Annotated in this window: 61 protein-coding genes (2 of these 61 running past the window's edge); 20 read left to right on the plus strand and 41 right to left on the minus strand. The window is 71.6% G+C overall.

Annotated elements, in window-relative coordinates; all coding sequences use genetic code 11:
• On the minus strand, nt 1–451 hold the 5' portion of the coding sequence (locus tag IW248_RS25630) for an alpha/beta hydrolase family protein (RefSeq protein WP_196928997.1). 347 nt of this gene lie to the left of the window's left edge; the window shows 451 of its 798 coding nt (coding positions 1–451); it begins with the start codon at nt 449–451; its stop codon lies beyond the left edge, outside the window.
• 84 nt (nt 452–535) lie between these two features.
• Here IW248_RS25630 and IW248_RS25635 point away from each other — a divergent pair, with 84 nt between their 5' ends.
• Nucleotides 536–1,138 carry a bacterial proteasome activator family protein gene (locus IW248_RS25635; RefSeq protein WP_196928998.1) on the plus strand — a complete coding sequence of 201 codons (603 nt, stop codon included), beginning with the start codon at nt 536–538 and terminating at the stop codon, nt 1,136–1,138.
• 2 nt (nt 1,139–1,140) lie between these two features.
• Here IW248_RS25635 and IW248_RS25640 read toward each other — a convergent pair whose 3' ends face one another.
• From IW248_RS25640 to IW248_RS25650, 3 genes are all read right to left on the minus strand, one after another.
• Nucleotides 1,141–1,953, minus strand: coding sequence for an HAD family hydrolase (locus tag IW248_RS25640; RefSeq protein ID WP_196928999.1), 813 nt, complete (start codon nt 1,951–1,953; stop codon nt 1,141–1,143).
• On the minus strand, nt 1,953–2,774 hold the full coding sequence (locus IW248_RS25645) for an HAD family hydrolase (RefSeq protein WP_196929000.1): 822 nt from the start codon (nt 2,772–2,774) through the stop codon (nt 1,953–1,955). The genes IW248_RS25640 and IW248_RS25645 overlap by 1 nt, the downstream gene beginning before the upstream one ends.
• A gap of 315 nt (nt 2,775–3,089) precedes the next feature.
• Nucleotides 3,090–3,830 (minus strand): hypothetical protein, encoded by a 741-nt coding sequence (locus IW248_RS25650; RefSeq protein WP_196929001.1) that lies wholly within the window; start codon nt 3,828–3,830, stop codon nt 3,090–3,092.
• Between the two features lie 131 nt (nt 3,831–3,961).
• Here IW248_RS25650 and IW248_RS25655 point away from each other — a divergent pair, with 131 nt between their 5' ends.
• The 3 genes from IW248_RS25655 (at nt 3,962) to IW248_RS25665 (ending at nt 5,735) form a co-directional block, all read left to right on the plus strand.
• Nucleotides 3,962–4,393: an OsmC family protein gene (locus IW248_RS25655; RefSeq protein ID WP_124770552.1), complete on the plus strand. Its 432-nt coding sequence runs from the start codon at nt 3,962–3,964 to the stop codon at nt 4,391–4,393.
• Nucleotides 4,394–4,544: 151 nt separating this feature from the next.
• Nucleotides 4,545–4,892 (plus strand): metallopeptidase family protein, encoded by a 348-nt coding sequence (locus IW248_RS25660; RefSeq protein WP_196930361.1) that lies wholly within the window; start codon nt 4,545–4,547, stop codon nt 4,890–4,892.
• A 120-nt stretch (nt 4,893–5,012) separates the two neighbouring features.
• Nucleotides 5,013–5,735, plus strand: coding sequence for an AIM24 family protein (locus tag IW248_RS25665; protein ID WP_124821453.1), 723 nt, complete (start codon nt 5,013–5,015; stop codon nt 5,733–5,735).
• A gap of 48 nt (nt 5,736–5,783) precedes the next feature.
• On the opposite strand, the gene pheA is transcribed toward IW248_RS25665, so the two are convergent.
• The 5 genes from pheA to IW248_RS25690 form a co-directional block, all read right to left on the minus strand.
• A complete protein-coding gene (gene pheA, locus IW248_RS25670; protein WP_124821452.1) occupies nt 5,784–6,740 on the minus strand; it encodes a prephenate dehydratase in 957 nt (318 codons plus the stop codon).
• A 10-nt stretch (nt 6,741–6,750) separates the two neighbouring features.
• Nucleotides 6,751–7,254 carry a hypothetical protein gene (locus IW248_RS25675; protein WP_443673281.1) on the minus strand — a complete coding sequence of 168 codons (504 nt, stop codon included), beginning with the start codon at nt 7,252–7,254 and terminating at the stop codon, nt 6,751–6,753.
• Between the two features lie 207 nt (nt 7,255–7,461).
• Nucleotides 7,462–7,851: an ACT domain-containing protein gene (locus IW248_RS25680; RefSeq protein ID WP_124821451.1), complete on the minus strand. Its 390-nt coding sequence runs from the start codon at nt 7,849–7,851 to the stop codon at nt 7,462–7,464.
• A gap of 75 nt (nt 7,852–7,926) precedes the next feature.
• Nucleotides 7,927–8,385 (minus strand): hypothetical protein, encoded by a 459-nt coding sequence (locus IW248_RS25685; RefSeq protein ID WP_124821450.1) that lies wholly within the window; start codon nt 8,383–8,385, stop codon nt 7,927–7,929.
• Between the two features lie 166 nt (nt 8,386–8,551).
• Nucleotides 8,552–9,289 carry a hypothetical protein gene (locus IW248_RS25690; protein ID WP_124821449.1) on the minus strand — a complete coding sequence of 246 codons (738 nt, stop codon included), beginning with the start codon at nt 9,287–9,289 and terminating at the stop codon, nt 8,552–8,554.
• Nucleotides 9,290–9,452: 163 nt separating this feature from the next.
• Between IW248_RS25690 and IW248_RS25695 the strand changes: the two genes are divergently transcribed.
• A complete protein-coding gene (locus tag IW248_RS25695; protein ID WP_124821448.1) occupies nt 9,453–10,670 on the plus strand; it encodes an arginine deiminase in 1,218 nt (405 codons plus the stop codon).
• Between the two features lie 19 nt (nt 10,671–10,689).
• Here IW248_RS25695 and IW248_RS25700 read toward each other — a convergent pair whose 3' ends face one another.
• The 14 genes from IW248_RS25700 to IW248_RS25765 form a co-directional block, all read right to left on the minus strand.
• Nucleotides 10,690–11,577, minus strand: a complete 888-nt coding sequence (locus IW248_RS25700; protein WP_196929002.1) for a DUF5926 family protein — start codon at nt 11,575–11,577, stop codon at nt 10,690–10,692.
• 59 nt (nt 11,578–11,636) lie between these two features.
• On the minus strand, nt 11,637–12,056 hold the full coding sequence (locus IW248_RS25705) for an ATP-binding protein (RefSeq protein ID WP_307788231.1): 420 nt from the start codon (nt 12,054–12,056) through the stop codon (nt 11,637–11,639).
• Between the two features lie 64 nt (nt 12,057–12,120).
• Nucleotides 12,121–13,575, minus strand: a complete 1,455-nt coding sequence (locus tag IW248_RS25710) for a PAS domain-containing sensor histidine kinase (protein WP_196929004.1) — start codon at nt 13,573–13,575, stop codon at nt 12,121–12,123.
• Between the two features lie 55 nt (nt 13,576–13,630).
• Nucleotides 13,631–14,419: a glycerophosphodiester phosphodiesterase gene (locus IW248_RS25715; protein WP_196929005.1), complete on the minus strand. Its 789-nt coding sequence runs from the start codon at nt 14,417–14,419 to the stop codon at nt 13,631–13,633.
• 10 nt (nt 14,420–14,429) lie between these two features.
• The gene (locus IW248_RS25720) at nt 14,430–14,765 is read right to left on the minus strand and encodes a rhodanese-like domain-containing protein (protein ID WP_124821443.1); all 336 of its coding nucleotides are present in this window, start codon (nt 14,763–14,765) and stop codon (nt 14,430–14,432) included.
• A 58-nt stretch (nt 14,766–14,823) separates the two neighbouring features.
• On the minus strand, nt 14,824–15,741 hold the full coding sequence (locus IW248_RS25725; protein WP_307788232.1) for an LCP family protein: 918 nt from the start codon (nt 15,739–15,741) through the stop codon (nt 14,824–14,826).
• A gap of 223 nt (nt 15,742–15,964) precedes the next feature.
• A complete protein-coding gene (locus IW248_RS25730; RefSeq protein ID WP_196929006.1) occupies nt 15,965–17,233 on the minus strand; it encodes an LCP family protein in 1,269 nt (422 codons plus the stop codon).
• 159 nt (nt 17,234–17,392) lie between these two features.
• Nucleotides 17,393–18,619 carry an LCP family protein gene (locus tag IW248_RS25735; protein ID WP_196929007.1) on the minus strand — a complete coding sequence of 409 codons (1,227 nt, stop codon included), beginning with the start codon at nt 18,617–18,619 and terminating at the stop codon, nt 17,393–17,395.
• 76 nt (nt 18,620–18,695) lie between these two features.
• Nucleotides 18,696–19,673, minus strand: a complete 978-nt coding sequence (locus IW248_RS25740; protein WP_124821440.1) for an NAD-dependent epimerase/dehydratase family protein — start codon at nt 19,671–19,673, stop codon at nt 18,696–18,698.
• 88 nt (nt 19,674–19,761) lie between these two features.
• Nucleotides 19,762–21,453, minus strand: coding sequence for a monocarboxylic acid transporter (locus IW248_RS25745; protein ID WP_196929008.1), 1,692 nt, complete (start codon nt 21,451–21,453; stop codon nt 19,762–19,764).
• Nucleotides 21,431–21,796: a DUF485 domain-containing protein gene (locus tag IW248_RS25750; RefSeq protein WP_196929009.1), complete on the minus strand. Its 366-nt coding sequence runs from the start codon at nt 21,794–21,796 to the stop codon at nt 21,431–21,433. The genes IW248_RS25745 and IW248_RS25750 overlap by 23 nt, the downstream gene beginning before the upstream one ends.
• 175 nt (nt 21,797–21,971) lie before the next feature.
• Nucleotides 21,972–22,604, minus strand: a complete 633-nt coding sequence (locus IW248_RS25755; RefSeq protein WP_307788397.1) for a flavin reductase family protein — start codon at nt 22,602–22,604, stop codon at nt 21,972–21,974.
• Between the two features lie 102 nt (nt 22,605–22,706).
• Complete coding sequence (locus IW248_RS25760) at nt 22,707–24,410, minus strand: ABC transporter permease (RefSeq protein ID WP_372432732.1); 1,704 nt, start codon at nt 24,408–24,410, stop codon at nt 22,707–22,709.
• Complete coding sequence (locus tag IW248_RS25765) at nt 24,395–25,159, minus strand: ABC transporter ATP-binding protein (RefSeq protein ID WP_030487756.1); 765 nt, start codon at nt 25,157–25,159, stop codon at nt 24,395–24,397. The genes IW248_RS25760 and IW248_RS25765 overlap by 16 nt, the downstream gene beginning before the upstream one ends.
• A 274-nt stretch (nt 25,160–25,433) precedes the next feature.
• Between IW248_RS25765 and IW248_RS25770 the strand changes: the two genes are divergently transcribed.
• Both IW248_RS25770 and IW248_RS25775 read left to right on the plus strand, forming a co-directional pair.
• A complete protein-coding gene (locus IW248_RS25770) occupies nt 25,434–25,934 on the plus strand; it encodes a SigE family RNA polymerase sigma factor (protein WP_196929010.1) in 501 nt (166 codons plus the stop codon).
• A complete protein-coding gene (locus IW248_RS25775) occupies nt 25,927–26,769 on the plus strand; it encodes a hypothetical protein (protein WP_196929011.1) in 843 nt (280 codons plus the stop codon). Before IW248_RS25770 ends, IW248_RS25775 begins: the two co-directional genes overlap by 8 nt.
• Before the next feature lie 16 nt (nt 26,770–26,785).
• On the opposite strand, the gene IW248_RS25780 is transcribed toward IW248_RS25775, so the two are convergent.
• The 10 genes from IW248_RS25780 to IW248_RS25825 form a co-directional block, all read right to left on the minus strand.
• On the minus strand, nt 26,786–28,426 hold the full coding sequence (locus tag IW248_RS25780; protein ID WP_196929012.1) for a sodium/solute symporter: 1,641 nt from the start codon (nt 28,424–28,426) through the stop codon (nt 26,786–26,788).
• Nucleotide 28,427: 1 nt separating this feature from the next.
• A complete protein-coding gene (locus tag IW248_RS25785) occupies nt 28,428–28,841 on the minus strand; it encodes a DUF485 domain-containing protein (RefSeq protein WP_307788235.1) in 414 nt (137 codons plus the stop codon).
• A gap of 44 nt (nt 28,842–28,885) precedes the next feature.
• Nucleotides 28,886–30,589, minus strand: coding sequence for a DUF4153 domain-containing protein (locus IW248_RS25790; protein ID WP_196929013.1), 1,704 nt, complete (start codon nt 30,587–30,589; stop codon nt 28,886–28,888).
• The gene (locus tag IW248_RS25795; protein WP_196929014.1) at nt 30,586–31,668 is read right to left on the minus strand and encodes a sensor histidine kinase; all 1,083 of its coding nucleotides are present in this window, start codon (nt 31,666–31,668) and stop codon (nt 30,586–30,588) included. Before IW248_RS25795 ends, IW248_RS25790 begins: the two co-directional genes overlap by 4 nt.
• Nucleotides 31,665–32,339: a response regulator transcription factor gene (locus IW248_RS25800; RefSeq protein WP_196929015.1), complete on the minus strand. Its 675-nt coding sequence runs from the start codon at nt 32,337–32,339 to the stop codon at nt 31,665–31,667. The genes IW248_RS25795 and IW248_RS25800 overlap by 4 nt, the downstream gene beginning before the upstream one ends.
• A 182-nt stretch (nt 32,340–32,521) precedes the next feature.
• A complete protein-coding gene (locus IW248_RS25805) occupies nt 32,522–33,184 on the minus strand; it encodes a DUF5701 family protein (RefSeq protein WP_196929016.1) in 663 nt (220 codons plus the stop codon).
• A gap of 66 nt (nt 33,185–33,250) precedes the next feature.
• The gene (locus IW248_RS25810) at nt 33,251–34,012 is read right to left on the minus strand and encodes a LytR/AlgR family response regulator transcription factor (protein WP_088950711.1); all 762 of its coding nucleotides are present in this window, start codon (nt 34,010–34,012) and stop codon (nt 33,251–33,253) included.
• Between the two features lie 23 nt (nt 34,013–34,035).
• Nucleotides 34,036–35,262, minus strand: coding sequence for a sensor histidine kinase (locus IW248_RS25815; RefSeq protein ID WP_196929017.1), 1,227 nt, complete (start codon nt 35,260–35,262; stop codon nt 34,036–34,038).
• 39 nt (nt 35,263–35,301) lie between these two features.
• Nucleotides 35,302–36,873 (minus strand): sugar transferase, encoded by a 1,572-nt coding sequence (locus IW248_RS25820; protein ID WP_167493099.1) that lies wholly within the window; start codon nt 36,871–36,873, stop codon nt 35,302–35,304.
• 263 nt (nt 36,874–37,136) lie between these two features.
• Entirely contained in the window at nt 37,137–37,997 is an 861-nt protein-coding gene (locus tag IW248_RS25825; protein ID WP_196929018.1) for an Fpg/Nei family DNA glycosylase, read from the minus strand.
• Nucleotides 37,998–38,047: 50 nt separating this feature from the next.
• Between IW248_RS25825 and IW248_RS25830 the strand changes: the two genes are divergently transcribed.
• Nucleotides 38,048–39,319 carry a glycosyltransferase gene (locus IW248_RS25830; RefSeq protein WP_196929019.1) on the plus strand — a complete coding sequence of 424 codons (1,272 nt, stop codon included), beginning with the start codon at nt 38,048–38,050 and terminating at the stop codon, nt 39,317–39,319.
• Between the two features lie 114 nt (nt 39,320–39,433).
• On the opposite strand, the gene IW248_RS25835 is transcribed toward IW248_RS25830, so the two are convergent.
• The 5 genes from IW248_RS25835 to IW248_RS25855 form a co-directional block, all read right to left on the minus strand.
• Nucleotides 39,434–40,156, minus strand: a complete 723-nt coding sequence (locus IW248_RS25835) for a CDP-alcohol phosphatidyltransferase family protein (protein WP_196929020.1) — start codon at nt 40,154–40,156, stop codon at nt 39,434–39,436.
• Entirely contained in the window at nt 40,131–41,198 is a 1,068-nt protein-coding gene (locus IW248_RS25840; protein WP_196929021.1) for an iron-containing alcohol dehydrogenase family protein, read from the minus strand. The genes IW248_RS25835 and IW248_RS25840 overlap by 26 nt, the downstream gene beginning before the upstream one ends.
• A complete protein-coding gene (locus IW248_RS25845) occupies nt 41,186–41,917 on the minus strand; it encodes a phosphocholine cytidylyltransferase family protein (RefSeq protein WP_112583845.1) in 732 nt (243 codons plus the stop codon). Before IW248_RS25845 ends, IW248_RS25840 begins: the two co-directional genes overlap by 13 nt.
• Nucleotides 41,918–41,995: 78 nt before the next feature.
• A complete protein-coding gene (locus tag IW248_RS25850) occupies nt 41,996–42,766 on the minus strand; it encodes a hypothetical protein (RefSeq protein ID WP_196929022.1) in 771 nt (256 codons plus the stop codon).
• On the minus strand, nt 42,763–43,212 hold the full coding sequence (locus IW248_RS25855; protein WP_196929023.1) for an NUDIX hydrolase: 450 nt from the start codon (nt 43,210–43,212) through the stop codon (nt 42,763–42,765). The genes IW248_RS25850 and IW248_RS25855 overlap by 4 nt, the downstream gene beginning before the upstream one ends.
• Before the next feature lie 112 nt (nt 43,213–43,324).
• On the opposite strand from IW248_RS25855, the gene IW248_RS25860 reads away from it, so the two are divergent.
• The 4 genes from IW248_RS25860 (at nt 43,325) to corA (ending at nt 46,937) form a co-directional block, all read left to right on the plus strand.
• Complete coding sequence (locus IW248_RS25860; RefSeq protein WP_124821422.1) at nt 43,325–43,717, plus strand: CBS domain-containing protein; 393 nt, start codon at nt 43,325–43,327, stop codon at nt 43,715–43,717.
• A gap of 81 nt (nt 43,718–43,798) precedes the next feature.
• Entirely contained in the window at nt 43,799–44,257 is a 459-nt protein-coding gene (locus tag IW248_RS25865; protein WP_112675404.1) for an ester cyclase, read from the plus strand.
• Nucleotides 44,258–44,363: 106 nt separating this feature from the next.
• Nucleotides 44,364–45,458, plus strand: coding sequence for an aminotransferase-like domain-containing protein (locus tag IW248_RS25870; protein WP_124821421.1), 1,095 nt, complete (start codon nt 44,364–44,366; stop codon nt 45,456–45,458).
• 324 nt (nt 45,459–45,782) lie between these two features.
• Nucleotides 45,783–46,937, plus strand: coding sequence for a magnesium/cobalt transporter CorA (gene corA, locus IW248_RS25875; RefSeq protein ID WP_196929024.1), 1,155 nt, complete (start codon nt 45,783–45,785; stop codon nt 46,935–46,937).
• 96 nt (nt 46,938–47,033) lie between these two features.
• Here the strand turns inward: corA and IW248_RS25880 are convergent, their stop codons facing one another.
• Nucleotides 47,034–47,813 (minus strand): hypothetical protein, encoded by a 780-nt coding sequence (locus IW248_RS25880; RefSeq protein WP_196929025.1) that lies wholly within the window; start codon nt 47,811–47,813, stop codon nt 47,034–47,036.
• Nucleotides 47,814–47,897: 84 nt separating this feature from the next.
• Between IW248_RS25880 and IW248_RS25885 the strand changes: the two genes are divergently transcribed.
• Nucleotides 47,898–48,428 (plus strand): peptidylprolyl isomerase, encoded by a 531-nt coding sequence (locus IW248_RS25885; RefSeq protein ID WP_124822481.1) that lies wholly within the window; start codon nt 47,898–47,900, stop codon nt 48,426–48,428.
• 91 nt (nt 48,429–48,519) lie between these two features.
• Complete coding sequence (locus IW248_RS25890) at nt 48,520–49,431, plus strand: rhomboid family intramembrane serine protease (RefSeq protein ID WP_196929026.1); 912 nt, start codon at nt 48,520–48,522, stop codon at nt 49,429–49,431.
• A 68-nt stretch (nt 49,432–49,499) separates the two neighbouring features.
• On the opposite strand, the gene IW248_RS25895 is transcribed toward IW248_RS25890, so the two are convergent.
• Nucleotides 49,500–49,925, minus strand: a complete 426-nt coding sequence (locus tag IW248_RS25895; RefSeq protein WP_196929027.1) for a PH domain-containing protein — start codon at nt 49,923–49,925, stop codon at nt 49,500–49,502.
• A 146-nt stretch (nt 49,926–50,071) separates the two neighbouring features.
• On the opposite strand from IW248_RS25895, the gene IW248_RS25900 reads away from it, so the two are divergent.
• From IW248_RS25900 to IW248_RS25925, 6 genes are all read left to right on the plus strand, one after another.
• Nucleotides 50,072–51,244, plus strand: a complete 1,173-nt coding sequence (locus IW248_RS25900) for a thiolase family protein (RefSeq protein WP_124822478.1) — start codon at nt 50,072–50,074, stop codon at nt 51,242–51,244.
• 55 nt (nt 51,245–51,299) lie between these two features.
• Nucleotides 51,300–52,313 carry an aminoglycoside phosphotransferase family protein gene (locus IW248_RS25905; protein ID WP_196929028.1) on the plus strand — a complete coding sequence of 338 codons (1,014 nt, stop codon included), beginning with the start codon at nt 51,300–51,302 and terminating at the stop codon, nt 52,311–52,313.
• Between the two features lie 111 nt (nt 52,314–52,424).
• A complete protein-coding gene (locus IW248_RS25910; RefSeq protein WP_196929029.1) occupies nt 52,425–52,931 on the plus strand; it encodes a hypothetical protein in 507 nt (168 codons plus the stop codon).
• Nucleotides 52,932–53,021: 90 nt separating this feature from the next.
• Complete coding sequence (locus tag IW248_RS25915; protein WP_124822475.1) at nt 53,022–53,714, plus strand: response regulator transcription factor; 693 nt, start codon at nt 53,022–53,024, stop codon at nt 53,712–53,714.
• Nucleotides 53,707–55,173 carry a sensor histidine kinase gene (locus tag IW248_RS25920; protein WP_196929030.1) on the plus strand — a complete coding sequence of 489 codons (1,467 nt, stop codon included), beginning with the start codon at nt 53,707–53,709 and terminating at the stop codon, nt 55,171–55,173. Before IW248_RS25915 ends, IW248_RS25920 begins: the two co-directional genes overlap by 8 nt.
• A gap of 56 nt (nt 55,174–55,229) precedes the next feature.
• Nucleotides 55,230–55,829 (plus strand): hypothetical protein, encoded by a 600-nt coding sequence (locus IW248_RS25925; RefSeq protein WP_196929031.1) that lies wholly within the window; start codon nt 55,230–55,232, stop codon nt 55,827–55,829.
• Nucleotides 55,830–55,868: 39 nt separating this feature from the next.
• On the opposite strand, the gene IW248_RS25930 is transcribed toward IW248_RS25925, so the two are convergent.
• Nucleotides 55,869–55,929, minus strand: the end of a protein-coding gene (locus tag IW248_RS25930; RefSeq protein ID WP_196929032.1) for a ricin-type beta-trefoil lectin domain protein. Its footprint extends 1,541 nt past the window's final position; 61 of the gene's 1,602 nt are visible here — the last part of the coding sequence; its start codon lies beyond the right edge, outside the window; its stop codon occupies nt 55,869–55,871.

A 55,929-nucleotide genomic window follows, 5' to 3' on the forward strand; every position in this document is an offset into this window, starting at 1 on the left:
GGGCGAGCACCCCACGCACCGTCGCCGGGGCGGTGGCCGCCGCGTACAGCGCCAAATGGCCGCCGGCGGAGTGCCCGACCAGGATCGGCGCCCCCAGGCTCACCCGGCCGGGCAACGCCTCGGCCGCCAGCACGGGCAGCTCGGCCACCCCGGTCAGTACGTCGGTCAGGGTGCCCGGCCAGCCACCGCCAGGCTGCCCCGTCCGCCGGTACTCCAGCTGCGCCACCGGGTAGCCAGCAGCGGCGAGGGCTGCGGCAAGTGGGCCGGTGTGCCGCCGGTCGTACTCGGCCCGCCAGAAACCGCCGTGCAACACGACGACCAGCGGCCTGGCCGGCCCGGTTCCCGCCGGGAGACGCAGATCGGCCACCTGATCCGGGTGCTCCCCGTACGCCACGGTCCGGTCGGGCTCCGGTGCGGGCCGGGTCAGCACGGCGCGCGGGTCGGCAGGCATGGCGCGACGGTAGCGCGCCCCGCCCGGGTGGTTCGGCCCCGGGAGTCGGTCCCGGGCGGCAGGGCTCGCGTCCGCTGGGTAAAGATGGACCCCATGACCGAAGCGCGCTCCGCTGGACAGAACGACGAGCCCGGCCCCGACGAGTCCGGCCACTCCGGCACCGTTGTGGTGGTCGGCCCGGACGGCCGGCCGATCGGCACGATGCAGACCGACGAAGGCCAGGGCGAGGACCCGACCCGCCTGGTCGAACAGCCGGCCAAGGTGATGCGGATCGGCAGCATGATCAAGCAGTTGCTGGAGGAGGTGAAGGCCGCACCTCTCGACGACGCCAGCCGCAACCGGATGCGGGAGATCCACGAGCGGTCGATCGTCGAACTCAAGGAGGGCCTCGCCCCCGAGCTGCGCGACGAGCTGGAGCGCATCTCGCTGCCCTTCGCCGAGGACAAGGCCCCCAGCGAGGGCGAGCTGCGGATCGCCCACGCCCAGCTCGTCGGCTGGCTGGAGGGTCTGTTCCACGGCATCCAGGCGGCCCTGGTGGCCCAGCAGATGGCCGCCCGGGTGCAGCTGGAGCAGATGCGCGGCGGCCGGCAGGCGCTGCCCAGCGGCCCCGGCGGGGTCGTCCCCGGGATGCCGGGCGTCGGCCAGCCGGGCGGCGGCGAGGGGCACAACACCGGTCAGTACCTCTGACCTCAGTCCACCCCGAAGATCTTTTCCAGGTACGCCGCCACGCCGTCCTCGGTGTTCGCCGTCGTCACGTCGTCGGCGACCGCCAGGACGGCGCGGTGTGCGTTGGCCACCGCCACGCCACGCCCGGCCCAGGTCAGCATCGGCACGTCGTTGGGCATGTCGCCGAAGGCCAGCACGTCCTCCGCGGCCACCCCGAGCTGGTCGCAGTACCAAGCCAGACCCGCCGCCTTGGTCACCCCCGCCGCGGAGATCTCCACCAGCCCCGAGGACGACGAGTGTGTGGCCTCGGCCAACCCCGCCACCGCCGTGGCGATCAGCTCGGCAAAGGCGTCCGGGTCCTGCTCGCCGGCTCGGGCGAGGAGCTTCACCGCCGGGACCGAGAGCAACTCCTCCGGCGTCTCGATCGGCCTGATGCCGTTGGCGTCGGCGTCCCAGCGCAGTGGGTAGTGCACCTCGTGCCGCATCTCCCGGCTGTCCAGGATCTCCACGGCGAAGCTGATCCCGGGCACCTCGGCCCGAAGCCGCCGGGCCACCTCGGCCAGGTGGTGCGGCGCGAGCGGGTCGGCGCGTACCACCTCGTCCTCGAACGGGTCGTAGACCACGGCGCCGTTCGCGCAGACCGCCGGCAGCGGCCGGGCGAGCTGGTCGTACACCATCTTGAGCCAGCGGACCGGACGGCCGGTGACCAGGACGACCGGCGTGCCTCGCGCGGAGATCCGCGCGAGCAGGTCGGCGGTGCGGGGGCTGACGCTGTGGTCGTCGCGGATCAGCGTGCCGTCGATGTCGGTGGCGATGAGGCGGGGCGTGTCTCCCATTACCGGGACAGTAGCCGGTCGAGATACACCGCCACCCCGTCGTCGTCGTTGCGCAAGGTCACCTCGTCGGCGACGGCGCGCAGAGCGGGGTGCGCGTTGGCCACGGCCACCCGCGACCAGCCGGCCCACTCGAACATCGGCAGGTCGTTGGGCATGTCACCGAAGACCAGCACATCGGCCGGGTCGACCCCGAGGGTCTGCGCCACCACGGTCAGCCCGGTCGCCTTGTCCACGCCGGGCGGGCAGATCTCGACGAAGCCGAGCCCGGCCTGGGTGAGCGTGGCGACCTGCGGCGAGACGACCCGGCGGGCCACCGCCAGCAGCTCGTCCACGTGGTGGTCGGCGGTCCGCGCAAAGGCCTTGATCACGTCGCAGGCGAGGCACTCGTCGCGAGTACGCGCCTCGAAGCGGTCCTGGTAGGGCCAGCTCTCGTGGTAGTCGCCCCACAGCGGGGCGTCGTGCTCGTCGGACGCCTCGACCATCACGGTCAGCGGGCCGACCTCGGCCTCCAGATCGGCGAGCAGCCGGGCCAGCACCTCGGCGGGCAGCCGCTCCTCGCGGAGCACCACCGGGCCGCTCGGGTCGCTCTGGTCGACCACCCACCCACCGCCGGCCATCACCAGGAAGTCGGCGGCGCGGATGTCGTTGCGGGTCAACTCGGTCAGGCGAGGGCCGCGTCCAGTCGCGCCGACCACCGGAATCCCGGCGGCGCGCACCCGGTCGAGCACCCCATGGGTGTACGCGGAGACGGTGTCATCGCTGCGGACCAGCGTCCCGTCGAGGTCGGTCGCGATCAACTTGGGCAGTCCCGGGCGGGTCATCGCTCCTCCTTCGCCCGCCGCCGTCGCACCTGCCCTGGCCAAGGAAACCGAAGCCCGGCGTGACGGCGGGCAGCAACCGTACCTCGCGAAACGGGCCCCAACCATGGCTTCCAGGCGAATCGGACGCCAACCCCGAGCACCCGCGAGATGTCCCCCGCGCGTCCCCGCGCATGCCCCCGCGCGTGCCCCCCGCGCGTGCCCCCCGCGCGCTCCCCGCGATCTTGCACTTTCGGTTGCCGTTCTGCGTGCTATGAGCCCTATGTCGGGACAGTGAGTGCAAGATCGCCGCAGGGTGGGGTGGGGTGGGGTGGGGGTTTAGGGCTGGGGGTCGGGGCGGGCGAAGGGGGCGGCGGGGGTGACCGTCAGGTCGGCTGGGGCCGGTAGGCCGTCCTCGATCGGGTCGTGGTCTCGGCGGCGACGCCAGGGTCGCGGTGCTGGCGCGTCGGCGGGGCGGCCGTCGTCCGGTGGCCCGGCGAGCGCGCCGGGGGGTGCGGCGGGCGTCAGCCGCAGGGCGGCCGCGAACAGCACACAGGCGGCGAACGCCATCACCAGCCCACGGCCGTACTCGGCCTGGAAGCCGTCCTGGGACGAGTAGAGGAAGTTTCGTTGCCCGGCGTCGTTGAGGGTGGCCGCGGCGGCGACCAGAAGTGCCAGCAGGGCGCCGGCCATGGTGAGACCGGCCAGCCGGGCGTTCGGCCGCACGGCCGCCGTGCCGCGCAACGCCAGCGCCACGGTGCAGACCAGGGCGAGGAGCCCGATCAGGTAGCCGACCCCGAAACCGCCGACCTCGGACACCCCGGCGGGCACCTTGATCGTCGTGTTCCCCTCGGGCCCGCCGTTCGGCAGGCTCATCACCAGCCACTCACCAATGAGTGAGGCGATCGCCGCCACCGCGCCCAGACCGGCGAGCAGCAGGGGCAGGCGAGGATCCTGCGCGAAGTCGGCCAGGGACCAACCGAACCGGCGCCGCGGAGCCGGGTCGACGGCACCCCACTCGATCACCGCCGGGGCCTCGGAGCGGTCGCCCTGCCGCGGGATTGGAAGCTCCTCGGACATCGGCCACCCTTCCGCCGGTCACGGACCTGGGTCGCATCATGGCACAGCAAGCTGGTGGTGACAGGGATCGCAGGGCCGGCGAGCGCGCCGGTCTGTCGCTCGACGGTCGCCTTTCCGCTAGCGTTTGCCTCATGCCAATCCGTACCGCTTCAGCACAGTGGCAGGGCAATCTCACCGAGGGCGCGGGCACCGTCCGCACCGGTAAGGGCGGCCTGTCCGGCAACTACTCCTTCAAGTCGCGCTTCGAGGAGGGTGAGGGCACCAACCCCGAGGAGCTCATCGCCGCCGCGCACGCCGGCTGCTTCTCGATGGCGTTCTCCAAGGCGCTTGCCGACGCGGGCTCGACGGCCACCTCGGTCGAGACCACCGCCAAGGTGCACCTGGACAAGACCGACGCCGGCATGAGCGTGACCCGGATCGACCTGGAGACCGTCGGCCAGGTCCCGGGGATCGACGACGCCGAGTTCCAGAAGCTCGCCGAGGCCGCCAAGGCCAACTGCCCGATCTCCCGCCTGCTCTCGCCGGGTGCCGAGATCACCCTCAGCGCCCGCCTGGCTGCCTGAGCGAGCCGACCCCACACCGTACGTCCACGGAAGGAGCCTCCGCCCGGTCCAGGGTGGTCGCTTCTTCCGTGCATGTGCGGGCTGACGGCCACGGTCGTGCAGCAGGACCGGGCCGCGTGCCCCCGCGTCGGGCACAATGGGCGAGGTGCCGGTGGAGATGAGCCGTGAGCGCTTCGAGGAGTTGGTCGGCGAAGCCCTCGACGACGTGCCCGAAGAACTGCTCGGCCTGATGAACAACGTGGTGATCCTGGTCGAGGACGACCCGCCACCGGGAGAGGCCGACCTGCTCGGCCTCTACGAGGGGCATGCGCTGACCCAGCGAGGCTGGGACTACTCCGGCGTGCTGCCCGACCGGATCTTCATCTACCGCCGTCCGATCCTGCGGATCTGCGACAACGACGAGGACGTCATCGACGAGGTGGCGGTGACCGTGGTGCACGAGATCGCCCACCACTTCGGCATCGACGACGCGCGGTTGCACGCCCTCGGCTGGGGCTGAGCCCCCCGCTCGCCCGCCCGCGCCGCCCGCCCGCGCCGCGTTGCCCGGTCGATGGGCGCTGCTTGCCGTGGTCGCCTACCGTCGGTGCAGCGAACGCGACCCTATTCAGGAGGCCCTTTCATGCGCAGCGAGCTGTTCTCCGCGGAGAATCTGGAGAAGGAGTCCGCGCAGCCCGGCATGCGGTTGCAGAACTCCAAGATGTTGAAGATCGAGCTCAACGGCGAGGCGATGGCCCGGGTCGGGTCGATGGTCGCCTACCAGGGGAATGTGCAGTTCCAGGCGCTGGGCTCGGGCGGGCTCGGCAAGTTCCTCAAGCAGAAGCTCACCGGCGAGGGTGTCCCGCTGATGAAGGTCTCCGGCCAGGGTGACGTCTTCCTCGCCGAGCTGGCCAAGGACGTGCACATCATCGACCTGGAGCCGGGCGACGCCCTCTCCATCAACGGCAGCAGCGTGCTCGCCTTCGACTCCACCCTCCAGTACGACATCAGGATGGTCGGCGGCGCCGGGATGGCGTCCTCGTCGGGCCTCTTCAACTGTGTGTTCAGCGGCTACGGGCGCATCGCCATCACCACCAAGGGCACCCCGGTCGTGCTCAACGTGGACGCACCGACGTACGTCGACCCGCAGGCAGCGGTCTGCTGGTCGGCCAACCTCCAGACCGGTTACCACCGAGCCGAGCAGATGGGCCTCGGCACGCTGCTCGGCCGTCGCACCGGTGAGTCGTTCACCATGAGCTTCGCCGGTCAGGGCTTCGTGGTGGTGCAGCCGTCCGAGGAGCCGCCGGTCCTGGGCAGCGGCCAGCAGCAGCAGGAGGGCGGTCTGCTCGGCGGTCTGCTGAGCTGACCGCGGCGGTGGGGGCGCTCCTGATCTTCGGGGGCGCCCCGCCCCCGGTCAGGTCAACTCACCGGTCCGCAGTCGGGTCAGCCAGGCCGCCGCGTCGGCGTAGTCGACGTCGGAGAGGCCCGCCGGCGCGGGCACCGGGCGTTCGCGCGACGCCTCGGCCCACCGGTGCCGGGGATAGGAGCCCAGGAAGCGGACGTCGGCGCAGACCCGGCGGAGCCCCTGCAGCGCCTCGCCCAGGCGTACGTCGACCACGTGGCCGGTGCAGTCCAGGAAGAAGACGTAGCGGCCCAGCGCCTCGCCGGTCGGACGGGACTCGATCCGGGTCAGGTTGACCCCCCGGACGGCCAACTCCATCAGCACGGACAGCAGCGCGCCGACCCGGTCGTGGGCGATGTAGACCGCGAGCGAGGTGAGGTCGTCACCGGTCGGCGGCGGTGGCGGCCCGGGGCGGGACACCAGCGCGAACCGGGTCACCGCGTCGGGGTGGTCGGCGATCTTGTCGGCGAGTGTGGTGAGTCGGTGCCGGGCGGCGCCGATCGGCGCGCAGATCGCCGCGTCGTACTCGCCCGTGCCGGCACCGGCGGCAGCCGCGCCGTTGGAGAGCACGTCGACCACCACGGCGTCGGGCAGGTGGTCGCGCAGCCAGCCCCGGCACTGGGTGGACGCCTGTGGGTGGGCTGCCACGGTGCGGATCGAGGTCAGTGAGGTGCCGGGCCGCGCGGCGAGCACGAACTCCACCGACAGGATCACCTCTCGGGTGATCACCAGCGGCTCGCCCTCGGCCATCTCGTCCAGCGTGACGCCCACCGCGCCGCCGATCGAGTTTTCCAGTGGCACCAGCGCGGCGTCGGCGTCGCCGGCGCGGACGCTGTCCAGCGCCTCCCCGACGCTACGTGCGGGCGTACGGGTGCCGCGCTCGGCGGCGGGTATGGAGCGCAGGGCCTGCTCGGCGAAGGTGCCCTCCGGCCCGAGGAAGACGAAACGTGTCGGCGGTGTTCCCGGCATGCCGATCAGCCTACGCACCCGGTCCGTTGGCCGGGCCGGCGTCACAGGCGAGGGCGCGGATCCCGGCCGGGCTGGTGGCGCGTACCTCGATGGTGCAGACGTCAGTGCCGGCGGTGACCAGCACCGGGGCGCTGGGCTCGCCCCGGGTGACCACCTGGAGTTCCTCGTGCCCGGTCACCGTCAGCACTGTGAACTGCCAGTCGCCGGCGCAGAGCGGCCCGGTGCGGACCTGGACCCGGACGTTCGCCGGCAGCACTCCGGCCCGGCCGCGCAACAGTCGCAGCACCCGCTGGCCGGTCGGCCCGTTGCGGCAGGCCGTCGCGACCAACCCGGCGTCGGGGGTGGGCGTGACAGTAGGGAGAGGCGGCGCGGTGGCCGGCGGGGTCGCCGGTGCGGTGCTCGGGGCGGGCGTCGTCGGGGTCGCGGTGTGGGTGGGCACGCCGGTCGGCTCTCCGAGCCCGGGTGGGGCGCCACAGCTGACCAGCACGACGAGGGCGAGCGCCGCGACGGCCATCGGCAGGACCCGGGCGAGGGTACGCACGGGAACGCGGTCGGCCGCCCGGCCAGGAGTTGCCGGTGGGGTGTTGACCGTCGCCCGCGCAGAGGTGGACGCGGGGTGGGGTGGGGTGAACGGCACGGGCCGATCCTCGGGACATCGGAGAATTCGTCGCGGCCGGGGTGGCCGTGCCCATCGTAGGGCGAGCCGCTGATCGGGTGAAGGTCAGCCGGAGACGCGGTGCCCGGCGCGCTGTAGTGCGGCAGTGCCCTCGGTCAGCCGGACGGTCGGCACCAGCAGATAGTCGGTGTCGAAGGTGGAGAACGTGACGGCGCTGACCCGTGCCTCGGCGAGCGGGTCGACGAGCGCGGCCAGGCTGCCGGTGCCGGCCAGCGTCACCGGGGCGGTGACCCGTAGACAGCGCCACGTCGTCTCGACCACGGCCTGGGCCGGCGCCCGGTCGGCTGGGCAGATCACGGAGATCCCGTCGGAGGTCCAGCTCACCGTCACCACGTCCGCGCCGCTCAGCCCGCTCGACAGCGCGTACGGCAGGGTGGTGCCGGCGGCCAGCCGGCACACAGCGTATTCCCCCGGCAGTAGAGCGATGTCGAGCATGAGGGCACCCTACGGCCTTCGTGCGGGCCTACCCCGGCAACGCCGCGTGCGGCGAAGGACACACTCCGCCGCAGGTCAGACCTCGGAGAAGAAGGTGAGTGAGCCAGCGACGGTGCCGTCGGTGAGCACCGGGGTGGAGATCGCGTCGACTGTCGCGTCGGAGCTGTCGGCCGAGGCGGCCTGCACCCGGAGTAGCCCACGGGCGAGTCGGCCGGAGGAGAGCGCCAGCAGGGGCGGGATCTTGTCGATCTCGGCCTCGGTCAGCTCGCCCCGGTTGGCCGTGAAGTCGAGCAGACGCAGCCCGCCGTCGAGCAGCGGTCGACCGATCAGCCCGGCCGGCTCACCGAGACAGAGCAACTCGCAGCCGGCCGTGGAGATCGCCACCACCCGGGTGTCGGCGTCGATCAGCAGACACGGCTCATCGGCTCGGGAGACTGTCGACGACCATTGGCCGACGTTGTCGGACTCCGGCTCTGTCGAGGCCCGCGCCGCCGGCACGAACGCTTCCGAGAGCGAAAGTTCGACGTGGGCCACCGCGCCTCCTATGTGCACCGATCGACTGTCCACGCTAGCGGGTCGCCGACGAATCACCGAGCGCACCGGGTCACCGGGGCGCGGCGTCGACCGCAGCGACCGATGACGGCGCGGAGACCGGTGAGGTGAACGGGGGGACCGGAGCCGCGTGGCGTCGCCGGTGACGTTACCGGCGGTGGGCCGGCTTGTCAGCGGCCGTTCGGCCCTCGTCGTACCACCGGTAGTCGGCAGTTGGACGGTACGTGCCGTTCAGCCAGGTGCCGGGGTGCTGTGCGACCCGGGAAAGCTTCTCGGCGGTGGCGGGGCTGATCCGGCTGCCACCGGCCACGAGCAGCCGGTCCAGTTCCCGGTGGGTGGCCATCAGGCAGTCCTTCGGGAGCCCGTAGACGCTGATCACGCCGGAGCCGACGAAGGTCAGCACCGGCGTCACCGGCACGGGCAGCCCCACCGCCTCGGAGAGCGCCTTGCTGGCCCGCTTGGCGTCCCGGCGGGACTCGGCCACGTACGGGGGCCGCTTGCCGTTGATCTGCACCACGTCTCCGGCGACGAGCACCCTGGCCCGGCCGTGGTCGGCGATGGTCACGGCGAAGAGGCCGCTCGGCCCGATGGCGAGGAACCCGGCCCGATCGTCCTGACCGCGGTCGAGGACGTCCGTCACGTCGGTGCGCGGCCACTCGATCACGTGCCAGGCGGGCCCGAGATGGTCCAGTTGGCCCAACGCCCGTGCCCCGGCCGCCTCCAGGCGGCGTGCACCCCGCTCGGCCCGACGGCGGCGGGCCCATTCGAGCGGTGTCGGACGGACCGGTTCGAGAACCCCCGGCGCCTCGACGCGGGGGTGTGGCACCGCGACGGGCGGCAGTGCCCGAGCGGACGGTACGGCTCGTCGTGCGGGAAAGACAGTCATCGCGACCTCCGGCAAAAGGTCCCTCGAAGTTATGTCCTCACTACCCTACGTTGCCACTACCGGTGTTCGGCAAGCCGGAGCGCCGGAGTGAGTGTGGATGAATGCCATATTCATCCACAGTTCTTTTCTCGGATGCCGCTAAACCCTGCCCTACGCTGCGGGAGTGACCCACTACGTCGACAGTGAAGTCGGACGGCTCGGCACCGTACTGCTGCACCGGCCCGGCCCCGAACTGGCCCGGCTCACCCCACGCAACAACGACTCGCTGCTGTTCGACGCGATCCCGTGGGTGGGGCGTGCCCAGGAGGAGCACGACGCGTTCGCCGCCGCCCTGCGCGAGCGCGACGTCGAGGTGCTCTACCTCGCCACCCTGCTGGCCGAGACGCTTGCCGTAGCCGACGCCCGGGCCGAACTCACCGAGCAGGTGCTGCGCTCCCGACGGCTCGGCGACACCCTGCGCTCCCGCGTCGCCGACCACCTCGCCTACCTGGACCCGGCCGCCCTGGCCGACGTGCTCACCGCCGGGCTGGCCCACGAGGAGTTGCGGATCAGCTCGGAGCGACCGGGTGGACTGGTCTACACGCTGATGGACCGACACGACTTCGTCATCGATCCACTGCCCAACCTGCTGTTCACCCGCGACTCGTCGCTGTGGATCGGCGACCGGGTAGGTGTCACGAGCCTGGCCATGCCGGCCCGCCGCCGCGAGACCACCCTGACCGACGCCATCTACCGCCACCACCCCCGGTTCGCCGGCACCGAGTTCGTCTACCGCCCCGGCCTGGAGCACCTGGAGGGCGGGGACGTGCTGCTGCTCGCACCCGGGGTGCTGGCGGTCGGGGTGGGCGAGCGGACGACCCCGGCCGGCGCCGAGCGTCTCGGCCGGCAGGTCTTCGCCGCCGGCCTGGCCCACACCATCCTGGTGGTGCCGATCGCCCAGAAGCGCGCCACCATGCACCTCGACACCGTGTGCACGATGGTCGACGTGGACGCCGTGCTGATGTACCCCAACATCGCGAGCGCGCTGTCCGCGTACACGGTGATCGCCGGCGCGGACGGCGAGGACCCCCGGGTGGACGGGCCGGCACCGTTCCTGCGGGCCGCCGCGGACGCGATGGACCTCGACCTGCTCCGGGTCATCGACACCGGGCTGGATCCGGTCACCGCGGAACGCGAGCAGTGGGATGACGGCAACAACACCCTCGCGCTGGCCCCCCGACTGTGCGTCGGCTACGAGCGCAACACCGAGACCAACGCCCAACTGGAGCGGGCCGGCATCGAGGTGATCCCGATCGCCGGCTCCGAGTTGGGCTCCGGCCGCGGCGGACCGCGCTGCATGTCCTGCCCGATCACCCGCGACCCGCTACCCGTCGCCGGCTGAACGGGACGACGGCCCCGGCTCAGCGCAGGGTGAGCTGGCGGCCGAGCAGCCCCTGACGGGCCCGACGGCCGGCGGCGTCGAGGGGGTCGGTGACGGTGAGCGCCTCCGTGTACCGCTTGGCGAACTGCGCCACCGGCTCCTCCCACTCGGCCGCCGGGGTCTCCTCCGGCAGGTCCCAGACCGGCACGAGTCGACCGTGCGCGCGGAACATGCCGGCGAACTTGGTCTGCTCGCCGAGGGTCAGCGTGCCGGCCGCGCCGAGGCGGGCCAGCGCGTCGAGTGCGGCGTCCTCGTCGTCGGGCAGCACCCACCGCACGTGGGACTTCTCCGGGACCTGACACCAGTAGGCGGCCTTCGCCGCGGTCAGCCGGACCGTCGGGTAGATGGCCGCGTTCGCCCGCTCCAGCGACGCCTGGACGGTCGGATCGTCGGCGGCCCCGGGGTCGAGCCAGAAGTCGAAACCGTTGTGCATGGTGATGTCCAGCGGACCGTCCACGAGGATGTCCTGCAGACGCGGCCCGGGGCCGGGCAGCGGCGCCACTGCCACCTGGCCGCCCGGCTCGGTACGCAGAGCGCTGAGCAAGGCGTCGGCCAGATCCCGGGAGACGTCGCCGGACTGCTGGTGGCGCTGGAGACCGATGAGTACGCGGCCGTCCGGCTTGGTGATCGCCGGGGCGGCCATCGGCAGCACAGTGGCGAGCGTCGCCTCCCGGTCACCGAACTCCTCGACCAGGGCGGGCGCCAGCCGCAGCGGGGCGGAGGCGGCGGGCACCAACTCGCGCAGCGCGATCCACTCGGACTCGTCGACCAGCCCGTCGAACGGACGCGGCACGAAGACGTCCCGCACCTTCTCGCGGCGGGGGGCGGTGTCGGTGGCGGTGCGCTGGCTCTTTCGACGCTTACTCACGGCGTCACAGCCTAGAGCCCCGGGCGGCTGGCCGTGGCCGGGACCCGCCCGAGCCGTACTCAGCCCGCCGGCACCAGGTTGGGTCGGGGCGCCGGCACCGGGTCGAACTCCGCCCAGACGCGCTGGCCCATGCCGTCCTGCTCGACGCCCCAGCGGCTGGCCAGGCCGGCCACGATGTGCAGCCCGCGCCCGTCCGCCGCGTCCGGGCTGGCCGTCCGGAGCCGTGGCCCGGTGCTCGGGCCGCCGCCGTCGGTGACCCGCAGCTGGATCAGTGCGCCCTCGGCCGACGGCCGTAGCCGCCAGGCAACCCGGATCACGCCGCCGGGCAGAGGTCCGGCGTGCCGCACCGCGTTGCCCACCAACTCCGCGAGTACAGCGATCAGGTCCGCGAGGAGCGTCGGGGGTACGACGCCCGCCAGCTCGGCGGCGAGCCGGTGCCGGGCCAGCCGTGCCCCGCCCGGGTGATGGGGAACCACCACGCACCAGGCTTGATCCCTCGCTGCTGCCGCTGCCACCGTCGCCTCCACGTCGCGCCACCCCTGGTCAACCGCGTGGTAGCCGCACCTCTGCGACCGTACCGCCGCCGGTCCTCGGACGTAGGGATACCCATCCATTCTGCTGTTCAACGATCCGGCGGACGAGATAGAGGCCGAGCCCGGCCCCCGGGTAACCGCGACGGTCGCCCGACTCGCCCTGCCAGAACCTGTCGAACGCCCGCTCCACGTGCTCGGGGCGGATGCCGATGCCCTGGTCGCTGACCCGGAACGCCACCAGTTGACCCCGGCCGCAAGCAGTGATCTCGATGGGGGAATCCGGTGCCGAGTACTTACCGGCGTTTGTCGTCAACTCGGTCAGCACGGTGGCCAGGCTGGGCCGGTGACCGAGCGCCTTGGGCAGATCGCCCGGGAGGCGGAGCACCAGCCGGCGGCGCAACTCCGCCGGCAGGTCCACGACGGCGGCGCGCAGCGCCTCGCCGAGGTCGAACGGGGTGGGAGGGTCGTCGCCCGGCCCCGCCTCGGCCGCCGAGCTGAGAAGACGGTCGACCAACCGGGCCAGCTCGTTGGCGCGTTGCCCGATCACCCGGGCCGCCTGCCGTCGGTCGACCTCGGTCAGCGACTCCCAGTGGTCGGTGAGGGTGTCCGCGTACCCCTTGATGACGGTGACCGGGGTGCGCAGCTCGTGGCTGGTCACCGCGACGAACAGTTCCCGGTCGTGGTCGCGGCGCTGCTGGTCGGTGATGTCGCGGAAGGTGACCACCCGCAACGTGCCCGGGCCGGGCAGGTCGCCGGAGGTGATCCGCAGCCAGCGGCCGTCCAGCATCCGGTGGTCCCGAACCTGCCCGGAGGGCGGCAGCGGGAACGGCAGCGGGCGGCTCAGCGCCTGCTCGACCGTCCGGCCGGTGACCTGGGCGGCGGCCGGGTTCCAGAGCCGGACGTGCCCATCCCGGTCGACGACGGCCAGCCCGTCGGCGAGGGCCGCCACCACCGGGCCGTCGCCGTGCACCGGCAGGCCACTCTGGTCGCCGTACATGTGCCCGACGCAGGACGCGAGGTAGGCGACCACCCCCTGCTGCTCGGCGTCCGGCTCGTCGTCGCCCGGGTAGAGCGCGTGCAGGCTGCCGACTGTGTGGCCGCCGATCTCGGCCCGGGAGACCGCCATCCGGCGCAGGCCGCTGCCGGCCAGTTCGCCGGCCAGCTTGCCGTTGAGGTCACTCACCCGCACCTGGCGCACCCGTGGCCCGGAGAGCAGGCAGACGGTGTCCGGGTCGTCGACCGCCAGCGGTCGACCGAGGGCCCACTCCGCCGCACCGGTCGCGGCGATCACGCGACCGCCGGTCGGGCCGAACTCGACGAACGCCATCCCGGCCGCGCCGAGCGCCGGCTGGGCCACCCGGAGCAGTTGGGTGAGGACCGGCAAGCCCGCGTCCCCAGAGTTGATCATCTCGATCACGACGGTGTGGCCGGCGAGGAGAGCGGGGAAATCGATACGCTCCGGCATGTGCCGAGTCTGCCCCGCCGACCCGCTTTTGGGCACCCCCGCCCGGCCGATGAGGTCAGCGGTCCAGCCGGGCGAGGGCGTACGCCGGCCGGTCGGTGATGATCCCGTCCACCCCGGCGGCCAGCACCAGCTCCAGGTCGGTCGGGTCGTTGACCGTCCAGACGTACACCTGGTTGCCGGCCGCGCGCAGTGCGGGCAGCAGTTGCGGGCGGGCCCGGACCAGGCCGATTCCCGGCCCGGCGATCCGGGCGCCGAACGGCAGCCGGCCCAACCGCAACCAGCGCGGCAACACCTCCAGCAACAGCACGGTGGGCAACGTCGGGGCCAACTCGTGCACCCGACGAACCGCCAGCGGGGAGAACGACATGACGGTGACCTGTACCGGGTCGTCCGGCGCGGGGTCGGCCAGCCCGTACCGGCGCAGCAGGTTGACCAGCCGCCGTTCCACGTTCGAGCCGTAGCGGGACGGGTGCTTCGTCTCCACCAGCAGCCGGACCGGCCGGCCGGCGGCGAGCACCGCGTCCAGGAGCCGGGCCAGGGTCAGTAGCCGGGTGTGCGACTCGTCCGGTGGCAGGTCGCCGTTCGGCGCGCTGCCCGGGTGCCACGAGCCGAAGTCCAGGGCGTCCAGCTCGGCGAGCGTACGCGCGCTGACCAGACCGCGACCGTTGCTGGTGCGGTCGAGTCGTCGGTCGTGCACACAGACCAGATGCCCGTCCCGGGTCAGCCGGACGTCGCACTCCAGGCCGTCGGCGCCCTCGTCGAGAGCGCGCAGGTACGCGGCGAGGGTGTGCTCGGGTAGGTCGAACGAGGCGCCGCGGTGCGCGAAGACCAGTGGCCCGCCCATTCCGCCGGCCTCAGATGACCTGGCCGGGCTGCCCGTTCGCGTCGACCACCGGTCGGCCGACCGCAGCCCACTGGCGCATCCCGCCGTCGGCGTTGCGCACCTGCTCCCAGCCGTTGTTGATCAGGTAGGCGACGACCTGGGCGGAGCGCCCGCCGGAACGGCAGACGACCGCCACCTCCCGGTCGGTGGGCACCTCGGCCAGCCGGGCCGGCAGCTCCATCATCGGCAGGTGGTGGGCGGTGGGCGCGTGGCCAGCCGCCCACTCGTCGTCCTCCCGCACGTCCAGCAGGTAGGTCTCGGCGGCGATCTCGGTCACGGGCACGGTGGGAACCTGGGGTCCGAACACAGGAAGCAACACTAGATCCTCCCGGCCCGGTTCGGCACCGACCGGGCCGTCGGCACCGTCACAACCGGGTCACCCAGCGGGGGTTGGCCTGCGCCCAGGCCGGCACCCGCGTGCCGCTGAGCGCCTCGAAGAGCCCGTTGCCCCCGTTGTCCAGCACCACGTACGAGACCTCGTCGATGGTCTGCGGCGAGGAGGGCACCTGGACGCCGCGCATCCCGTCGGGCGGCAGCGCGCGGAGCGCGAGGAGCAGATCCTCCAGGGGTACGCCATTGGTGTCGACGGTCAACGAGCCGCCTACCGCCCGGAGCACCTGGTCCAGTTTGACGGGGTTGCTCCGCAGGTCCGCCCGGCCGGCGCTGTCCAGCATCGCCCGGAGCAACTGCTGCTGGTGGTGTTGTCGGTCGTAGTCACCGCCGGGCAGGTCGTAGCGCTGTCGGACGTAGTCCAGCGCCTGCGCCCCGTCCATCTGGTGGCAGCCGGTGGGAAAGACACGGTTGGTATGGATCGAGCGGACCTCGGTGTCCACGCACATCTGCACCCCGCCGAGCAGGTCGATGACCTTCCGGAAGCCGGAGAAGTCGATCAGCGCGGCGCCGTCGAACCGGATTCCGGTGAGCCGGTGCAGGGTGGCGGAGAGCAGTTGGGCGCCGGCCTGCCCGCCGCCGCCGTGCTCGTACGCCGCGTTGATCTTGTCTTGACCGCCGCCGAAGCCGTTCGCGGGAGGGATGGCGACCAGCAGGTCACGCGGGATGGAGACCAGGTACGCCTCCCGCTGCCCGGCGGGGACGTGCACGATGAGGATGGTGTCCGAGCGTTGGTCCGGACCGCTGTCGCCCGGGCGCCGGTCGGAGCCGACCAGGAGGTAGTTGAGTGGCCCGTCCAGGTCGGTGCGGTCGGTGCGGGCGTCGGCGTCGAGCAGTTGCTCCTTGGTCACCGTGCGGTCGTACCGGTGGCTGAGCGTCTTGAGCCCGGCCACGGCGAGCCCCGCCAGCAGGACGAGGGCCAGGCCGATGCCGAGCAGGATCCGCGGCCCTCGGGTGCGAGGCGCCTGAGCGGACGGGGTCGCTCCGGCCCGGCCCGCTGCGTTCCGTCCCCACCTGGACGTGACCGCCTCCCCGCAGCCGATACGTGAAACCTGCTCACGTCAGGCTACGGGCGGTGAGGAGCCCGTCGCTGGCTTTCCGCGAACTACCGGGCCCTCACTTGCGGGTGGAGATCACCTCGGGGTGGGTGAACACGAACTCGGCGAGTTTGTCCTGCTTGACGGCCCGGAACATCGCCATCGTCTCTTCGCTCAAGCCCTCGGTGTTGTTGTTGTTGGCGTTGAAGGTGCCGTTGTTGGTCTTGAGCATGGTCAGCTCGTTGCCGGTGACCCCGCGCATGGTGAAGATGAAGTCCTCGATCGGCACGCCGCCGGTGTCCAACACGAACGCCTTGCCCGCCGCCTTGATCAGGTTGTTCATCTTGGCCGGGTTGGACAACATCCCGCCCTCGGTGGCCTTCTTCGCCATCGCCTTGATCAGCTGCTGCTGGTTGGCCTGCCGGTCGTAGTCGCCGTTCTTGAGGGTCTTGCGCTGGCGGGAGTAGTCGAGCGCCGCCCAACCCTCCATCTCCTGGCAGCCCTTCTTGTGCACCACCGGGGTCCGCTGCTTGCCGGTCTTCTTGGCATCCGCGTTCCACATCGGCTGGCCGTCGACGTACGACATGTGCAGCGACTTGACCTCCTGGCTGACACAGATCCGCACCGTGCCCAGGGTGTCGATGACGTTCTTGAAGCCACCGAAGTTGATGATCGCCGCGCCGTCGAAGCTGATCCCGGTGAGCCGCTTGATCGTCTGGGCCATCAGCTGGGCGCCACCCTCCCAGCCGCCGCCGTTGGCGGCACCGGCCTGGAACGCGGCATTGATCTTGCCGGAGCCGCCGCCGTAGCCGCTCTTCTCGAACGCGGGGATCTGCGCCTCGGTGTCCCGGGGGATCGAGATCAGGTACGCCTGGTCGTGCGTGGCCGGAATGTGCAGGACGATGATGCTGTCCGAGCGGACGTCGTCGGCGGCCCAGCGCTCCCGCGCGTCCACGCCGAGCAGCAGCATGTCGATCGGGCCGTCCAGGCTCGCGCCGCCCTCGGCATCGGACTTGCCGGCCTCACCCAGCAGGTTGCCCTTGGCGATGCCGCCGGTCGCCTGCCCGATCAGGGCCTTGCTGCCGACGATGGCCACCCCGCTGCTCAGCATCAGCACGGCACCGAAGACCACTGTCAGCCTGGCCCAGAGCGGGTCCTTGCGCTTGGTCCGCTTCTTCGACCCACCGCCACCCGGGCGGTCACCGCCGCCACCACCACCGCTGCCGGGCGGGCGGGCGCCCGGCCCGCCGCCCGAGGGGCGTGCCTGAGCGGGGATGGCCGCAGCGACTCGACCGCTGGGGGCGGCTGACCCGGGGGAAGAAGGGTGACGACTGGCCTGAACCGGCATGCGTGCTCCAGCTCGTGATCAGGAGGGGGCGGCACCACTGTACGTACATCAAATCGACTTGGCGAGTTCATCCCGGGTCAATCCGGACGTCGAATTTTGCAGACTCAGTCGATCGTCGCCGTTCGATGACCCGAACGGCTGGTGCCCCTCGGGCCGTGGTCAGCCGCCGTCGTTGCTCTTCGGCGGGTTGGCCTTGACCCAGTCGGCCATCGTGTCCGCCGACATGGCCTGGTACATAGCGAGCGCCTTCTCCCGGTCCGACACCACCACCGACTCGCCGTTGATCGTGTCGCTGCCCGAGTTCGGGCTGGTCACAAAGGTGAGGTTCTGGCCGCGCAGGTTACGGAACTGCAGCGCCATGTCTGTAACCGAGAAAGTCTGGTCGACGGTTACGGCCGCGGTCACCGACTTGAGGAAATCGTTGAGCTTCTTCGGGTTCGCCAGCGTGCCGGTGCTGGCCGCCTTGTCCATCAGTGCCCGCAGGAACTCCTGCTGGTGCCGCATCCGGGCGAAGTCCCCGTCCGGGAACTGCTTGCGCTGCCGGATCCAGTCCAACGCCTCCGCGCCGTCCATGTGGTTGGTGCCCTTGGTGAACGTCCGGTACGGCTTGTGGATCGAGGTGACGGTCCGCTCGACCTTCAGGTCCACCCCGCCGAGGGCGTCGGTGACCTCCTTGAAACCGCCGAAGTCGATAGCCATCACGTGGTCGATCCGAACGTCGGTGAAGCACTCCACGGTGCGCACCGCCAGCGGCAGCCCACCGAACGCGAACGCCGCGTTGATCTTCGCGCGCGATCCGGAGCCGCAGTCCGCGCCGGCGCTCTCCGGGATCGGCACGTACAGGTCCCGGGGGATGGAGACCAGGTAGGCCTCCTGGTGGTCGGCCGGGATGTGCATGACGATGATCGTGTCGGCGCGCCACTGGCTCTTGCTGTCGACAGGCGCGTCCGGGTCCCGCGAGTCGCTGCCGACCAGCAGGATGTTCAGCGCGCCATCGACGGTCTTGGCCGGCCGGCCGCCGGTGATCTCCGCGAACGGGTCGGTGCGGGCCAGGTCACTGTTGAGGTTGCGGGCGTACAACCAGGCGCCGACGCTGCCGAGCAGCGCCAGCACCAGCACCGCGATCCCGGCCACGAGTGCGATCCGGCCCCAACGCGGTCGCGGGCCACGCCGACCGGGCCCACCGGCGTCACCCGGGCCGCCGGGCCCGGTGGGGCCTGCCGGGCCACCGGACCGAGGCTGCTCCTCGTCGTACGACGGGTAGAAGCGCGCCTCGGTCGGACGGGCACGCCCGGAGGCGCCCCGGTCGGGGCCGGGCACGGACGCGCGCCCGGCGCTGCGGTGCAGGTACGGATGTGGGACGCCGGCAGACGAGGTCGCGGACATGTAACTCAGGGTACGTAGCGAGAGCCACTGCCGCCTTCAGGCGACACTCAGCGGCAGGCGGTACGCGAAGATCCGGCTACCCTAGCCGCGCGCGGAAGTACTCGATCGTGCGTCGCAGGCCATCTTCGGGCGCGACCGACGGCTCGTATCCGAGCAGTTCACGGGCGAGCGTGAGATCCGGCCGGCGCATCTCCGGGTCGTCCGAGCTGCGGGTGACATAGGTCACCTTCGAGGTGCTGTCGGAGAGCGACACGATCAGTTCGGCGAGTTGCCGCATGGTCAGCTCGTGCTCGGTGCCGCAGTTGACCGGGCCCGTCTCGGTCGAGTCGAGCAGCAGCAGGATGCCGCGCACCAGATCCTCGACGAAGCAGATGGACCGGGTCTGGTTGCCTGTGCCGTGCACGGTGATCGGCTCGCCGCGCAGCGCCTGGGAGATGAAGGTGGGGATGGCGCGGCCGTCGTCCGGGCGCATCCGCGGGCCGTACGTGTTGAAGATCCGGACGATCGCCGCGTCGAGCCCGCGGTAGCGGTGGTACGCCATCGTCGCGGCCTCGGAGAAGCGCTTGGCCTCGTCGTAGACGCTGCGAACCCCGATCGGGTTGACGTTGCCCCAGTAGGTCTCCCGCTGCGGGTGCTCCTTCGGGTCCCCGTACGCCTCGGACGTGGAGGCCATCAGGAACCGGGCGCCGTCGGCGGCCGCGCGCTCCAGGAGGTGCAGGGTGCCGACCGAGCCGACCCGGAGGATCTCCACCGGCAACTGGGCGAAGTCGGTGGGGCTGGCCGGCGAGGCCATGTGCAGGATCGCGTCGAACCGCTCGGCCAGCGCCGGGTGGTGGGTCGGCAGGCCGTCGGAGATGTCCGCCTCGACGAGGGTGAAGGTCGGCCGATCCAGCAGGTGGGCGACGTTCTCCTTGGAGCCGGTCACGAAGTTGTCAAGCGCCACCACCGTGCAACCTCGGGCGATCAGCGCGTCCACCAGGTGCGACGGGACGAAGCCAGCTCCGCCGGTGACGAGGACGCGGTGACCGGAACCAAAGCGCTCAGCAACCTTCATACCGCTCAGCCTACCGAGCCCCGAAATCGCGGTAGGGCCCCCTGCTGACGTCGCGCGTCAGCAGGAGGCCCCTCGACAGGTACCGCGATCAGTGGGCGCCAGAGCCGGTGAGGGCGCGCACCTCGAGTTCCGCGTACTTGTCCTCGTCGTGCTCCTTGGAGATGACAGTGCCGATCCACCCGCAGAGGAAACCGAACGGGATGGAGAGGATGCCCGGGTTGGACAGCGGGAACCACTGCCAGTCGTGGTTCGGGAACATCGAGGTCGCCGCACCGGAGACCACCGGCGAGAAGAACACCAGCAGCACGGCCGAGAGCAGCCCGCCGTAGATCGCCCACACCGCGCCGGACGTGTTGAACCTCCGCCAGAAGAGGCTGTAGAGGATCGCCGGCAGGTTGCCCGAGGCGGCGACCGCGAAGGCCAGCGCCACGAGGAATGCCACGTTGAGGTTCTGCGCGAAGATCGACAGGGCGATCGACACCGCGCCGATCCCCAGGGCGGAGATCCGGGCGACCCGTACCTCCTGCCGCTCCGACGTCTCGCCCTTCTTCAGCACGTTCGCGTAGAAGTCGTGCGCCAGGCTGGACGACGAGGCCAGCGTCAACCCGGCGACCACCGCGAGGATGGTGGCGAAGGCGACCGCCGCGATGATCGCCAGCATGGCTGCCCCACCCAGTTCGCCGCCGAAGAAGTCGATGCCGAGCGCTTCGGCCAACTGCGGCGCGGCGGTGTTGCCCGCCTTGTCCTGCGCCGTGATCGCCTGGCTGCCCACCAGCGCCGCCGCACCGAAGCCGAGGGCCAGGGTGAGCAGGTAGAAGGTGCCGATGATGCCGATCGCCCAGAGCACGCTCTTGCGGGCCGCCTTCGCGGTCGGCACCGTGTAGAAGCGGATCAGGATGTGCGGCAGACCGGCGGTGCCGAGCACCAGGGCGATACCCAGGGACAGCAGGTCCACCTTGTTGTAGAAGGTCTGCGTCGAGTTGCCGGCGACCTCGACGCCGTACCGCAACCCGGGTTCGAGGAACGCGCTGCCCTTGCCGGATGCCTCGGCCGCCTGGCCCAGCAGCGCCGAAAGGTTGAAGTTGAACTTCGCCAACACCAGGATGGTCATCAGCAGCGCACCGCCCATGAGCAGGAACGCCTTGACGATCTGCACGTAGGTGGTGCCCTTCATGCCGCCCACGGTGACGTAAATGATCATCAGCGCGCCGACCATGATGATGGTGGCGATCTTCGCAGTGGACGCGTCCATGCCGAGGAAGGTCGTCCCCGGCTTGATGCCGAGCAGCAACGCGACAAGCGCGCCGGCGCCCACCATCTGCGCGAGCAGGTAGAAGATCGACACCGTGATGGTGGAGACCGCCGCCGCCGTACGCACCGGACGCTGACGCATCCGGAAGGCCAGCACGTCCGCCATCGTGTACCGGCCCGAGTTCCGCAGCAGCTCCGCGACCAGCAGCAGGGCCACCAGCCAGGCGACCAGGAAGCCGATCGAGTAGAGGAAGCCGTCGTAGCCGTACAACGCGATGATGCCGGCGATGCCGAGGAACGACGCGGCTGACATGTAGTCGCCGCCGATCGCCATGCCGTTCTGGAAGCCGGAGAAGGACCGGCCGCCCGCGTAGAAGTCGGTCGCCGTCTTGGTCTGCCGGCTGGCCCAGATGGTGATGCCCAGGGTCACCGCCACGAAGACCAGGAAGAGCGTGATGGTCAGGTTGCGGGCGGTGTGGTTGCCCGCCTCAGCCGCGAGGAACGTCTCAACCGCGTGAACCGTCTTCACGGGTCACCTCCCCGATCTCGGCGCGGATCCGGTCCGCGATGGGGTCGATCTTCCGGTCCGCGTACCGGGAGTAGAGCCAGGCGATCAGGAACGTGGAGACGAACTGGAGCAGGCCGAAGACGAGCGCGACGTTGATGTTGCTGCCGAACAGCTTCGTGCCCATGAAGTCCCGGGCGTACGCGGAGAGAATGACGTAGAGCGCATACCACAGGAAGAAAGCGACGGTCATCGGGAAGACGAAGCCGCGCAGCGAACGCCGCAGCCCGGCGAACTCGTCCGACCGTTGTACGGCCAGGTACTTGTCCGACTGGGAAGCGGCCGGAGCGGGTGTGTCCGTGGACATCTGTGGATCACCACCTTCACAGGCGTCAGAGGAGTTTCGCGCACCGTAAAGAGCGCACTCCCCGGCGGGGAAGGCTGAGATCGACGCCGGTCGGCGAGTGCGCCGAGCGGTTGGCTGGCTGCGCCAAGTGACTCAGGTCACTGCGGTGATCGGTCGCCTCCGGCGAGGCGTCCGTTCAGGCCGGCAGCTCGTGATAGCGACCGCGGTAGTGCAGCAGCGGGGTGGCCTCCTCGGCCAGGTCGACCGCCTCGATCGTGGCCTCGACCAGCAGGCCCCAGCCGTACTCCCGGGCGGTGTCCAGCCGGCACCCGGCCCAGCCGGCGGCGTCCGTCGGGACCGGCCCGTACGGCGTCTCGATCCACGCGCCGGTGGCGAAGAGCCCGCCCGGGGCGGGGAAGAGGCCGGCGAACCGGTCGGCGAGTTGCCGGTGTGGCGGCCCGAGCGGCGCGACGGCGAACCGCCCCGCCTCCTCGACGGCGGCCCAGAGGTCGGACTCCGGGTCGATCAGCCCGAGCAGCCGGTCCGGTTCCCCCTCAGCCACCAGGGTCGACGAGACGGTCAGCCCGGCCGGACCGGGCGCCGTCCAGAGGGTCACCGGTGCGGCGAGGCGACCACGCAGCCGGCGTACCGGCGATCGTTGCCCGGTCGGCACCGCGAACGGGTCGGTGTGGTGGATCTCGGCACCCGGCTCATGATTCACGTGAAACATTGTGCCGCCCCGGACCCTCGCCCAACCAAGGAAGCGCTCGGGGGCGGTGGAATCGCCCGGCTGCGGCGCGGTCCGCTCGGCGGAGGGCGATAGCCGAATGACCGTGATGCCTCTGAGTCATATTGATGCCTCAGAGACATCACGCTCGCGGTGACACAGTGATCCCTGGTGCGATGCCCAGGACCCCAGCCGGTGCGCCGGTTAACGACGCGGCGTGACCGTGGCCAGCAGTTCCGGCTGGCGTCGGTCCAGCACATCGCCGGCCAGGTATGCGCCCAGCAGCGCCGCGCCCAGCCCGTACGCCGCGCCGACCGGCAGGGCCAGCCAGAGCCACGCGTCACCGAGCAGCGCGGCGGCCACCACCATCGGCACCGCGGCGACCGCCGAGGCGAGCATGGCCAGCAGGGTGAGGAGCCCCTTCGCCAGGCCCGCGCCGCTGTTCATCGCGAACGGGTTGCTCGTCTCCGGCAGCGAGTACGCCCCGAGCACCGAGACCAGGCTGTTCACCGCCAGCCCGGCACCGTAGGTGGCGACCAGGCTGCCGATCGTGAGACCGATCCAACCCGGTCGACCGAGCAGCACCGACAGCACCACCGCGACGACGCCCAACATCGGCAGCACGTACAGCGAGAAGGCAGTCATCCGGGCCCGCAGCTCGACCCGGCCGGGCACCCCGGCCACCACGTTCGCGGCGTACGCGCTGCCGTCGAAACCGAACTGGTTGGCCAGCGTGACGGCGGCGAGCACGCCCACGAACAGCATCGAGATGGTGACCACGACCGGCGAGCTGTCGCTGGCAGCCGACGTCAACCCCTCGTCGCCCATGGCTGCGAAGTCCCCGCCCGTAACATTGATCATCACTGGCACGAAGATGCCGACCACCGCGATCGTGATCAGGTTGGCCCGGCGACGAGCGTCCCGCCACCAGTAACGGGCCTCCCGGGCGACCAGGGCGCCGAACCGGTCCCGGTGGGCCCAGCCGGCGACCCGGGGAAACAGTTGGGCGACCGCGCCACCGGCAACTCCACGTCGCACCGGGGCCTTACCGGCGCTCGCCGCACCCACCATCGCCGACTCGATCGACCGGGACCACCAGGCCAGCAGGGCGCCGAGCGCCACCACAGTGATCAGCAACTTGACCGGCGCCGCCCACACCCGCCCCTGGGCCACGTCGATGCCGACGGTCCACGGAGCGCCCAACGGCGTCCAACCGATCACGGTCGCCACCCCGGTGAGCCGGGTCCAGTCCGCCTCCCGCAGCGCGGCCAGGCCGAAGACCTGCAACGGGCCGAGCAGCGCGGCCGTCACCGCCAACAGCACGGCCGCCAGGTCGCGGACCCGTCGGGACCGCAACATGGTGGCGAAGGCGCTGGTCACCGCCCGACTGGCGGCCACACAGAGCAGCAGCCCGGCGAGCACACCCACGACGGCGACCAACCCCGCCGACCAGCCGCCCAACGACCAGGCGGTCAGCACCAGCCCGAACGACGCGATCAGCACCGCCAGCGCCGGCACGCTGATCAGGGCCGCCGCGAACAGGCCGGTCACCAACGTGCGCCGGGGCAGCGGCAGCAGCGCGAACCGGGCCGGGTCCAGTGTCTCGTCCACACCGAAGAAGACAAGGGGCAGGAGCAGCCAACCGAGCACAAGCAGCCCGCCACCCGCCGCCGCGATCAGCACCGCGTACGTGCCGTTGCCGGTCAGGCCCGGCGCGGCGAAGAGGAAGAAACCGCTGGCGGCGAACCAGAGCCCGAGCAACGCGCCGCCGACGAACATGGCGATCCGCCAACCCTGACCGCGGAAGTTGTTGCCCATCACCCGCAGCTTGAGCCGCACGAAGTGTCGAGCGGAAACCGACCGTACGGGTGCGGCGGGAGTGGCGTCCGCGCTCACTGGGAGAGCCACGACAGCTCCTCGCCGGTCGCGGTGCGCCCGCCGACCACCTCGACGAAGACCTGCTCCAACGAGCGACCGCCACGGACCTCGTCGATGGTCCCGACCCGCTTGATGGTGCCGCCGGCCAGGATCGCCACGTGCGAGCAGAGCCGCTCCACCACCTCCATCACGTGACTGGAGAAGACCACAGTGCCGCCGCCGGCCGCGTACCGGGTGAGGATGTCCCGGATCAGCGCGGCGGAGACCGGGTCGACCGCCTCGAACGGCTCGTCCAACACCAGCACCCGAGGACCGTGCAGCAGTGCGCAGGCCAGGCCGATCTTCTTCTTCATGCCCGCCGAGTAGTCCACCACCAGCGTCCGACCGGCGTCACCGAGCGCCAGAACGTCCAGCAGCTCGGCGGCCCGCTGGTCGACCACCGCCGGGTCCATCCCCCGCAACAACCCGTTGTACGCCAGCAGCTCCGCCCCGGTCAGCCGGTCGAACAGCCGGACCCCGTCGGGCATCACGCCGAGCAGCCGCTTGGCGGTCACCGGGTCCTGCCAGACGTCGTGCCCGAGCACCCAGGCGGAGCCGGCGTCCGGTCGCAGCAGCCCGACCGCCATCGACAGGGTGGTGGTCTTGCCGGCGCCGTTCGGGCCGAGCAGGCCATAGAAGGAACCGGCGGGGACGTCCAGGTCGACGCCGGCCACCGCGACCGTGCCGTCGAACCGCTTGGCCAGGCCACGCAGTGCGAGCGCGGGGTGCTCAACAGTCATGGAGCAGACGCTATCCGCCGCCCGCCAGTTCCGCCGTCCGGCGACGGGCGGACCCGCGATCATCCCCGAGGCGGACGATGATTGCGCCGATCTTGCAGCTTCTGTTGTCGACATGGGTGGAAATGACCCCTGTGTCGTGACAGAAAGTGCAAGATCGCGGAACGCGCCGGCAGCCTCGTTCCTGCCAGCGTGCCGTTCTCCTTGCTGCCCCTGATGCAACCGGCCGTCGTGCTGGCGGGTGACAGTGGCAGAAGCGACAACGGGGGAGGGGACGTTGGACAGAGACGATGGGTTCGAGGACTTCTATCGAGCCACCAGACACCGGGTCGTCACCGTGCTGTACGCGCTCGGTGGCGACATCCACGAGGCGCAGGACGCCGCGCAGGAAGCGTACGTCCGGGCCTGGCAGCGCTGGCAGCGCATCGGCGAGTACGGCGATCCGGAGGCGTGGGTGCGCGGCGTGGGGCACCGCCTCCTCATAAACCGATGGCGCAAGATCCGTAACGGCATCCGGGCAAACCGGCGGCACGGTCCGGCCACTGCCGTGGGACCACCCTCGGAGAACACTGTCGCGCTGGTCGCGGCGTTACGTCGATTGCCGCTGGAACAACGCGAGGCGATCGTCCTGCACTACCTGGCGGACCTCTCGGTCGCTGACATCGCGACTCAGATCGGTGTGCCGCTCGGCACCGTCAAGGCCCGGCTCTCCCGGGGCCGCCAGGCCATGGCCCCCATGCTCGGCAGCACCCTCCCGGAGGAGGTCAGCAATGCCTGATCAGTTCTTCATCGACATCTACCGCGACACTGAGCACCTGACCTGGACGCCGACCGAACAGGTGCGGGAGCACGGCCGGCGGCGGACTCGTCGGACCAGGATCGCGGCGACGCTCGTCGGCGTGGTCGCGGTGGCCCTGGTGGCTACCGGGGCGGTGGCGCTGGCCGGCGGCCGGGAGGGGACGCCGACGCCGGTGCTGCCGGCGACCGGATCACCGACCCCGACACCCGCGCCGTCAGCCACCCCGACGCCGTCCCCACCGAAGGCCACCCGAACTCCCGTCGTACCGCCGTCGAACCCGTCAAGTCCCAGCGGCCGATCGTCGACCGGTTCCGCCAACCCGGCCATCCCGGAGTCGGCGATGTTGCAGGCGTCCGACGTGCCGTCCGGCTGGCGAAGGCAGGCGGCGAGCAGGGACGGGGACTCCAGCTTCGCCTTCAGCACCGGCGGGTGCGAACCTTCGAATCACCCGCTGTACCGGCTGAAGTCCCGCGCGCAACGCGGGATCGTCTTCGTCCAGGGCCAGATCGCGCCGTTGACCGAGACGGTGACCCGGTACTCGGCGAGGGATGCCGCCCGCTACCTCGGCGAGGTGCGGGACCGGGCCGAGTCGTGCGCTGGGACGGGGGCGAAAATCACCGTGCTCGCCGAGGATCTCGCAGACACCGACTCGGTGCTGGTCCGTGTCGAGCACCATGACAACGCCGTTTCCGAGTATCTGTTCGTTCGGGTCGGCGATCTGACTGCCGAACTCTGGGTGGCCGACCGCGCGGCCGCTACGAGGTACGCCCCAAAGGTTGCCGAACGGCTCTGCGCCGGCACCGACGCCTGCTGAGTCTGACGTCCCGGACTCACATCCGGAGGGCCTCCGGGGTGTGCAGGCGGAGCATGGTGGCGGCTACGTCGGCCGGGGCTCGCCGGCGGGTCGCCATGGACACGGCGACCATCACGGTGAAGGCCAGCGGCACCGTCCAGGCGGCCGGCTGCGCGATGAGCGTGGCCGGCCAGCCGGACAGCGGTGGGCCGAGCACGGTGACCAGCACCGCGCCGATCGCCGCGCCGCCGCCGACCACCACGCCGGCGGTGGCGCCCACGTCGGTCAGCCCGCGCCACCAGATGCCGAGCACCAGCAGCGGGCAGAAGCTCGACGCGGCGACAGCGAAGGCCAGCCCGACGACCTGCGACACGTCCAGTCCGGAGACGTGCAGCGACAGCACCGCCGGCACACCACCGGCGATGACGGTGGCCAGCCGGAAACCGCGTACCGAGCCCCGACCGAGCACGTCCGTCGAGATGACCCCGGCGACGCTGGTCAGCAGGCCGGACGAGGTGGAGAGGAACGCCGCGAAGGCACCGGCGGCGACCAGCGCGGCGAGTAGCCGCCCGGCCAGGCCGTCACCCAGAGCCGCCTCGGGTAGCAGCACCACCACCGCGTCGGTCTGGCCGCTGAGCAGCAGTTGCGGGGTGTAGATCCGGCCAAGGACCCCGTACAGGGTGGGCAGCAGGTAGAACGCGCCGACCAATGCCAGCACGACAAGGGTGGTCCTGCGGGCCGACGCGCCGTCCGGATTGGTGTAGAAGCGCACCAGCACGTGCGGCAGGCCCATGGTGCCCAGAAAGGTGGCCAGGATCAGCGAGTACGTGGCGAACAGGCCCCGGTCGTCGTCACCGGCGGCGCTGGGCAGCAACCAGTCGTTGGCATCGGTGGCCACCCCGGACACGTCCGGGACCGGATCACCGGCAGCGAAGGTCAGCTCGTCGCCGGGGCGTACCTCCCGGATGTCACCGTCGGGCAGGGTGAGGGTCGCGCGGTGCTCGACCACGACTGTGGTCGCGGCCCGGAACGTCGGCCCGTCGGGTGGGGTCACCGCCGGGCGGCCGTCGGCCTGCCACTGCAGGGCCAGGAAGATCACCGGTACGGCGAGAGCGGTCAGCTTGAGCCAGTACTGGAACGCCTGCACGAAGGTGATGGCGCGCATGCCGCCCAGCGCCACGTTCGCGGTGACCACGGACGCCACCAGCAGGGCTCCGAGGGGGTACGGGGAGCCGGCCACCGTGGCCAGGGTCAGCCCGGCGCCCTGGAGCTGCGGCACCAGGTACAGCCAACCGATGAAGATCACGAAGGCTGTAGCCAGGATGCGGAGTCGACGCGATCCCAGCCGCAGCTCGCAGAAGTCGGGCAGGGTGAACGCCCCGGAGCGGCGCAGCGGCGCGGCCACGAAGAGCAGCAGGGCCAGGTAGCCGGCGGCGAACCCGACCGGGTACCAGAGCACGTCCACGCCGTACTTGAGGACCAGCCCCGCGATGCCGAGGAAGCTCGCCGCCGACAGGTACTCCCCGCCGATGGCGGCGGCGTTCCACGTGGGACTGATCGCCCGGGACGCCACCAGGAAGTCGGACGTGGTCCGGGCCAACCGCAGCCCGTAGAAGCCGATCCCGACGGTGACCAGGGTGACCGCGACGATGGCCGGGACCACGAAGTCGTTGCCCACCTCAGCGCTCCGGCCGTTGCACCAGGTCGGTGAAGTCCTGCTCGTTGCGTTCGGCGAGCCGCACGTACGCCCAGCCCACGGCGATCAGGAACGGGAAGGAGGCCACGCCGAGCAGCAGCCACGGCAGGTTGACGCCGACGACTGTGGTCCGGCCGAGCGAGGGCGCGATCGCGAACAGCCAGGGCAACCCGCCCAACCCGATGGCCACCACCAGGGACAGCCGCAGTGCCAGCGCGAGTTGGGCCCGGACCAGGCCGCGGACCAGCGCCTCACCGACCTGGGTCTGCTGGGCCAACTCGGCGCGGGTCCGCTCGGCGCGGGTGTCCTGCCGGGTGATATCGGCCAGCACGATCCGGGACCGCCGGGGCGGCGGTACCGCACCGCTCGACCCCACGTCGGGGAGTTGCTTGGCCACCCCGGCAGTCTCGCCCGCCGCACGCGATTGTCAAGCGCTCACGCTCACCAGCCTCGCAGACCGGGGCAGTCGGTAACGCTGGCGCTCACCGGGATCGTGGCGAGAACCCGCTGGGCGCGTTCCCTACCGAGGTTCGTCGCCCAGAAGCCGTCCCGGGGCAGCTCGTTGGCGATCTCCCCCAACGCGCAGGAGCGCATCGGCTCTGGCAGCCGACCCAGGGCCGGCACGGCGTCGGCCGACAGCCCGGACAGGTAGCTGACATCCAACCGGCCGGTCTCCAGGTACCTGTCGACGTTCCGATCGGCGATCAGGCGATCAGGGTTGAGAAGTGCCAACCCGAGCAGCGCCAGCACCGCCGTGCCCACCACCAGCGGGGGGAGCCAGTCGGCCCGCAACCGCACCACGGCCACCCCGACCAGAATGAAGAGCAGCCCGAGCCAGAGCTCGACCGCCGACACGACGAGCCGCAGCCGGGTGGCACCGTACGCGTCGGCGTAGACCTGCATCCGGTAGAGCGCCGAGGCGACGATCACCAGACTGAGCGCGGCGAGCGTGCCGAGCAGTACGCGGACCAGCAGCCGGTCCGCCCGGGTTGCCTTCGGCGCCCGGCGGGCTGCGATCGCGATCACCAGCAGGGTGAGCGCGGTGACGGCGAGCAGTTGCCAGAACCCGCCGCGGGCGTACTGGGCGTAGGTGAGCCCCGCCGTACGCAGCACGTGCCCCGCCCCGCCGAACAACACAGTCAGCTGGACCAGCACGAACACGGCGAACAGGGCGTCGAGCAACACCAGCGGGAGGGTCCACTCCAGCCGGTGGGCCGGTCGGGACGGCGCCGGTCGCAGCCCCTCCAGGTCGGGTGGGCGGCTGACCAGGTACGCGGCACCGAGCAGACCGCCGCCGATCAGGAGTAGACGCAGCAACCAGCCGATCACACCCGCCGGCGAGATGTCGGGCAGCAGACCGCCGACCAGGTTGGCGAAGACCGCGTCGGCGGACGAGAAGAGCAGCCCGAACAGCGTCAGCAGGACGGCGGACATCGCGAGGCTGGTCACGATGCGCCCGAACCCGATCCCCGAGCCGGCCGGGCGGTTGTCGCGCACTCCGCGTACCGCCCACGGGAGCGCCCGTACCGTCGCGGCCGGCGGCAGCGTCGCGGCGACAAGCATTCCTAGCGGGCTTCGCCCGCCGGTCACCGCGAGTGTCCCGGTGACCGCCGCCGCGAGCAGGCAGAGGACGAAGAGCCAGCCGGCGGCCCGGACCGTGCCGACGGCGACCAACGTGACAGTCGTGGCAGCCCAGGCGACCTGAGCCACCCGCCCCGGTGCCCCCGTGGCACCGGGACGGGCGGTTGCGGAGCCGGTTGCGGCGCCGGGTTCGGTCGGCTCGGTGCGGCCTGCGGCCGGGGAGGACGTCCCGGACCTGACGACTCCGGCGGCGCCCAGGGCCGCCGCGCCGGCCAACGCCGCGACCAGCCAGCCGAGGCCCGGACGAACCATGGTGAGCACCGAGGCGCCGACGACTGCTGCCGCCGCCAACGCCGCCAGCACCATCGGACGGGCGGCACCGGATGGTCCCGGCCAGCGCCGCGCGATCACCGATGGTGGCCGGGGCAGGGCGGGCGCGGCCATGAATGCCGGGGGACTACCGGCCGTCGGCGGTGCGGCCGGGCCGGGCCGCACGGTCGCGGCGACCTGCGCAGGCCCGGTCGGCCCGGTGGCCGGAAGTGGGGTGCTGCCCGGGCTGGTCATGCGGCCTCTTCTCGGTATGGTCCGTCACACGGGATGGTGACCTGGATGCGGCAGCCGGGTCGCTCGCCCCGGTGTGGCCCGGCGGGATCGAGGACACCGATCCGACCGCCGTGCAACTCGACGACCCACCGGGCGATGGCCAGGCCGAGCCCGGTCCCGCCTCCCGCCGACCGGTCGCCGCGGGTGAACCGCTCGAACACCCGGGAACGCTCGGTCGGCGGAATGCCCTGACCCTCGTCGCTCACCTCGAAGCGGAGCTGGTCGCCGTGTTCCTCGGCGCTCACCCGCACCGTGCCGCCGGGCGGGCTGTGTCGCGCCGCGTTGTCGAGCAGGTTCGCGAAGACCTGGTGCAGCCGCCACGGGTCCGCTTGGACCGTCAGCGGCGCCGGCAGGTCGCGGAGCTGGAAGCGCACGTCCAGGCCGGCACCGGACGCGCTGGCCGTGGCGTGCTCCACCGCCTCGTCGAGGAAGTCCCCCACGTCGATGCGTACCCGCCGCAGCGGCACCACCCCGGCGTCGAGTCGGGACAGGTCGAGCAGGTCGGCGACGAGGTGCCCGAGCCGTTCGGTCTGGGTCAGGGCCGAACGCAGCGCCGCGGGTTCGGGATCGGCCACCCCGTCCACCATGTTCTCCAGCACGCCCTGCAACGCGGTGATCGGCGTACGCAGCTCATGCGAGACGTTCGCGATCAGCTCGCGTCGGCGCTGGTCGGCGGCGTGCAGGTCCTCGGCCATCTTGTTGAACGCCTGGGCCAGCTCGCCGACCTCGTCACGGGAGGTGGCGCGCACCCGGCGTGTGTAGTCGCCGCGGGCCATCGCGCCGGCGGCCGCCGTCATGTCCCGCAACGGCGAGGTCATGCCGTGGGCGAGCACCTGCGAGGTGAGCAGGGCGACGGCGATGGCGGTGGCCGAGGTGACCGGCGGCGGCCAGCCGATGCCGTACGAGAAGTAGGCCAGCCCGGCCGCACCGGAGGCGACCAGCAGCACCCCCAGCTTCAGCTTGATCGAGCGCACCGGGTCCAACGGTCGGGGCAGCAGCTCCAGCACCCGGTCCAGACGGGTGAGCAGGGTCGCCGTCATAACGGCAGCTCCAGGGCGTAGCCGACCCCGTGCACAGTGCGGATGAGATCGGCGCCCAGCTTGCGGCGCAGAGCCTTGATGTGGCTGTCCACCGTGCGGGTGCCGTTTCCGTCGCCCCATCCCCAGACATCGGCCAGGAGCCGTTCCCGGGGGAGCACCGTGCGAGGTCGCCCCGCGAGGTGGACCAGCAGGTCGAACTCGGTCGGGGTGAGGTGCACGTCCGACCCGGCCCGGCGGACCCGTCGCTCGGCCTCGTTGATCTCGATGTCGCCGAGGCGGATGGCGGGCGGCGTGGCGGCGGCCCGCTCCACCCGGCGCAGCAGGACATGCACCCGGGCCGTGAGTTCCCGCATCGAGAACGGCTTGGTGAGGTAGTCGTCCGCGCCGACCGCCAGCCCCACGAGCAGATCGGTCTCGTCGTCCCGGGCGGTGAGCATCAGCACCGGCACCGGCCGGTCGGCCTGGATCCGGCGGCACACCTCCAGGCCGTCGAAGCCGGGCAGCATCACGTCGAGGACGACAAGATCCGGCTGTGCGGCGTGGAACTGCGCGACCGCGCTGGGCCCGTCCGCCGCGATCTCCACCGTGAAACCCTCGGCCCGTAATCGGGCGGCGATGGACTCGGCGATGGTCCGTTCGTCCTCGACCACCAGTACCCGGCGTTCGTTCATGGGTCCTGACTGTAGGGAGCCGCCGTGGAGATCAGTGGTTTGCGTTGTGAATAACCTGTGGAGAACCGCTCATGCCTGTGGATAACTCCGGGACCGTGCCGGCTGGCGTGGTGGAACTCCCAAGGCTCGTTGTGGACAACCGACACACAGCTACCTCCCCTCCCGGCAAGGGCGGTCTGCGGTCACTCGAGGCCGATGCGCTCCGGCCGGGCCGAGGCGGAGCCGAGCCAGGTGTGCGGGTTGCCGTACCAGCACCAGCCCAGCTTGGGTGCGCCCTGGCTGATCCAGAGCGCCGGCACCCGCTTGTCGCCGCAGCGGGAGCCGACCAGCGAGAAGCACCTGTTGCTGGCGAGTGCGGCCGGGTGCAGCGTGATGAAGGCGAGCCCCTCGTCGATGGTGAGCGGCAGCCGGCCCTGCGCGGTGATCCCCTCCATGGCGGTGGCCGGGGCCAGGTTGCGGAACTCCTCGCCCCGGTCGACGTCGAAGAGCAGGTACGCCGGCCCGGCCGGCGCCTCCAACTCCTTGATCGGGTCGAAGCGGGGCAGGTCGTCCTCGGCGTAGTTCCGGTCGACGACGCCGGGCTTGCGCTTGCCGGCCAGCGTGGTCAGCTCCACCCGTTCCGGCACCCCGATCAGGTCCCGGGTGATGACCAGCAGGAACGGCACCCGGGCGTCGGTGGGGGCGGGCAGCCCGGCGGCGCCCTCGACCGCCCTGGCCCGCAGTGGCGCGACGAGGTCGCGGAAGGCGCTCTCGGTCAGCCCGGCGAGGGCGGGGTAGCCGAGCTGCACCAGTCGGTCGAGTTGGCTGTCGAACTCGGATTCGGTGTCGAACGGGGTCTCGGTCACGGCAAGCCTCCCGGAAGTCGTACGGACTAGCGTACAACGTACGGTAGGGCTGCTCCCATTCCCGGCTCAGCGACTCCAATCCTGCTTCGCGGCCCTGACCAGCTTGTCCTTCAGCTCCCGGGTGTGCCGCCGGCTCACCGGCAGCTCGGTCGAGTCGATCACCACCACGTAGCCGGAGTTGACCAGTCGCAACTCCGCGATCAACTTCAACTGCACCAGGTACGACCGGTGCACCCGGACGAACCCGGCATCGGCCCAGCGCTCCGCGAGCGTGGCCAGCGAGACCCGCACCAGGTGCGACCCCTCCGCGGTGTGCAACCGGGCGTAGTCCCCCTGCGCCTCCACCCACCGCACCGCCGAGCGGGGCAGCATCCGGGTGGTGCCGGCCAACTCGATGGGGATGGTCGGGTCCTCCTCGGCGCGGGCCAACGCCGCCGGGTGCGACGGCACCACCCGCGAGCCGATCACCCGGCGCAGCGACTCGGCCAGCCGATCGGCACGAACCGGTTTCCGCACGTAGTCGGTGGCGCCCAGGTCGAAGGCGTCCACCGCGCCGTCGTCGTACGCGGTGACGAACACGATCGCCGGTGGCCGGGCGAAGCGGCGCAGCACCCGGGCCAGCTCCATGCCGTCCAGGCCGGGCATCCGGATGTCCAGGAAGACCACGTCCACGTCGCCGTCGCGCAGCAGTCGCAGCGCCTCGGTGGCATCCCCGGCCGTGTGCAACCGGGCCACCCGGGGGTCGGCCCGGAGGTGGTACGCCAGCTCGTCGAGCGCGGGTGGCTCGTCGTCCACCGCGAGGACGCGCAGGAAGCCGGACGCGTTCACCGCACCCGTCCCGGTCCGCTCGCTCACGACCCTGCCCGTACGCCGGGGTGGAACTTCGGCACCCGCATGCTCACCTTCGTGCCCGAACCCAGCCCGGTCTCCACGACCAGGCCGAACCGATCCCCGAAGACCGACCGCAGCCGCTCGTCGACGTTGGAGAGGCCGACGTGCTGGCCCGTGTCGTCACCCGGGTCGCCGGTGCCGCGGGCCAGCTCGGCGATCCCGGCGGTAAGCGTGGTCGGATCCATTCCCACTCCGTCGTCCTCCACCGTGATGTGGCATTCGGCGCCCGCGTCCCGGGCCTCGATGCTCACCATGCCCGTGCCCGGCTTGCGGGACAACCCGTGGCGAACCGCGTTCTCCACCAACGGCTGGAGGCAGAGGAACGGCAGCGTCACCGGCAGCACCTCCGGGGCGATCTGCAACCGCACCTGCAACCGGTCGCCGAACCGGGCCCGCTCGATGGTCAGGTAACGGTCGATCGACCGCAGCTCCTCGGCCAGGGTGGTGAACTCACCGTGCGCCCGGAACGAGTAACGGGTGAATTCGGCGAACTCCAGGATCAACTCCCGGGCCCGCTCCGGATCGGTGCGCACGAACGAGCCGATCGCGGTCAGCGCGTTGTAGATGAAGTGCGGGCTGATCTGCGCTCGCAACGCGCGGATCTCGGCGCGGGCGAGCCGCTCCCGCGACGAGTCCAGCTCGGCCAGGGCGAGCTGGTTGCCGGCCCAGTGCGCAGTCTCCAGGGTGGCCTGCACCAACCCTGGTGGCGGTGGGCTGTCGGCCACCGCCACCAGCGCGCCCACCACCCGGCCGTCCGCCGCCAGCAACGGTGCGACCACCGCCCCGCGGATCGGGCAGTCGACCCGGTCGCAGTGCAGATCCTGCTCACCGAGCACCGTCGAGCGGCCGGTCTCCACCGTCCGCTGGGCCGCCGCGAGCAACTGCTGGCCGTGGTGCGTGCCGCGCCCGTCGAGGGCCAGCAGCCGCTCGGCGTCGGTGAGCGCCAGCCCGGCCGCGCCCACCAGAGCCCGCAGATGGCGTACGGCCTTCGCCGCGCCCGCCTCGCTCAACCCCGCTCGCAGCGGCTCGGCGGCCAGGCCGGCGGTGTGCAGCACCTCGTAGGTCGCCCGCTGGGTAGCGGTGGCGATGCCACGGCGGGCGCGCAGCCGCAGCACCGCCAACAGGGCCGCGGTCAGCGCGGTGACGAGTGAGACGACGCCGACCACGGCGGAGAGGTTGGCAGCCACGCAGCGATCCTCGCCCCTGCGAGCCGGCGCGCCAACCCTCTAGTACGCGCCCTTGCGGGCGAGCACCACCCCGACGGTGCGCCACAGGATGCTCAGGTCGTACGCGAGCGACCAGTTGTCGACGTAGTAGAGGTCCAGTCGGACCGACTCGTCCCAGGACAGGTCGGAGCGGCCGGAGACCTGCCACAGCCCGGTCATACCGGGGCGGACCAGCAGTCGGCGGCGCACATCACCCAGGAAGTCACCGTCGTCGGCCGGTAGCGGGCGGGGCCCGACCAGCGACATCTCACCCCAGAGCACGTTGATCAGCTGCGGCAGCTCGTCCAGCGACGTGGCGCGCAGGAAACGGCCGACCGGGAAGACCCGGGGGTCCTCCTTCATCTTGAACAGCATGCCGTCGGTCTCGTTGCGGTCGACCAGACTGGCCAGCCGATCCTCGGCGTCGACGTACATGGTCCGGAACTTCCACACCCGGAACGTGCGCCCCTCGTGCCCCACCCGGGGCTGCCGGAAGAAGACCGGCCCGGGGTCGGAGATCCGGATCGCCACGGCGATGGCCAGGAACAGCGGGGTCAGCAGCAGCAGGCCGAGGCCGGCGGCGACCCGGTCCAGCAGGTTCTTGGCCAGCAGCGCCGGCCCGGAGAGGGTCGGCTCCTCGACGTGCAGCAGCGGCAGACCCTCGATCGGCCGGATGTGCACCCGAGGGCCGGCGATGTCGGTGAGCTGCGGGGCGACCACCAGGTCGACACCGGAACCTTCCAACTGCCAGGCCAGCCGTCGCAGCTCGCCCGGCTCGGCGCTGGCCGACCCGCAGACGGCGATGGTGTCCCCGCCGACCTCACGGACCAGGGCCAGAACGTCTCGTCCGGCGTACACCGGCACCGGGGTCGGCATCCCCCGGGCCGCCGCGTACCCGTTGGTGATGTGGATGGCGACGGGCATCAGCCCGGCGGACGGGCTGCGGGTGACCGCCGCGTAGACCTCGAGGCACTCCGGCAGGGTGCCGACCAGCACCATCCGGTGCGCGGCCTGGCCGGCCTGCCGGCGGATGTAGTGCAGGGCCCACCGGGCCACGAACCGACCCCAGAGGATCAGCAGTGCCGCACCGACCAGCGCGGTGCCCACGGTGAACCGGGAGAGCTGGGTCACTGTGGCGAAGGCGAGGAAGGAGACGCTCGCGGCCACCGTCACCGACGCCCGGATCACCCGCTTGTACTCGTCGGGCCCGAGCCCCAGATAGCGCCTGTCATACGCCCGGTTGCCCCAGAGGATGACGACCCAGCCGAGCGGGAGCAGCAGGTAGGAGATGGTGTGGAACCAGGTCGGGTCCTGCTTGGTGCCGGAGAACCCGGAGGCAGCCTGGTCGAAGAGCTGAATCGCGATCCAGCTGGCGAATGCTGCCGCGCTGAAGTCGAGTAGCAGCAGGATCGCCGTGTAGGGGCGGTGCCAACGGGAGACACGGCGTCGCGCCCTGGCCCACGCCGACCGGGGTACACCATTGTGTGTGGGCGGCGTCGGCGGCTGGATCTCGAAGCTGTCGACGTGCCGCACGAGTCTGCTCCGGCCTTCGTTGGTTACCGGGCGCTGGAGGCTTGCCGTCACCTCACCCATGTCCTCCCGCATGACACGGACCGCTCACTCGCCGTGAAGGCCCGGGTCGCCCACCGTCCCAGTCTCCCACGCGGGCCGGACCGGTCGCCGCCCCGAAGGAGATTGGCGACCGATGGTGCCGGCGGGATCTGGCCGGCTCCGCACCATTTCAGAAGCCGGGGACCGGGCCACTATACCGATGGATACGCGGGGGGCGGGACAGGCGGACCGGAGCTTCCACTCAGTGTGGGCGATTCCGCTGCGTAACTACCGAGTGGAATTACTCACCGTACGAGACGGGACAACCGACGGTCAGCGAGCGGCTTGCCGCCGGTCTGGCAGGTCGGGCAGTACTGGAGGCTGGAGTCGGCGAACGACACCTCACGCACCGTGTCCCCGCAGACCGGGCAGGGCAGCCCGGTGCGGGCGTGCACCTTCAGCCCGGAGCGCTTCTCGCCCTTGAGTTCCGCGGCCCGCTGACCGAGGGACCGCTCGACCGCGTCGCCGAGGACCTGTCGGGTGGCCGCGTGCAGGGTGGCGATCTGGGCGTCGGTGAGCCGATCGGTGATCGCGAACGGGGACAGCTTCGCCGCGTGCAGGATCTCGTCGGAGTACGCGTTGCCCACCCCGGACAGCACCGACTGGTCGGTCAGCACCCCCTTGACCTGCCCCCGCCGGCTCCGCAGCCGCTCGGCGAAGGTCGGCAGATCCGCGGCGAACGCGTCCGGGCCCAGCTTGGCCACCCCGGGGACCGCCGCGAGGTCGGTCACCAGGTATGCGGCCAGCTTCTTCTGGGTGCCCGCCTCGGTGAGGTCGAAGCCGGAACCGTCATCCAGGCGTACCCGCACCGCGATCGGGCCCTTGCCGGGACGCAGGGGGGTGGTGGCGGGGAACGCCTCCCGGTAGTGCAGCCAGCCTGCTCGCGCCAAATGCACCACCAGGTGCAGACCGCCCTCGAACAGGACATCGAGGAACTTGCCGTGCCGACTGGCGTCGACCACCGCCCGACCGGCGACCTCGGTCGGGGCCGGCTCGTACGTTTTCAGGGCGCTGATCGCGGCGATCTCCAGCCGATCGACGCGCCGCCCCACCGCGCGCTGACGCAGGTAACCCGCGAGCGCCTCAACCTCCGGTAGTTCGGGCACGACACAACCTCCGGTAATTCGGGCACGACACAACGGTAGCCTTCTTTCCCGTGAGAATCGTGGTGGCACACAACCGGTACCGGGAAGCCCAGCCTTCTGGTGAGAACACGATCGTCGACTCGGAGATCGCCCAGCTCACCGCCGCTGGCGTCGAGGTGTTGCCCTTCATCCGCAGCTCGGACGAGATCCCGTCGATGTCGAAGGTGGCGAAGGCGCTGCTGCCGATCTCGCCGATCTGGGCGCCACGCGCCCAGCACGACCTGAGCCGGCTGCTCACCGAGCACCGACCTGACGTTCTGCACCTGCACAACCCGTACCCCCTGCTGTCGCCCTGGGTGGTGCGGACCGCGCACCGGCACGGCGTGCCGGTGGTGCAGACGGTGCACAACTACCGGCAGGTCTGCTCGTCGGGGATCTACTTCCGCGACGGCGTGATCTGTCAGGACTGCAAGGGCCGGGCGTTCGGTGTGCCGGCGATCAAGCACCGCTGCTACCGCGACTCGGCGGCACAGAGCGCGCTGATGGCGACCACCCTGGCCGTGCACCGAGGCACCTGGCGTTCGGTGGATCGGTACATCGCGCTCACCACGGCGATCGCCGACCACCTCCGCGACTACGGCATTCCGGACGATCGCATCGTGGTGAAGCCGAACTCCGTACCCGACCCGGGTCGGCCGGCGCCGCTCGGTGACGGGTTCCTCTACATGGCCCGGCTCTCCCCGGAGAAGGGCGTCGGCCTGCTGCTGGACGCCTGGCGACGACACCCGGTGGGTGCGCTGGGCACGCTGCGGGTGGCCGGCGACGGTGAGCTGCGCCCGCTGGTGGAGGCCGCCGCCGCCGAGCGACCCGACGTGGTCTACCTCGGTCAGCTCGACCGGGCCGGCGTGCAGGCAGCGGTCGAGGCGAGCGCTGTGGTGATCGTCGCCGCGATGTGGCACGACGTGCTGCCCACCGTGATCATCGAGGCGTTGGCGAGCGGCCGGCCGGTGCTCGGTACGGCATTGGGTGGCATTCCGTACCTGCTCGGGGCCGACGCCCCGCACGAGCCCGCCGGCACCGGGCCCGCCGAGATCGCCTCCGCGGTCGCCGGGGGCGGTGGCGGGTCACCCATGCCGGCGGGGATCGGCCTGGGCGAGGCCGGTTGGGTGGTCGCCCCGGAGCCGGCGGCGCTCGCGGCCGCCCTGCCGGTCGCCCGCGCCGGTGCGTCCGGGCTGACCATGGCCGCCCGCGCCCGCTACGAGCGCATCTTCCACCCCGACGTGGTCACCAAGCAGCTTCTCGACATCTACGCGGGCCTGGCCCGCACCCCCAACCACGTCTGACCCACCCCCCCACCCGCAAGATCTGCGCAACATCAGGGATGTTGGGGTCTCCCGGGCGCCGGAGGCAGCAACTTCGGGGAAGTTGGGCGGATCTTGCGGGCGGGCGCGGCTGGGTCAGCGCAGGGAGGCGCGGGCGGAGAAGGCGATGCTGGCCAGCAGGAAACCGCCGTTGACGACGGTGAAGGCGACCATCACCCAGAGGACCAGCGCGGGGGCCACGGCGAGCACCAGGGCGGCCACGAAGATCACCGCGCCGTAGTCGCGGACCAGCTTCACCAGGCGTACCGGCAGCGAGGTCGAGGTGACCATGCTGGCCGCGTTCGGGCCGGCCTGCATTACCGACGTCACCAGGTTGACCATCCAGGTGCCAGCGAAGGTCGCCACGAGCCAGCTCGGCGTGGACGGCTCCTGCGCCACGGCGGTGGCGGCCAGGGCTGCCACCAGGGCGATCTGCGCGGCCACGTCGCAGAGCACGTCCACGCGGGCGCCGGCCGCGCTGCCCTGGCCGGTCACCCGGGCCAGTTGCCCGTCCGCGCAGTCCAGGGAGTACGCCACCTGCCAGCCGATCAGGGCGAGCAGGCCGACCACCCAGGCCGGTACGTCCCCGGCGGCGACCGGGCCGGCGAGCGCCACCACGGTGACCGAGGTGGCCAGCCCGAGCACCAGGTTGGTGATGGTCAACGCTGTCGGTCGCAGCCCGAGCCGCTGGGCGACGAGCGCGAAGACGGCCCCCAGCCACTGGCTGATCGACTCGCTGAACAGGCCGCCGCCCCGGTTCACCCGGTGGAAGTCGGCGACGGTGGGACGGGGGTCAGCCAAGCTGGTCGCGGATTGCACCGGCGTAGTCTGCCAGCCGCTCCCGCGTCTCGGTAGGCGACAGTGCCAGGTGTTCGAGGATCGTGTAGCGGTCCGGGCGGGTACGCGGCGCGAACTGCACCGCCTCGATGAACTGGTCGTCGGTGAGCGCCACCTCGGCGGGGAGCCGGGGAAGACCGTGCCGGGCGAGGCAGGCCGACATTTCCCGGAAGCGGCGGAGGTCTCCGCGCAGCCAGGTGCAGAACAGCGCGCCCAGCCCGGCCAGCTCGCCGTGCGAGGCGGTCCCCGGGAAGAGCGAGTCGACCGCGTGCATGATCTCGTGGCAGCCGCCGCTGCACGGCCGGCTGGTGCCGTCGACAGCCATCGCCAGGCCGCTGGAGATCAGCGCCTCGGCGAGGACGATCACGAAGGCGTCGTCGCTCATGTCGCCTGGGTGGTTGAGCACCGCCTCGGCGCCCGCCCGCGAGAGCGAGGCGGCCAACCCGTCGACCGGCTCACCGCGTACCTGCCGGGACAGCTCCCAGTCGGCCAGCGCGCTGATGTTGCTGATCACGTCGCCGATGCCGGCCCGGTTGTGCCGGTCCGGGCCGCTCTCCACGAAGTCCAGGTCGACGATCACCCCGATCGGGATGTGCACACCGTAGGAGCCCTTGATTCCGTCGGTGATCAGGCTGGCCACCGGGGAGGCGATCCCGTCGTTGGCGAGGCTGGTCGCCACCGACACCATCGGCAGCCCTCGGCGGGTCGCCGCGTACTTGGCCACGTCGATGGTCTTGCCGCCGCCGATGCCGACGACAGCGTCGTACGACCGGGCGCGGAGTTTGCCGCCCAGGTCGTCGGCGGCGTCCAGCGTGCCGCCGGAGACGGTGAACACGTCCGCCGAGCGCAGTGACGGTCGGATCAGTTCCGCGATCTGGGCGCCCTGACCCGGGCCGACCACCACCGCGACGTCGCCCCCGGAGGAGATCCGCCCGTCGGCCAGGATCGCGCCCAGGTCGGCGACCGCCCCGCGTCGCACGTCGATGTGCAGCGGGGTGAGGACGCTCCGAGCTAGTAGCGGCACGCGATCTCCCGCGCGCGGGCCAGGTCGGCGTGGTTGTCGACCTCGACCCACGGGACGTCACCGATCGGTGCCGCCCGCACCTCCCCGCCCCGGTCGGAGAACTCCTGGTAGCCGTCCTCGTAGTAGAGGTTCGGGTCCCGGCGCCAGGTCGCCTCCAGCGCGTCGGCGAGGGCGTCGGCGACCTGCGGCTCGATCAGCGTCGCGCCGATGTACTCCCCGTACGCCTCGCCCGGGTCCATGATCTTGGTGATCCGGGTCAGCTGGCCGGCGGCGTCGAAGGTGGTCTTCATCTCCTCCTCGGCCAGCGGCTTGAGGGTGTCCACCGCGAGCAGGATGCCCGGGCCGCGTTCGGCCAGCAGGGTCTTCTCGATGCTCACCGGGTGCACGGTGTCCCCGTTCACCAGCAGCACCCCGCGCGCGAAGTACTCCCGGGCCAGCCAGAGCGAGTAGGCGTTGTTCCACTCCTCGGCCTTGTCGTTGTGCACAAGGGTGAGCGTGACCCCGTACCGCTTCTCCAGGTCGGCCTGCCGTTCGCGGACCGCGTCGGCCGCGTAGCCGACGACGATCACGATGTCGGTGAGCCCGACCTCGGCGAGGTTGCCCAGCGCGATGTCCAGGATCGTCGTCTCACCGTCCACCGGCACCAACGCCTTGGGCAGGGTGTCGGTGTACGGGCGCAGCCGTCGTCCCGCTCCGGCCGCGAGCACCATTCCGATCATCGCGACATCCTCCCTCGTCCTGCTCCCGTCACCGCTGGAGGATAGCCCCGGCCGGGTGCGCCGCTCCGGCCAACCGGGTCAGCCGGGCAGGGCCGCCAGGTCGGCGAGCATCATCAGGCGCTCCTCCGCGCTGAGCGCGGCGTACGGGCCGGCGGCCCGCCGGTCGGTCTCCAGCTCGATGGCGAGCCGTTCGGGGCTGGCCGGGAGGGCGGCGATGCTCGACGCGGTGTGCCCGGCGGCGGCCCAGGCGGCAGCGTGCGCGTCGGCCCGGTGGTGGCGCAGCGTGCTGAGCCGGTTGAGCAGCAGCACGCCCGACGGGGTGCCGTCCGGCTCGTACGGGGGCGCCAGCGCGGCGAAGGCCGACCCGCCGCTCGAGCCCTCCTCCTCGTCGGCCAGCACGAGGGCGTACGACAGCAGTCGGCCGAGCAGGGCCACCAGCCGGGCCACCCGGTCGTCGTGCCCGGCCCACAGCTCCTCGGTGACCTCGGCGTGCACCTGGTACAGCTCGCCGAGGAAGGCGGCGCCTCGCTCGGTGGCGGAGAGCGCGCCGTCCGGGCCGCGGTAGATCATCCCGTGTGCCACCTGCTTGTCCACGGTCCGCCGGCAGGCCACCGGGTCCTGGTAGCGGGTGATCGCCGCGAACCCGGGCCCGTCGACCGCGCCACCGGGTGCGGCCAGCCGGGTGCGCAGGTCGACCAGGAAACCTGTCGCCGTGATTCCGCCGTAGCGCTGGGACAACTCGGCGCCACCACCGTCCCGGCCGGCCAGGATGCCGGCGCGGAAGGTCCGGTCCACGGCCGGCGCGAGCAGCCCGGCGATCCGGTGGGGCGCCAGTTCGACGGTGTTCACAGACCGATCGACCGCAGGACGGCGAAGCCCTCCTCCGCGATCCGTCGGATCAGCCCGTCGTTGACGTCGCGGTGCTCGTCGAGCACTGTCACCTCGTGCTCGGCCAGCCAGCGGTACTCGGTGTGCTTGCCGGCCTCCAGCGCCGGGCGGTCGAGGTCGCCGTCGACGCGGACCAGGAAGTCGTACTCGGTCCGGGCCAGGCCGTCGTCGCCGACGTAGCTGTACTCGCCCACCTGACCCAGGACGTGCGAGAGGACCCAGCCGGTCTCCTCGGTGATCTCCCGGCGTAGTGCCTCGTCGATGTCCTCACCCGGCTCCAGGTGGCCTCCCACGATGTCCCAACAGTTGGGAAAGAGGCGTCGTTGTGGTGAGCGGCGCTGAAAGAAGATGCGGCCGTCATGGTCGACGATCAGCGCGCCGGCGCAGCGCAGGGGCTCGGTGGACACCACCCGACAGTAGCCAGCGTCCGCAGCATGTGCGATGCCGCTCTTGTCCCGGAAACATCCACCGACCACCATGTCCGTACCGAATGCCACCGTCCCAAAGGGGTGATGCGTGATGCAGGTACGGGATGCGATGTCCAGCCAGGTCCTCGTCGTCGGTCCGGAGCACACGCTCCGCCAGGCGGCCCGGATGATGTCGGCCCGTGGTGTCGGGTCGGCGGTCGTGATCGACCCGGACTCGGAGGGCGTGGGGATCATGACCGAACGCGACGTGTTGAAGGCCATCGGCGCCGGCCTGGATTGCGACGTGGAACGCACCGGTGCCCACCTGACCTGGGACGTGGTCTACGCGGGGCCGGAGTGGACGGTGGCCGAGGCAGCCGCTGCGATGGCCCGGGGTGGGTTCCGGCACCTGGTGGTGCTGGACGGCCGGGAGGTGGCCGGCGTGATCTCCGTCCGGGACATCATGCGGGTCTGGTCGGAGAGCCAGGCGGTCGCCACGAGCTGACCGGGTGGTGTGCCGGGCCGGATCGATGGGTAAGCATCCCTCACGGGCGCGGAGATGCCGTGGCCTGTGGGGGAGGTCCCGATGCGCGACGCGGAGCGGCTGGTCGAACAGCAGTACGCCATGCTCCTGCGCCGGGACGTGGCCCGGCTGCCGGATCTCTACGCCCCGGAGGCGTTCTACGCCATGCCGGGGGTGACGGTCCGTCCGATCGAGCTGCCCGCGCTGCTGCGCACCTGGACCGGCGCCTTTCCGGACCTGCGGATCGACCCGATGGGCGCGGTCCGCACCGGTGGCGGCGCCGCCGTCGAGCTGCGCCTGACCGGCACCCACACCGGCACCCTGCATTCGCCGTACGGCACCGTCGCGCCCACCGGCCGCCTGGTGAGCTGGGAGGTGGCCGACGTGGTCCGGGCCCGCAAGGGTCGGATCACCGCGTGGCGTTCCTACTTCGACTGGAGCCAGCTCCTCGACGCGCTCGGCGTGCAGCTGGAGGGACTTTCCCGGGCCGCGCAGCACGACGCGCTCGCCCTTCCGGTCTGATCTGCCGCCGACCGGAGGAGTGGGGTCACCCGACCCGGTGGCTCAGGATGCGGACATCGCCGTGCCGTCCGCGCGTTCCCCACTGCCGCCCGTACGCTCAACATCCATGACCGCCGAGCAGTTGATCTCCTTCGCCCGTGGGGCTCCCTCGCTGGACATCGTCGATGTCGAGGGGCTCAAGGCCGCCGCCGTCCGCGCCTTCGACGCCGACCCCGCAGGGGTGACGGCGTACGGCACCTCCGTCGGGTACCTTCCGCTGCGAAAGTGGATCGCCGAGAAGCACGGGGTCGAGGCCGACCAGGTGCTGGTCACCAACGGGTCGCTCCAGGCCGACGCGTTCCTCTTCGACCACCTGGTCCGCCCCGGCGACGCGGTGGTGGTGGAACGCCCGACGTACGACCGGACGCTGCTCAACCTCCAGCGGATGGGCAGCGAGTTGCACGGAATCTCGGTCCAGCCGGATGGCCTGGACACTGCCGAGCTGCGCAAGCTGCTGGAGTCCGGGGTGCGGCCGCGGCTCGCGCACGTCATCCCGAACTACCAGAACCCGGCCGGCATGACGCTGTCCCTGGAGAAGCGCCGGGAGCTGCTCGACCTTGCCGCCGAGTACGAGTTCACGATCTTCGAGGACGACCCGTACGCCGATGTCCGTTTCCGTGGCGAGGCGCTGCCGTCGATGCTCTCGCTGGACACCCGCAACGTGGTGGTGCATGCGTCGAGCTTCACCAAGACGGTCTGCCCGGGTGTGCGGGTCGGTTACCTGGTCGGCCCGGCCGACCTGATCGCCTCGATCGCGAAGAACGCGACGAGCCTCTACATCTCCCCCGGCATGGTGTCCCAGGCGATCGTGCACCAGTTCTGCGTCTCCGGTGACATCGACCGCTCGATCGAGACGGTCCGGGCGGCGCTGGGCGAGCGGGCCGGGGTGCTCGCCGAGTCGTTGCGTCGGCACCTGCCGCAGGCCCGGTTCGTGGAGCCCGACGGTGGCTATTTCCTCTGGGTGGAGTTCCCGGAGGACGTGCTTGTCGACCGGCTCGCCCCGGCGGCGGCGGAGCGCGGGGTCGCCGTGGTCAAGGGCAGCGACTTCATGCTGGACGGCGGTCGGCACGCTCTCCGACTGGCCTTCTCGGCGGTGACCGCCGACCGGATCGACGAGGGTGTCCGGCGGCTCGCGGAGGCCGTCGAGGCCGTTCGCAGCTGAGTTAACTGTCGGGTTCCCGACAGAACGGCGATACCGGCCGCCCCGAGGCTCCCCTCCGGGCGGCCGGCTGGCCCACAATGCTGCGAGCGTCACCCCGTCAGCTGCGGAAATCACCGCCCGGCCTCCCAGCCGGCCCGCCCGGGTTGACGCGGCAGCATCACCTCCCGCCCCCACAGGTGCCGGGTGGGCCGTGTCGTCCCCGCACACCCCCCGATGCGGCCCGGCCCACCCGGTGCCGCCCCCGCCACGCGACCGCCGTCACACCGGTCCTCGACCGCGGTCGGCGTAGCCTGCAAGCCGCAGCTGAGCGCGGGAGGTGACGCGATGACGGATCGGACAGAGCGGGACCGGACGGCACCGTCGACCACCGGTCGGGTCCTGCGCCCTCGGGCGTGGCCCTCGCCGGTCCGGGCGATGACCCGGATCCTCAACGCCGACGGCTCGCCGCCCGCCCCGGCCCCGGCGGGCCCGGGCACCGGCCGCAGCGCGGTGGTCGACTGCGCGCTCTACGTCGACGGCAAGCGGCAGCCCGGCGATTGGACGTACGCGGAGGCGCTGGCCGCGGCCCGCCGCGAGGAGCACGGCTTCGTGTGGATCGGTCTGCACCAGCCGGAGCTGGCCGAGATGACCGCCATCGCGGAGACCTACGGCCTGCACGAGTTGGCCGTCGAGGACGCGGTCAAGGCCGAGCAGCGCCCCAAGCTGGAGCGGTTCGGCGACGTCGTCTTCCTGGTGCTGCGCACCGCCCGTTACTGCGAGCACACCGAGCTGACCGAGAACTCCGAGGTCGTGGAGACCGGGCAGGTGATGCTCTTCATCGGCCCGAACTTCGTGATCAGCGTCCGGCACGGGGATGCCTGCCGGCTCGCCCCGATCCGCGCCGACCTGGAGACCAAGCAGGAGTTGCTGCTGCACGGTCCGTGGGCGGTGGCGTACGGGGTGACCGACCGGGTGGTCGACCTCTACCTGGAGGTGGCCGACCAGATCGAGGACGACCTGGACATGCTGGAGGCCGAGGTCTTCGATCGGCACGGCCACGGGCGGATCCAGCGGATCTACCAGATGAAGCGGGAGCTGGTGGAGTTCAAGCGGGCGGTGGTGCCGCTGCAACGGCCGCTGATGACGCTGACGTCCCAGGTCAACCGGGACGTGCCCAAGGAGATCCGCAAGTACTTCCGGGACGTGCAGGACCACCTGAGCCGCACCGTGGAGCAGGTGAACTCCTACGACGACCTGCTGAACTCGATCCTCCAGGCGCGGCTGGCCCAGGTCACAGTCGACCAGAACAACGACATGCGCAAGATCGCCGCCTGGGCCGGTATCGCCGCCGTCTGGACCGCCATCGCCGGCATCTACGGGATGAACTTCGACAACATGCCCGAGCTGAAGATGACGTACGGCTATCCGGTGGTGTTGGCCCTCATGCTCGGTGTCTCGCTGGCCCTCTACCGCTGGTTCCGTCGCAACGGCTGGCTCTGACCGGAGGCCGAAGCTGTGCGCACCGCCACCTGACGCGGAAGCGCCGACGAGCGGGGGTGAACCCGCTCGCCGGCGCCCGATGCGCTGTTGCTGGCGTCAGCGGCGGCCGTTGGTGCGGGCCGTGTCCTTGCCCAGCGCCTTGGTGAGGTCGTCGGTCGGCCGACCGGAGACGTCCGTGGCGCCCTCGGCGACCGACGGGACCTTCTCGGTCGGGCGGACACCTGTCTGCTTGGCCGGGGCGGTGGTGCTGGCGCTGGAGCCGCCGGCCACCGCCGAGCTGCCCGCGCCGGTCATTCCCGCCGCGCCGGACATGGCGGAACCGTCGGACCCCCGGGTGGCGGACGGCGTACGCACCTCGATCGAGTCGACCTCGTCGCGCATCGGCTCCAGGGTGCTGCGGGTCGGGTCGTACTCGGCCCACTCCTGCTGCTCCCGGCGGCGACGCAGCGCGACAGCGCCGGCCAGACCGGCGATGGCGCCCGCCGCCAACAGGCCGGTCATCATCGAGCCGCGACGACGCGGCTGCTTCTTCTTACCGGTGATCCGCATGGTCTTCGACTTGGCCTTCCTGGTCAGCGGCCCTGCCTGCGCGGCCCCGTCACGAGCAGCCGCCGCCAGCGGTGCCAGCGTGGTGAGAGTCGTCCCCCAGCCGGTCGCCGCGCGGTCGCGTACCTTCACCGCGGTCGGCCCGACGTAGCCCCGGGCCACCTGGACCCGCGGGCCGACGGTCGCGCCAGCACCCTTCGCGGCGTGGTTGGCTGCCTGCATCAGGTGGCTGATGCTCTGGTTCAGTTCGGCCTTAGCCAGCTGCCCCTGGGACTTACGCCGCCCGAATCCAAACACGGTCCTACCTCCTGGGAGTTGTTCCTTCGTCATCCTCCACCTTCGGATGCCTCCGCGATGCCAGATCGGGCACATGGGAGGATCCGCATGGAACTGACCAACGAGTGAGGAGTACCCGTGGCCGAGGCTGTCTACGCCACCCTGCACACCAACGCTGGCCCGATCCGGCTGGAGCTCTTCCCGAACCACGCGCCGAAGACCGTCCGTAACTTCGTCGACCTGGCCGAGGGCAACCGTGAGTACACCGACCCGCGCACCGGTCAGCCGGGCAATGGTCCGTACTACGACGGCACCATCTCGCACCGGGTGATCAGCGGTTTCATGGTCCAGATGGGCGACCCGACCGGGACCGGTCGGGGCGGACCGGGCTACAAGTTCGCCGACGAGTTCCACCCGGAGCTGCGGTTCGACCGTCCCTACCTGCTGGCGATGGCGAACGCCGGACCGGGCACCAACGGTTCGCAGTTCTTCATCACCGTGTCCCCGACGCCGCACCTCAACAACCGGCACACCATCTTCGGCCAGGTGGCCGACGAGCAGTCGGTGAAGATCGTGGATTCGATCGCGAGCACCCCGACCGGTCCGAGCGACCGTCCGCTCCAGGACGTCGTCATCGAGCGGGTCGAGATCGAGCGGTCCGCTTCCTGAGCGACAAGCGAGGTACCTTTGCTCGCATGATTGAGCGCTCCGGAGCACGGCCGGTGCCGGTAAACCGTGTGGTGGGCGGAGGGTCGGCCCGGTGAGCGAGTCTCCGCCGACCACCCCGGTCTGCTACCGGCACCCCGGCCGGGAGACCTACGTCCGGTGCAGCCGCTGCGACCGGCCGATCTGTCCGGACTGCATGCGCGATGCGTCGGTCGGGCACCAGTGCCCGGAGTGCGTCAACGAGGGGCGTCGCAGTGTCCGGCCGGCGCGTACCGCCTTCGGCGGCGGTACGGCCGGTCGGCACGGCTATGTCACCAAGGCGTTGATCGCCGTGAACGTGCTGTTCCTGCTGGTTTCCATCGCGTCCGCCCGGGGCGGGGACGCGGCGGTGGGTGGCTCCGGCTTCGGCGGCCTGATGGGTGGCAGCACGCCGCTGACCGAGTGGGGTGCGGTGCTCGGCCGCGCCTACCTCTCCGACTTCACGCTCGGCGGGATCGCCGAGGGCCAGTGGTACCGGCTGGTCACCGCGATGTTCCTGCACTACGGCGTGCTCCACCTGTTGCTGAACATGTGGGCGCTGTGGGTGCTCGGCCGGTCGTTGGAGGCCAACCTCGGGCGGGTGCGGTTCGCCGCGCTCTACCTGATCGCGGGCCTCGGCGGCAACGTGGCCGCCTACCTGTTCAGCAGCCCGCGGGCGGCCACCGTCGGCGCGTCGACGGCCGTGTTCGGCCTCTTCGCCGCGCTGATCATCATCGAGCGCCGGTTGGGCCGGGACATCTCCCGGATCATCCCGATCCTGGTGATCAACCTGGTGTTCACGCTGGCCGTGCCGGGCATCTCCATCCCTGGGCACCTGGGCGGGCTGGTGGTCGGCGCGCTGATGGCGTTGGTGCTCGCGTACGCGCCGCGTGGTCGGCGGACGCTGGTGCAGGTCGCCGGTGCGGCGATGATCCTGCTGATCCTGCTCGCGCTGGTGCTCTTCCGCACCGCAGCACTGCTCACCTGACGGCTCGATCGAGATCTTGGAAGGAAGGTGCCCCCAGAGGGGCGGTTTCCTTCCAAGATCTCGGGGTGTCAGGAGCGTTGGGCGGCGCGCAGTTCGGCGGCTACCTCTTCCGGGGTGGTGCCCAGGTCGTAGCGGCTGAAGAGGTGCAGTGACTCGCCCGCGTCGATCTCCAGGACCTCGGACGTGAGCCCCAATCGCGGTCGACGGTCCACGGTGATCGCCTCGATCGCCGGCCAGGGCAGCAGTCGGCGACCAGCGAACCCGCGGATGACTGTGAGTCCGGTCGGATCAACAGCCAACCGGACCGGTGCGATCAGGTCGCGTACCGCCCAACCGGCCAGCGCGGCGGCGGCCAGGACGGCCAGCGCCAACCGCACCGGGTCGCCGTCGGCGAAGAGCAGCCCGAGCGCGATCAGCAGAACCGCGCCCGCCAGTTTCGCCGCCGGCAGGCTTGCCGGGACCCGCCACTGCCGTTCCGGGGAGATCTCATCCACCCGCCCAGCATGCCAGCGGTCCGCCGGATCGCAGCCTCGCGCTTCTAGCCACCACTACTCCATGATCGACACGGAAGGGTCTGGGGCAGTGCCGTGGGCGCCGGACGACGTAGGATCGGGGCAGCCCAAGTTACCGGGGAGTAAACATGAGTGACGCGGTCATCGTCGGCGCGGTACGTACCCCGGTCGGGCGGCGCAAGGGCAGCCTCGCCGGCGTCCACCCGGTCGACCTCTCGGCGCACGTGCTGCGCGCCCTCGCCGAGCGCACCGGGCTCGACCCGGCCCAGGTCGACGACGTCTTCTGGGGCTGTGTGTCCCAGGTCGGCGAGCAGTCGTGGAACATCGCCCGCAACGCCGTGCTCGCCGCCGGCTGGCCCGAGACGGTGCCCGGCACCACGGTGGACCGGCAGTGCGGCTCCAGCCAGCAGGCAGTGCACTTCGCCGCCGCGACGGTGCTCTCCGGCCAGGCCGATCTGGTGGTCGCCGGTGGCGTCGAGTCGATGACCCGGGTGCCGATGGGTTCCAGTGTGGCCGGCGGCATGCCGTTCAGCGATCAGCTGCGCGCCCGGTACCGGGGCGTCGAGGGCTTCGCCGACGACGCGCCGCTGCCGTTCAACCAGGGGGTCGGGGCCGAGCTGATCGCCCAGCGGTGGCGGCTCTCGCGTACCCAACTGGACGAGTTCGCGCTGGCCAGCCACGAGAAGGCCGCCGCCGCGCAGGACGCCGGCGCGTTCGACCCGGAGCTGACCCCGGTGCCGCTCGCCGATGGTGGCAAGTTCGCTGCCGACGAGGGCATCCGCCGGGAAACCTCGCTGGAGAAGCTGGGTGAGCTGGCCACCCCGTTCCGGGCCGACGGCGTGGTGACCGCCGGGTCCGCGTCCCAGATCTCCGACGGGGCCGCGGCCCTCGCGGTGACCACCTCCGACTGGGCCAGCCGGCACGGTCTGCGCCCGCTGGCCCGGATCCACACCGCCGTGGTCGCCGCCGACGACCCGGTCACCATGCTGACCGCCCCCATCCCGGCCACCGCGAAGGCGCTGCGCCGCGCGGGGCTGGGCATTGAGGAGATCGGGGTGTACGAGGTGAACGAGGCGTTCGCCCCGGTGCCGCTGGCCTGGCTGGCGGAGACCGAGGCCGACCCGGAGCGGCTCAACCCGCGTGGCGGGGCGATCGCCCTCGGTCACCCGCTCGGCGGCTCCGGTGCCCGGATCATGACCACGATGCTCCAACACATGCGGGACAACGGGATCCGCTACGGCCTGCAGACCATGTGCGAGGGCGGCGGCATGGCCAACGCCACAATCGTCGAGCTGGTCTGACGCGGGGCGGGAAAACTCCTCGCCTCGGCGCGGGAGGGCCACCTAGGGTGCCAGCGTGACGACGATCGCCGGCGAGCACGCCCCCGACTGGTCCAACGAGCAGTGGCAGCTGCGGGCCCGATCCTGGGTCGACGCGCAGTTGAGCCGGGCCGGCCGCCGGGTGACCGGGCTGGTGGAGCCCCGGGTGCGTCCCTGGTCGCTGGTGTGGCGGGTGCCCACCGACGACGGCCCGGTCTGGTTCAAGGTCAACAACCCGGGCACTGTGCACGAGGCGGTCCTGATCGCGGCGCTCGCCGAGTTGACGCCCGACCGGGTGCTGACGCCGATCGCTGTGGACCCGGCGCAGGGCTGGTCGTTGCTGCCCGACGGTGGCGAGTCGTTACGTGACGTGCTGGCGCGTGACCCCGATCTGGCGCACTGGGAGCGGGCGCTGCCGGGGTACGCGGCGCTGCAACTGGCCAGCGCGTCGCGCGCCGACGAGCTGGTCGCCCTGGGTGTGCCGGATCAGCGTCCGGAGGTGCTGGCCGGCCTCTTCGTCGAGCTGCTCGACGATCACGAGGCGCTGCCTATCGGCGCCGAGGGCGGGCTCGGTGCGGAGATGCACGAGCGGCTGCGGGCCGAGCTGCCGTCGTACGCGCAGCGGTGCCGCCGGCTCGCCGACCTCGGCATCCCGGCGACCGTGCAACACGACGACCTGCACGACGGCAACGTCTTCGCCGGCGACGCCGGGTACCGCTACTTCGACTGGGGTGACGCCTCGGTGGCGCACCCGTTCGGCACGCTGCTGGTGACCCTGCGCTCCATCGGGCACGCCAGGAAGCTCGCCGCCGACGACGTTCAACTGGTTCGGTTGCGCGACGCGTACCTGGAGGCGTGGACCGACAGGTACGACCGCCGGACCCTCGTCGAGGCCGCCGACCTGGCGATCGGCCTGGGGCCGGTGAGCCGGTCGCTGTCCTGGCGTCGAGCACTGGACACCGCCGAGGAGTCCCGTGCCGAGTACGCCGACGCGGTCCCGGGCTGGCTGGAGGAGCTGTTCGCCGCCAGTCCACTTCAGCCCAACTCCTGACCATGATCCGTCGGAGTCGGAAGTCGGACAGGCTGTGCGACAGGCGGCGTGGAACTTCCAAAAGTCCCGCGTGACCCACGTCACCCCGCTAAGGACGTCGTTGGGCAGGTCATGGACGTCTTCTCCCGAACGTTCCTCCCGGCCGCCGCAGAGGCTGGCCTGGCCGTGCAGACGGTGAGCCGGCACATGCCGGTCTTCCGGCGCTGCGTCGGCTCCGGTGACGCCACCATCCTGGTCACCCGTTGCAGCCGCCCCGACCGCCCGGTCACCGGCGACTACCTGTTACTGCTCACGCACCGCCGCCTGGTGGTGACCCAGCAGACCCGCCTCCTGCACCGACTGCGCCTGCACCTCAACACCGAGTTGCGCGAGCTGAGCAACGTCACCTGGAGCCCGGACCCTCGGCTGCAGTCGGTCGAGATGGCGGCCACCGCGATCGACGGGATCCGTGAGCGATTCCTGATCCGGACCAGCCACCCGAAGCAGGTCTGGCAGCTCGACGCATTGCTCAACCAGGCGTTCCGGACCCGCCTGCGGCCGCCCGGAGCGCGGGTCGTCGCCAGCATCGGTGACACACCGGCCGTCGCGCGGCCCGGGATCTTCGCCCCGTCCTGGTGAACTGACACCTCAGCGGGTGTCGCCCCGCCTTTACCGAACTCGAACACGCACCGATCGCGCCGAGCCCACCGGGTCGGCAATCATGGGCCGGTGACAGTCGAACCACCGCATCGCGGGCTCGTCCTCGTCGTGGAGGACGAGCCGGCCATCGCCGACCTGGTCCGGCTCTACCTCACCCGGGACGGGTTCGGCGTCCACCTGGAACGTGACGGCGAGGCCGGTCTGAGCGCGGCCCGCCGGCTGCGCCCGGTGGCCTGCGTCCTGGACATCGCGCTGCCGGGCCTACCCGGCACGGAGATCTGCCGCCGACTGCGCGAGGCGGGCGACTGGACTCCGGTCATCTTCCTCACCGCTCGGGACGACGAGGTGGATCGGATCGTCGGCCTGGAGTTGGGCGCCGACGACTACGTCACCAAGCCGTTCAGCCCACGGGAACTGGTCGCCCGGGTGCGCGCGGTGCTGCGTCGATCCGCAGGCGGCCCGGAGGGCGCGGACCGACCACGTGTCGTGGGCCCGGTGACGCTCGACCCGGCCCGCCGCACGGTAACCGCCGCCGGCGCCCCGGTGCAGCTCACCTCCACCGAGTTCGACCTGCTGGCCCACCTGATGGCCCGCCCCGGCCGGGTCTTCACCCGGGAGGAGCTGCTGGCCGGGGTCTGGGGCTACGCGGCGCACGCCGGCACCCGGACGGTGGACGTGCACGTCGCCCAGGTGCGGGCGAAACTCGGCCCGGCGAGCGTGATCCGGACCCATCGCGGCGTTGGATACGCGGTCGATGCCTGACCACACCGGGCACGTCGAGTCGCCGACCATGGCCCTGCCGGTGGTCGGCGCCACCCCACCGGCCGCACCGCGACGAGGCCGATTCGGCCGTACGCTGACCGCCCGCGCGGTGCTCGTCACCTGCGCGGTGGCGCTGGTGTCGGTGCTGGTCACCGCCATCGTCGCGGTGCCGTTGGCGATCCGTGGGGCGGAGCGCAGCGAGCAGGAGGCGCTCGCCGCCCAGGCCCGGCTCGCGGCCGAGGTGCTGCGCACCCGCCTCGACCGGGGTCGCAGCGCCGACGAGGAACGGCTCATCCAGCAACTGCGTGACCAGGGCATCGACGCGTACCTGATCCGGCGCGGGGTGGTCGACCGGGCAGGTCTGCCGCCGCGGGTGGTGCAGCGGATCGGGCAGGGCCGCAACGTGTCGGCTCGTCGCTCGGTCAACGGTGCGCGGGCCCTGGTCGAGGGTCGGGCCCTGCCCGGCGGCAACGGGGTGGTGCTCTCCCGTCCCCTGGCCAACGGGCTGTGGGCCCGGGTGCTGCTCAGTCTCTGGTTGCCGCTGCTGGCCGGGTTGACCGCCGGTGTGGTGGCCGGGCTGCTGCTGGCCCGTCGGCTGGCCCGGCCGATCCGGGTCGCGGCCACCGCCGCCGCACGTCTGCGCGCCGGTGACCGCGCCGTCCGGGTGCCGGTCGAGTCGCCGGACGAGGTCGCCGACCTGGCCGAGGCGTTGAACGGGCTGGCTGCCGCGCTGGCCACCAGCGAGGGTCGACAGCGGGAGTTCCTGCTCTCCGTCTCGCACGAGCTGCGCACCCCGCTGACCGCGATCCGGGGATACGCCGAGGCGCTCGCCGACGGGGTGCTCGGTGCCGACGACACGGTGGACACCGGTCGGACGGTGCTGGCGGAGGCCCAACACCTGGACCGGCTGATCGGTGACCTGCTGGCACTGGCCCGGTTGGAGGCCGCCGACTTCCCCCTCGAACCGGTGCCGGTGGACCTGACCCGACTGGCAGTGGACGCGGAGCCGACCTGGTCCGGTCGGTGCGCGGCGGTGGGCGTGCCGTTCCGGGTGGAGACGCCCGGTCAGCCGGTGCCCGCGTACACCGATCCGGGGAGGATCCGGCAGGTGCTGGACGGGCTGCTGGAGAACGCGCTGCGGGTCGTACCCCCGGGGTCGCCGGTGGTGCTCGCGGTTCGGCCGGCCGGCGCGGACCCGGCGCACGGCGGCGTGTTGGAGGTCCGCGACGGCGGGCCCGGCTTCACCGACGACGACCTGGCAGTGGCCTTCGAACGCGGCGCGCTGCACGAGCGGTACCGGGGGGTGCGCAAGGTGGGCAGCGGGTTGGGGTTGGCGCTGGCCGCCGGGCTGGTCCGCCGGTTGGGCGGGGAGATCGCCGCCGGGCACGCGCCGGAGGGCGGTGCCGCCTTCACCGTCCGGCTGCCCGGTGATCCTTACCTGACCCGAACGTCGGCCTGACGCTCCGCTCGTCGTTCCCGGGAAGGCTGAGGGCTCCACGGACGAGAGGGAGAGTCATGCCACGTTGGGGTATCGCCACCGGCACCACGGCACTGCTCGCGGCTGTCGCGCTCGGCGTCAGCGGCTGCGGCGCGGCCGAGGTGGCCAGCCAGCCCGCCCGGGACGTCGCCGTCGAGGTCGCCGCCGCCATGGGTGTCGAGGGTCAGGCGCTGACCGCGATGGGCTTCGACGCCGACGACCTGGACGTGCGGACCATCGCCGCACCGGCCACCCCGACGCCGGGTGCGTCCCCCAGCGCGAAGGAGAAGGCCCGGGAGAAGCGCGGCGAGGAGTGGCGCAAGCGCCGCCAGGCCCGCGTGCTGCTGCGCAAGAACACCCTGCACGGTGAGGCGGTGGTGAAGACGAAGGACGGCGGTACGCAGACCGTCGCCGTGCAGCGCGGCGAGGTGACTGCCATCGACGGCGACTCGATGACCGTCAAGTCCACCGACGGCTTCACAATGACCTGGACCTTCGGCGACGACCTGCGGGTGGTCGAGCGGCGGGCCACCGTGCAGCCGAGCGAGGTCAAGGTGGGCGCGACGCTCGGCGTCGCCGGCGCGAAGGATGGCGACAAGGGAGTGGCCCGGCTCGTCCTCATTCCCCACGCGAAGTGAGCGAAGGGGCCCTGGTCGACACCAGGGCCCCTTCCCTCATCAGTAGACGCGGGAGCCGACGAAGTCGTCGTGGCCGTAGCCCACCGGGTTGGCGGCGGTG

It is taken from the genome of Micromonospora ureilytica, from assembly GCF_015751765.1.
GTDB classification, from domain to species: Bacteria; Actinomycetota; Actinomycetes; order Mycobacteriales; family Micromonosporaceae; genus Micromonospora; species Micromonospora ureilytica.

Bases quoted from the DNA above. Each gene is read 5' to 3' on its own strand.
- IW248_RS25635 (WP_196928998.1), top strand. From the start codon at position 536: ATGGACCCCATGACCGAAGCGCGCTCCGCTGGACAGAACGACGAGCCC.
- IW248_RS25640 (WP_196928999.1), bottom strand. From the start codon at position 1,953: ATGGGAGACACGCCCCGCCTCATCGCCACCGACATCGACGGCACGCTG.
- IW248_RS25645 (WP_196929000.1), bottom strand. From the start codon at position 2,774: ATGACCCGCCCGGGACTGCCCAAGTTGATCGCGACCGACCTCGACGGG.
- IW248_RS25650 (WP_196929001.1), bottom strand. From the start codon at position 3,830: ATGTCCGAGGAGCTTCCAATCCCGCGGCAGGGCGACCGCTCCGAGGCC.
- IW248_RS25655 (WP_124770552.1), top strand. From the start codon at position 3,962: ATGCCAATCCGTACCGCTTCAGCACAGTGGCAGGGCAATCTCACCGAG.
- IW248_RS25665 (WP_124821453.1), top strand. From the start codon at position 5,013: ATGCGCAGCGAGCTGTTCTCCGCGGAGAATCTGGAGAAGGAGTCCGCG.
- pheA (WP_124821452.1), bottom strand. From the start codon at position 6,740: ATGCCGGGAACACCGCCGACACGTTTCGTCTTCCTCGGGCCGGAGGGC.
- IW248_RS25675 (WP_443673281.1), bottom strand. From the start codon at position 7,254: ATGGCCGTCGCGGCGCTCGCCCTCGTCGTGCTGGTCAGCTGTGGCGCC.
- IW248_RS25680 (WP_124821451.1), bottom strand. From the start codon at position 7,851: ATGCTCGACATCGCTCTACTGCCGGGGGAATACGCTGTGTGCCGGCTG.
- IW248_RS25690 (WP_124821449.1), bottom strand. From the start codon at position 9,289: ATGACTGTCTTTCCCGCACGACGAGCCGTACCGTCCGCTCGGGCACTG.
- IW248_RS25710 (WP_196929004.1), bottom strand. From the start codon at position 13,575: ATGCCGGAGCGTATCGATTTCCCCGCTCTCCTCGCCGGCCACACCGTC.
- IW248_RS25715 (WP_196929005.1), bottom strand. From the start codon at position 14,419: ATGGGCGGGCCACTGGTCTTCGCGCACCGCGGCGCCTCGTTCGACCTA.
- IW248_RS25730 (WP_196929006.1), bottom strand. From the start codon at position 17,233: ATGCCGGTTCAGGCCAGTCGTCACCCTTCTTCCCCCGGGTCAGCCGCC.
- IW248_RS25735 (WP_196929007.1), bottom strand. From the start codon at position 18,619: ATGTCCGCGACCTCGTCTGCCGGCGTCCCACATCCGTACCTGCACCGC.
- IW248_RS25740 (WP_124821440.1), bottom strand. From the start codon at position 19,673: ATGAAGGTTGCTGAGCGCTTTGGTTCCGGTCACCGCGTCCTCGTCACC.
- IW248_RS25750 (WP_196929009.1), bottom strand. From the start codon at position 21,796: ATGTCCACGGACACACCCGCTCCGGCCGCTTCCCAGTCGGACAAGTAC.
- IW248_RS25765 (WP_030487756.1), bottom strand. From the start codon at position 25,159: ATGACTGTTGAGCACCCCGCGCTCGCACTGCGTGGCCTGGCCAAGCGG.
- IW248_RS25775 (WP_196929011.1), top strand. From the start codon at position 25,927: ATGCCTGATCAGTTCTTCATCGACATCTACCGCGACACTGAGCACCTG.
- IW248_RS25790 (WP_196929013.1), bottom strand. From the start codon at position 30,589: ATGACCAGCCCGGGCAGCACCCCACTTCCGGCCACCGGGCCGACCGGG.
- IW248_RS25795 (WP_196929014.1), bottom strand. From the start codon at position 31,668: ATGACGGCGACCCTGCTCACCCGTCTGGACCGGGTGCTGGAGCTGCTG.
- IW248_RS25800 (WP_196929015.1), bottom strand. From the start codon at position 32,339: ATGAACGAACGCCGGGTACTGGTGGTCGAGGACGAACGGACCATCGCC.
- IW248_RS25820 (WP_167493099.1), bottom strand. From the start codon at position 36,873: ATGGGTGAGGTGACGGCAAGCCTCCAGCGCCCGGTAACCAACGAAGGC.
- IW248_RS25845 (WP_112583845.1), bottom strand. From the start codon at position 41,917: ATGATCGGAATGGTGCTCGCGGCCGGAGCGGGACGACGGCTGCGCCCG.
- IW248_RS25860 (WP_124821422.1), top strand. From the start codon at position 43,325: ATGCAGGTACGGGATGCGATGTCCAGCCAGGTCCTCGTCGTCGGTCCG.
- IW248_RS25865 (WP_112675404.1), top strand. From the start codon at position 43,799: ATGCGCGACGCGGAGCGGCTGGTCGAACAGCAGTACGCCATGCTCCTG.
- IW248_RS25870 (WP_124821421.1), top strand. From the start codon at position 44,364: ATGACCGCCGAGCAGTTGATCTCCTTCGCCCGTGGGGCTCCCTCGCTG.
- corA (WP_196929024.1), top strand. From the start codon at position 45,783: ATGACGGATCGGACAGAGCGGGACCGGACGGCACCGTCGACCACCGGT.
- IW248_RS25880 (WP_196929025.1), bottom strand. From the start codon at position 47,813: ATGACGAAGGAACAACTCCCAGGAGGTAGGACCGTGTTTGGATTCGGG.
- IW248_RS25900 (WP_124822478.1), top strand. From the start codon at position 50,072: ATGAGTGACGCGGTCATCGTCGGCGCGGTACGTACCCCGGTCGGGCGG.
- IW248_RS25910 (WP_196929029.1), top strand. From the start codon at position 52,425: ATGGACGTCTTCTCCCGAACGTTCCTCCCGGCCGCCGCAGAGGCTGGC.
- IW248_RS25920 (WP_196929030.1), top strand. From the start codon at position 53,707: ATGCCTGACCACACCGGGCACGTCGAGTCGCCGACCATGGCCCTGCCG.
- IW248_RS25925 (WP_196929031.1), top strand. From the start codon at position 55,230: ATGCCACGTTGGGGTATCGCCACCGGCACCACGGCACTGCTCGCGGCT.